Below are 57,671 nucleotides of genomic sequence, written 5' to 3'. Positions count from 1 at the left end.
CAAGGGGATGCAATGCGGCTTTTTTCGGACATATCCACGTACCGGTTGTTGAAAAGGAAGCAGGTGTGCTTCTGGTAAATCCCGGAAGTCTGGCTTATCCCAGACAACGGGGACGCCGTCCAAGCTATGCAGTAATGGAGACAGATGGAAAGGGCGAAATGCACGTAGAGATCCGTTACCTCTGATTCCGGCAGAAAAAACAAATAAACTGTCATAATTGATAAAATTTGTGCCAATATTCAGCATATATTAGTCAAAAACGATTGCGAAAGTCAGCTATGTGCTATATAATGAACAAGTAGTTGTTTTCCAGTAATATAGAGCATTCTTTAGGGTACTGACCATGAATGGGTCTCGTTCCTGAGAATGCAGCAGAGCGGAATGAGAAGGTCCGCTTTACATAAATGAAGGGGGAAAATACGCATGACTGCGGTTATTATAGGGAGTATCGGCTTTTTATGCTGCTTCCTGTATGATCATAACAGTATCCGATTGAAAAAAAGCTTTCTTCATCCGTTTTTTAGCATAGGATGTTTCCTGATCGCAGTGTCAACAGGTCTGGTGATCCGGAGCTACTGGCCGCGGCGGGGAAGTTCTTTTTTTATTTCTGCTGTTTTTCTGACAGCAGCGATCCTGTTTCTGGGACTGTTGATCTATACATTGTTTTTTGCGCTGCCCTTTGATGAGACATATGTCAAAGAAAATCATGAAAGGCTGGCCTATACAGAGGGTGTTTATGCACTCTGCCGACATCCTGGCGTTCTGTGGTTCGCCGGATTTTATTTTTGCCTGGCCGGATTTCTGGGATCCGGGAAGGCAATGGGGGCTTTTGGGGTCCTTATTGTGTGGAACATATTGTACATTTTTTACCAGGACAGGATCGTGTTTCCGGAAACATTCAGTAATTACGGAGCGTATCAGCAGACAACTCCCTTTCTGATCCCAGACCGAAACAGTACAGCTGCCTGCATAAAAACATGGCGAAAAGGGGGGAAAAGGCGGTGAGTCTTGGCGAAAAGCTTCGAAAACAGCAGTATGATGCTATCTGGAAAGAATATTGCGGATTTCTTGATCTGACAATGCAGGATTACATGAAGATCCAGAATCGTCTGATGGAAGAGCAGATCCAGCTCTGGTCAGACTGTGAACTGGGCAAAAGCATTCTGAAGGGCAGGAGGCCATCCGGGATCGACGAGTTCCGTCGGCTGGTACCTCTTACCACTTATGAGGATTATGCCGACATGCTTTTGAAGAAGAGAAGCGAAACACTTCCGGGTAATCCGATCATCTGGATACAGACGACCTGGGAAGGCGGGCGCCATCCGATAAAAGTAGCACCATACACGAGAAGTATGCTGGATACCTACAGGAACAATGTAGTTGCCTGCCTCATATTGGCTACAAGCCACGAAAAGGGCAAATTTGATGTGGAGGAAACGGACAAGATCCTTTACGGACTGGCACCGCTGCCTTTTGCTACCGGTCTTTTTCCGCTGGCGCTGAAAGAGGATATCGACATCCGTTTTCTTCCGGAAGTGGAAGATGCGGTAAATATGAGCTTTGGTGAGCGGAACAAAGAGGGATTCAAGATGGCCATGAAACAGGACGTGGAATTTTTCTTCGGACTTGGAAGTGTGGCCTATGCAGTAAGCCAGAGCCTCACTGGAAGCGTATCATCAGGAAAGAGCAAAACATCCTTTTCGGAACTTCTGCAGTATAAACCAAAGATGCTGAAAAGGATCCTGAATGCCAAAAAGATTTGTGAGAAGGAGAAACGGGGGCTTCTTCCGAAAGATCTCTTTCACCTGAAGGGATTTATGGTGGCAGGAACCGACAACCAGTGCTATAAGGATGATCTGGAGGAAATGTGGGGAGTTCGGCCCATGGAGCTTTTTGCAGGAACGGAACCTTCCATTATAGGAACCGAGACCTGGACCAGGAACGGAATGTACTTTTTCCCGGATACCTGCTTTTATGAATTTATCACCGAAAAGGATATGCTTCATAATTATGAGGATCCCACGTTCACTCCTCCGACCTATCTTATGGATGAGGTTGTTCCCGGGGAGAAATATGAGCTTGTGATCACTGTGTTGAAGGGCGGAGCCTTTGCCAGGTACCGTGTGGGAGATATGTATCGGTGCGTGGGTCTTACCAACCAGGAGGATCGGACACAGATCCCAAGATTTGAGTACATAGACCGTGTTCCGTGGATCATTGATATCGCAGGCTTTACCAGGATTTCGGAAAATGGTATCAAAAGTGTGATCCAGCTGTCCGGGCAGCCGGTTACGGATTGGATCGCAGTGAAAGAATATAATGAGAAAAAACGCCCATATCTGCATCTTTATATAGAAGTAAAAAAAGAAGCGCTGATGTATCAGGCTATGAGCACGGATATTCTGAAAGAACTTCTGACCACGTATTTCAAATATATCGATCAGGATTACCGGGATCTGAAGAAAATCCTGGGAATGGATCCCCTTGTGGTGACCATCCTGCGCTGTGGTACCTTTCATCTGTATGAGTCCAGAAAAGGACGGAAACCACGGCATATGAGCACTCCTTATTATGAGGTGGCGGAACTTTTGAGACTGCAGGATGAGATTGGATCCGGGAATATGAGGAAGTAACTATGGAAAGCTATGTATCATTTTCAATCATTTCAGTTTTTTTCTATACATTTATGATACTGACTCTTCTGGCTGGTAAGCGCAGCCGGATCATCAACAGTTTCATGTGTGTGCTGGGAGGAATGCTCTGCTGGACGCTGGGCTCTTTTCTGATGCGTATGGAGGCAGGACCCTCTTACATCCTGTGGTATTATGTGTCTCTGGCCGGAATCCTGTTTCTGCCATATTTTTACTATGTGTTCATCAGTGAATTCATGGGAGTGCGTATGGGCAGAAAAAGCAAGATCCCATTGTTTTTGATGATGCTGCTTTTTGCGATCAATATCCCGGGCGGGATCATCCTGCGCTGGCCGGATCTGATCCGTAAAAACGGTGGTGCGCATTTTGTTTATAAGATCACACCCTGGTTCCTTCTGTTCTTTGTGGTGGCAGGGATCACCATTATCCAGATCTTTATCACCATGTACCGCGGATGCCGGAGACATCCCGGATACCGCAAACAGATCGAACCGATCCTTGTGGGGATACTGATCATTTTTGTGGGAAACCTTGCGCTGGCAGTGCCGGCATTTTCCGGATTCCCCATCGATATTGTCAGCGGCCTGATCAATGCTGTCCTGATGCTTTATGCACTGACCAGAAGACGGCTGTTCCAGATGCGCCGTCTTGCGTCAGATGGGGTTTGCTTTGGTGTGGGCGTGGTCCTGACGGTAGTACTGTTTATCAATCTTTCACCGTACCTGATGAGCTATATCCGAATGCTGCTCCCTGCAGCCAGTGAGTATCATGTGCTGATCTTTTCTTTTGTTTTTCTCATATCTGCATGGCTGGTCACCGTGCTGTGGAAATGTCTGATGAACAATGTTTTTATCAAAAAAGAGATCCAGCAGTCTCAGGAGCTGAAAGATTTCAGCCAGTCGGTTTCCAGGACACTCCGGGTAGGAGAGATCCTGCGCAATACGGTAAATGTGCTGAAGGAAACTACCAATGCAGGACGGATCTATATTTGTCTGAAGGACAAAAAATCAGGGGAATATCAGGCAGTTTACAGTGACCGTCCATTAAATGATCTGGCCTTTTCACTGAAAGCAGATAATCCGGTGGTCACCTGGCTTACCAGAAATGAGGACTGTGTGGTGATCCGGGATTTTCGTTCCTCCACAGCCTACAAATCCATGTGGGAGTCGGAAAAACATATGTTTTCGGAGCTGGGTATTGAATACTGTGCTGGTCTTCGCCAGAATGATGATCTGGCCGGGATCATTGCGATTTCCGGTGACGGACACAGAAATCTGAACCATAATGATCTGGCCATGCTGTCTTCGGTCAGTTCGGTAGCTTCCATTGCCATCAAAAATGCCAGACTTTATGAGGCGGCATGGACAGAGGCAAGGACCGATGAACTGACAGGCCTTCTGAACCGGAAATATTTTTATGAGATCCTGGATGAGGAATACGAAAAAAATAAAGATGGTTCGCTTGCACTGATCCTGTTCAATATCGATGATTTCAAGTTGTACAATCAGCTGTACGGAAATCAGCAGGGAGATGTTGCACTCCGAAAGGTGGCAGATATCATCCAGGCAAGTGTGGGAGAACGGGGATATGTGGCACGGCATAGTGCCAAGGAATTTGCGGTCCTGATGCCAAATTACGATATTTTTTCCGCCAGAAATCTGGCAGAATCCATACAGAAGCAGATCCTGCATATGCGCAACGATTCTGCAGACTACAAGCTGAAGATCCTTACGGTAAGCGTGGGGATCAGTGCGGCGCCTTATGCGGCACGCTCAGCAAAGGAGCTCTTGGATAATGCGGACCTGGCAGTATATCATGTAAAGCGCAGCGGTAAAAACGGCATCGAGATTTTTGACACCATGCTGAAGGAAAGCCTGGATGAAGAAAATGCGGGTAAGAAATCCGATCATGAACATATTTATCAGTCCTATGAATCCACGATCTATGCGTTGACTGCAGCCATTGATACCAAAGATCATTATACCTTCGGACATTCCAACAATGTGGCTTATTACGCAACAAGTCTTGCGAAGGCGCTGAACTATACAACGGAAATGGTGGAGATCATCCGTCAGGCGGCGCTTCTTCATGATGTTGGAAAGATCGGGATCCCGGAGCATATCCTGAACAAGGAAGGCAAGCTTACGGATGAAGAGTATGAGATCATGAAAGGTCATGTGGAGGCGTCCATCGGGATCATCCGTCACCTTCCGTCGCTGGATTATGTTATCCCTGCGGTTATCGGTCATCACGAACGTTATGACGGAAACGGCTATCCAAGGAGGATCGCGGGAGAAGATATCCCGGCATCTGCAAGGATCCTCTGCATCGCAGATTCCTTTGATGCCATGACATCCAAACGTTGTTATAAGGAACTGATGCCAGTGGAAAAAGCTCTTCGGATCATAAGAGAAGAGGAAGGAAAACAGTTCGATCCGGATATGGCGGAGGTATTTATCCACATATTTCGGGAAGGAAAGATCCATCTGGCAGAACCGGCGGAGCTGAAACGGGAAGAAAAAGCATAAAGAATATGAAGATTACGGGTCTGACAAGCTATGTCAGCCCCGTTTTTGTGAAGAATATGAAGAAAGCTTTATTTATCATCTCCAGTAAGGCGAAGTACATCCCGGATCTCATCCACATTCATATCCAGGATCACGGCAAGCTCATCAATGGTGAATTTGGTGGCGTCATCATCGTCTGTGAGTTCTTTAACCGCAGCCTCCAGGTTTTCTACCTTGGATACCAGATAGTCGTCACGGAATTTCTGTTGTGTCTGTTCCTCAATGGCATGAAGGATCCCACTGCGGATACGACCACGCATCCAGGTGTCGTTTTTCTCCTGTGGGGCAGTTTCTTTGAGAGACGCCAGAAGGGCCAGATTTGCCTCCTGAATGAGATCGGCCAGGTGGATTTCCTCACAGTTCAGTTCAGCGGCCATCTGGGCTGCCTGAGCCATGTAGAACTGTGTCAGTGCACCTTCGGCAGCAGTGTCACCCTTTGCAAAGGCATGAAAGAGGGACGCAAGATCATCCGGATCAAGTCCTTCCGGGGAAAAGCTTTCCATATAGTCACTGAGATAAGCCTGTTCTTCGGCAGTAAGAGCAGCACGGGTACCCGGAAGCTCGTCCTTGTCGCTGGATTCGGATGAAACAGCATCTGCTCTGGCAGCGCCGGCAGCTTCATCGGCGCCTTCGATGGTGATCCCCTTTAATTTGAGATACTGCAGGATCTTTACAAGCTGTGAAGTGCTCAGATCCGATTCATCGAAATGATCACGGATCTGCTGCTGGGAGAGCTGCTTATTGTTTTCCTCAGCGATGGCACAGATGTCATTAAGCTTCTGCTGAAATAATTTTATATCCATGTAAAAACATCTCCTTATTATTTGCTTTTTTTCTTGACTTTAATTATGGTTTCATGATACCATAAGCCAGTCGCAAATGACAAGAAAACCTTTAAATAGGCGGAAAAAACGTGAAAAAAAGTTTTTTTAAAAAAATTCAAAAAAGGTGTTGACATTTGTAGATTGCTATAATATAATATCACTTGTCGTCAGGCAGGAAACGAAAACGAAACACAAACGAAGACGACAACAACTTAATAAAAACCATAAGTAAATGGTACATCGGGGTGTGGCTCAGCTTGGCTAGAGCGCCTGGTTTGGGACCAGGAGGCCGCAGGTTCGAATCCTGTCACCCCGACTGCTGTAAACTTATTACCGCAAGCATGCGGGTGTAGTTCAATGGTAGAACACCAGCCTTCCAAGCTGGATACGTGGGTTCGATTCCCATCACCCGCTTCTCTGAGAAGAGAGCATGTGTCTGTAGCTCAGCTGGATAGAGCAACGGCCTTCTAAGCCGTGGGTCGGGGGTTCGAATCCCTTCAGGCACGTTGTGGTGGGTATAGCGCAGTTGGTTAGCGCGCCAGATTGTGGCTCTGGAGGCCCAGGGTTCGAATCCCTGTATCCACCCTTCGCCCATTGGGCTATCGCCAAGCGGTAAGGCACAGCACTTTGACTGCTGCATTCGCTGGTTCGAATCCAGCTAGCCCAGTCCTTTTTATGGGGTATTAGCTCAGTCGGTAGAGCACTTGACTTTTAATCAAGTTGTCCGGGGTTCGAATCCCCGATGCCTCATTAGCGGAAAGCATTTGCTTTCCGTTATTTTTTTATCATCAGACAGGATGAAAATATAATTGAATATGCGGATATGGCGGAATTGGCAGACGCGCTGGTTTTAGGTACCAGTGGGCAACCGTGCAGGTTCAAGTCCTGTTATCCGCAGTGCTTAAGAGGCTTTCTATAAATCTGATTTATGGAAAGTCTTTTAATTTTTAGAATTATATTCACAGAAAAATGCCACATATGCATAATGATATGTGGCATTTTGACTCTATCGAATTTCTTAAATGACGTTACAGTTTCTCCCCTTCATTCACTTCCTCAATAAACACCTTCCCTTCCGCCTGCTGTTCCGCAAAATGAAATCGCAGTACAGCCTGAGGCCAGTTGAGTGTGATGATGGCTTTTTTGTCCCGTGTCTTTCCTGCGGCCTGGATCTGATCTACAAGGTCTGCGAGGACTTCGCGGGTGAGATATCCGCCTCGCCAGTGGAAGGTGAATTCGCGGCCTTTTTTTGCGGCCTGGAGGGCACGTTTGTATACGTCTTCCAATTTGGTGAAGGACAGCTTTTTCTCACGGTAATAAAAGTGGTTTCCATCCGGGCAGGGAGGTGCCGGAGCGATCAGTGGTTCATGGTCACGGAAGATGTTTTTGTCATCCAGATTAAAATAATCGTAACGGATACTGGTTAAGCCGCCTTCGTTTTTGCCCAGAGTATTATCGAAGGTGGCATCCAGATGATAGTACTGTCCGTTGATCCGGATGATGTTCCAGGTATGACGGTATTTGATCCCTTTTTCCGGATTGTTCCCGCAGATGGCGATAATACACCATACACCAAGGGCATCACAGAGGACCTTTACGGATTTGGCGATTCCCTCGCAGACACCGACACCATGGCCCAGAGGCCCGATGATCTCGTGGGAATATGGCTTTTTCAGTTTGTCGTAGCGGATATTTTCGCAGATGAAGTCATGGACATATTTTTCCTTATCCCACTCGGAAAACTTCATGGCGGTGCGCACAAGCTTGTCTACGCGGGCTCCCAGGGCTTTCTGATGCTCCCGGATTTTATTTTTGTCGAAGATATATTCAGGGATCAGTATCAGATTTGGCGAGTCCTTGTAATAACGGTATTTAAATCCCACAGCCCAGAAAATCTCCGGGTGATCCAGACGAAGCTGGAAAAATACATCATAGAGCCAGTTTCCATCGGTGGTTGGTACCTGCGGGATCAGGAACTCGTCGGAAAGCTCCATAAGCCCGTGAAGCATTGCACGGTACACGTTTTGTTTATCTTTCGGCATTCTGCCGTAGTAATATTCTTCAGTTTGTTTCATATATAAAAATACGGAGACTCCTTTCCGGAAAAATAGATTTCAATCAAAGATTATAGCATAAAAAAACATGCAGGACTATCAGAAAAGATACACCCTGCATGTTTTTGGTATTGAATATTTTAGATCGAAAATAACTGTGAGCCTGGATCAGCCGTTATACAGCTGATAATACCGGCCCTTCTGTGCAAGCAGCTCCTCGTGGGAACCACGCTCGATGATGTGTCCCTGCTCCAGGACCATGATGCAGTCACTGTTGCGTACTGTGGAAAGTCTGTGGGCAATCACAAAGGTCGTCCTGCCTTCCATCAGCTTATCCATACCATCCTGTACAAGCTTTTCGGTACGGGTATCAATGGAGCTGGTGGCCTCGTCCAGGATCAGGACGGGTGGGTCTGCAACGGCTGCACGGGCAATGGAGAGAAGCTGTCGCTGGCCCTGACTTAAGTTTGCGCCGTTTCCGCGGAGAAGGGTATTATAACCCTGCGGAAGCCTGCGGATGAAACCGTCGGCGTTGGCAAGCTTTGCTGCTGCGATAACCTCCTCATCTGTGGCATCCAGCTTTCCGTAGCGGATATTTTCCATAACGGTTGCTGTGAACAGGTTGGTATCCTGAAGAACGATGCCCATGGAGCGTCTGAGATCATCTTTTTTGATCTTGGTGATGTTGATGCCGTCATAACGGATCTTACCCTTCTGAATGTCGTAAAAACGGTTCAGAAGATTGGTGATGGTGGTTTTTCCGGCGCCGGTAGAGCCTACAAAAGCGATCTTCTGGCCTGGCTGTGCATACATGTTGATGTCATGGAGAACGATCTTGTTGGAATTATAACCAAAGTCTACATCCTCCAGGACCATATCACCCTTCAGCTCGATATAATCAGTGGTACCCTCAGCTTTGTGGAAATGCTTCCATGCCCAGCGGCCGGTACGTTTGTCGGATTCGGTAAGAACACCGTTTTCCTCTTTTGCATTGACGAGAGTAACGTAGCCTTCATCCACTTCCGGCTTTTCATCCAGAAGATCAAAGATACGTTTTGCACCTGCAAGAGCCATAACAATACTGTTGAACTGCTGGCTGACCTGGTTGATAGGCATGTTGAAGCTCTTATTGAAGGTCAGGAAGCTGGCAAGCCCGCCAAGTGTGAAGCTGCCGATGCCGTTGATAGCAAGGATACCGCCCACCATGGCGCAGATCACATAGCTGACATTTCCAAGCTGTGCGACCACAGGCATCAGGATGTTGGCAAAACGGTTTGCATTGTCTGCGCTGGTGAAAAGCTGGTCGTTCAGTTCGTCGAATTTCCGGATGCTTTCGTCCTCATGGCAGAAGACCTTGACAACCTTCTGACCCTCCATCATCTCTTCGATATAACCATTGACAATACCAAGGTTGGTCTGCTGCTCCAGGAAATATTTTCCGCTTAAGCCCGCAAGCTTCCGGCTGGCAGTCATCATAATGGCAACCATAAGCAGGGTAACTACAGTAAGCGGAACATTCAGGATCAGCATACTTACAAGAACACTGACGATGGTGATCACACTGGAAAGCAGCTGAGGAAAGCTCTGGCTGATCATCTGGCGCAGGGTATCAATGTCGTTGGTGTAGATGGACATGATATCGCCGTGTGCGTGAGTGTCAAAATATTTGATGGGAAGCGTTTCCATCGTTGCAAACATATCGTTTCGGAGGTTACGTAAGGTTCCCTGGGAAACATTGATCATGATACGGTTATAAGTATAGGTGGCAATAACACCAATGGCGTAAAAGCATGCCACACGTGCGATGGCTGCAGCCAGAGGCCCGAAATCCGGTGTATCTGCTGAGAGAAGCGGTGTGATATACTGGTCGATCAGGGTTTTCATGAACATGGTTCCCTGTACATTGGCAAGAACACTGACAAAAATGCAGATCACCACGATCACGATATGGATACGGTAGTTTTTTAAGATATAACGGGCAAGGCGTCCCAGAAGCTTTCCTGGCTGCTCCGGTGTTCCCATACCCCTTGGGCCAGTACCGCCCGGGCCTTTCATGTTCTGTTTTTTCAAGCCGGCTCACCTCCTTCGTCAAAATCACCGGCACAGCCGGTCTGTGAATGAAATACTTCCTGATAAATGGCGTTGGTCTTAAGAAGCTCCTCGTGGGTACCAAAACCGTTGATCTCACCGTTATCCATAACGATGATCCGGTCCGCGTTCTGGATGCTGGAAACACGCTGTGCGATGATCAGCTTGGTGGTATCCGGGATTTCCTCGGCAAAAGCACGGCGGATCCTTGCGTCTGTGGCAGTATCTACCGCACTGGTGGAGTCATCCAGGATCAGTATCTTCGGCTTCTTCAGAAGAGCGCGGGCAATACAGAGACGCTGCTTCTGGCCTCCGGAAACATTGGAGCCGCCCTGTTCAATGAAGGTATTGTATTTGTCCGGCATTTTTTCGATGAAATCATCGGCACAGGCAAGCTGGCATGCGCGGCGGCATTCCTCCTCAGTGGCATTTTTGTCACCCCATCGGAGGTTTTCCAGAATGGTTCCTGAGAAGAGTATATTCTTCTGAAGAACAACGGAAACCTGATTTCTGAGAGATTCCAGATGGTATTTACGGACATCGATGCCTCCTACGGAAACAGAACCATCCGTTACGTCATAAAGACGGCTGATCAGGTTGACAAGGCTGGATTTTGCACTTCCGGTACCGCCGATGATCCCTATGGTCTCGCCGGAGCGGATCGAGAGATTGATATCCTTCAGAACGGGTTCCTGACTGTCTTTCTTATAGCTGAAATTTACATGATCGAAGACGATACTTCCGTCCGGGACATCTGTTACCGGATTCTCCGGATCTGTGATGTCAGCAGTATCATTGATGACTTCCGTAACACGCTCTGCGCTGGCAATACTCATTGTCACCATAACAAAAACCATGGAAAGCATCATAAGGCTCATGAGAATGTTCATGCAGTAGGTGAGAAGGCTCATAAGCTCACCGGTAGTAAGGGAGCTGCCTACGATCATTTTGGCGCCGAGCCAGCTGATTCCCAGGATACAGGCATAAACGGTAAACTGCATCAGGGGCATGTTCATGACAACGATCTTCTCAGCACTTAAGAACATTTCGTATACTTTGTTGCAAGCTTTCTGGAATTTGCTGATCTCGTAGTCTTCGCGGACATAGGCCTTGACAACGCGTACAGCGCCGATGTTTTCCTGGACACTTGCGTTCAGGTCGTCATATTTACGGAATACGGCCTGAAAATATACCGTTGCTTTTCTCATGATAAAGATCAGACAGCATCCCAGGAAGATAACAGCGACAAGGTAGATGCTTGCAAGCTTTGCATTGATAAGAAATGCCATGACCATGGCACAGATCAGACTGGCCGGTGCACGGGTACACATACGAAGGATCATCTGATAGGCGTTCTGCAGGTTGGTCACATCTGTGGTAAGACGGGTGATCAGGCCGGCAGTGCTGTATTTGTCGATGTTGGAAAAAGAAAAGGTCTGGATGTTGGTGTACATGGCTTTTCGGAGGTTTCTGGCAAAGCCTGTGGAGGCCAGTGCTCCGTATTTTCCTCCCATGACGCCGGACCAGAGTCCGCACAGGGCAAGAGCTACCATAATTGCACCCATCCGATAGATATGGCCGATATTTCCGGCTTCCACACCCTTATCAATGATGGAAGCCATGGCCAGGGGGATCAGAGTCTCAAAGAGAACTTCCAGGATCATGAAAAAAGGCGTGAGAAACGATGCCTTTTTAAACTCCCTGACCTGGGCCAGAAGGGTTTTGAGCATAAAAAATCTCCTTTCTTTACTGTTCAAAAGACAGCACTACTGGAAAGGATTCCGGGCTGCTATAGAACAGATATATTGTTCAGCTACTATTATCGGGGAAATTATTTTTAATGTCAAGATAAACATGTGCGAAATGCTTGACACAACATCCTTTAAGCGGTATATTAAAAGTTAATATTCGCCTGTAGAACAGGGAAAGAATGGGCTTCAGGTCCCTTTAGAGGGTCTATATAGAGTTAAATTTTTGCAGGGAGGATTTTATATGGAGATCAGACAGTCAGCGGAGGATTATCTTGAATCAATTCTGGTTTTATCCAAAAAAGGAGGAGGAGTTCGTTCCATTGATATTGCGACCAGACTTGGTGTTTCCAAGCCAAGCGTCAGTCACGCAATGAAGCTTCTTCGTGAGGATGGTTATATTGCTATGGACCGTTACGGTACCGTGACACTTCTGGAGAAGGGGGCAGAGATCGCCAATCAGATTTATGAGCGTCACATTGTTCTTGCCAGGATGCTGGAGGGACTTGGGGTTCCGGCAGAGATCGCAATGGAGGATGCCTGCAAGATGGAGCACGACATCAGCCAGGAGAGCTTTGAGAAGATCAAGGCACATTATAATAACTTTATTAAGAAGGAAGAAACAGCAGACTAAGAAACATGCAGACAGGCAGCCGGAAGGTAAAATACCAAACCGGCTGCCTGTTTTTTATTTATTATCTTTTTCTTTTTCTGGCAGCTGTGCCAGGATGATGGCTGCAAACATGATGACACATCCAAGGAGCTCTTTTATGGAAAGCTTCTGATCCAGGAGCACCCAGCCTGCAAGCACGGAGATGCAGGATTCAAGAGAAAGAATCAGAGAAGCAACGGTGGGATTCACATTTTTCTGGCCTACGACCTGCAGGGTGTAGGCAATACCGCAGGACATCACACCAGCATACAGGATCGGCAGCCAGGCAGTGAGAATGGAAGAAATCTGCGGATGTTCCAGAATAAGTGCCGGGATCATGGACAGGATCCCGCAGACAAGAAACTGGATACAGGAAAGCTTTACACCGTCTGCCTTCGGGGAAAAATAGTCAATCACCAGAATGTGCAGGGAAAAGAGAAAAGCACATACCAGCACCAGAATATCTCCGAGGCCAATGGAAAATCCGTCTGTGATGCAGAGAAGATAAAGTCCGACCAGTGCCATGACAACGGCTGCCCATATAAAGGGACTGCATTTCTTTTTCAGGAAAATTCCAATGATCGGGACGATGACAATGTAGCAGGCGGTGATGAAGCCGGCTTTTCCTACAGTTGTGTACTGGATACCAAACTGCTGGAAGCTGCTGGCAGCAAAAAGAGCAAATCCGCAGACAATGCCGCCCAGCCACAGGTCACGGCTGTTATATGGCGTGGGGGATACCGCTTTTTCTGAAGGTGCTGATGAGGATTCCGGTATTGCGGAGTCTGTGGCAGCAGAGGATTTATTTCCGGAACGGTTCAGGATAAAGAGCACCGGAACCAGAACAGCGGCGCCGATCAGGGAACGGACGCCGTTGAAGGTGAAGGGGCCGACATATTCCATGCCCACACTCTGGGCAACAAAGGCGATTCCCCAGATCGTTGCGGCCAGAAGCAGGCAGAGAGAATTTTTCAGAGGCATTTTCTGTGAGTTCATGATAAAAAATCCTTTCGTTTATTAGGTATTATGTGATCAAAGCAGTATATAACAAAAGACCCCGGGGAACTTATATAGCTTCCCGGGGCATTCTTATAATCTGTCGGAACAATGTCCAACAAAATTAGTTCTGATTCTGGTTATTCTTAACTTCTGCAAGCTTCATGGCACGAACCTTCAGCGGCAGACCGAACAGAGTGATGAATCCGTCTGCATCATGATGATCATACATATCACCGGTTGTGAAGGAAGCAAGAGACTCATTGTAAAGGCTGTACGGAGAGGTTGTACCATTCTTGATGATGTTTCCTTTGTAAAGCTTGAATTTAACTTCACCGGTAACATATTTCTGAGTGGACTCAACAAATGCCTGGATAGCCTCACGGAGAGGTGTGTACCATTTTCCTTCGTAAACAACCTGTGCAAATTGGCTGCCAAGCTTTTTCTTGGCTTCCATTGTCTCACGGTCAAGGATCAGCTCCTCAAGCTGGTCATGTGCTGCCATCAGGATCGTTCCGCCAGGAGTTTCATAAACGCCACGGGATTTCATACCAACAACACGGTTCTCAACAATATCAACGATACCGATGCCGTTCTCACCGCCAAGCTTGTTCAGCTCTGTGATGATCTCGGAAACCTTCATTGCTTTTCCGTTGAGTGTTTTCGGAACACCCTGCTCGAATGTCATGGTGATCTCAGTTTCTTTATCCGGAGCCTTCTCAGGTGTTACACTTAATACAAGCATGTCATCATAGTTCGGAGCCTGGGATGGATCCTCAAGCTCAAGTCCCTCATGGCTGATGTGCCAGAGGTTTCTGTCACGGCTGTAGCTGTGACTTGCATCAAATGGAAGAGTGATGCCATGAGCCTTACAGAACTCGATCTCATCTTCACGGGACTGCATGGTCCACAGATCTGTCATACGCCATGGAGCAATGATCTTGATGTCCGGAGCGAGAGCCTTGATGCCAAGCTCGAAACGGATCTGGTCATTTCCTTTACCGGTAGCACCGTGGCAGATAGCAACGGCACCCTCTTTACGTGCGATCTCAACCAGCTTCTTGGCAATGACCGGACGAGCCATGGAAGTTCCGAGAAGATAGGAATGCTCGTATACAGCACCAGCCTCTACACACGGCATGATGAAATCATCGCAGAACTCATCGACGATATCCTCGATATATAATTTGGAAGCACCGGACATTTTTGCTCTCTCTTCAAGACCGTCCAGCTCGTTTCCCTGTCCGCAGTTTACACAGCAGCAGACAACGTCATAATCAAAGGTTTCTTTCAGCCACGGGATCAGGGCTGTGGTATCAAGACCACCGGAATACGCTAAAACAACTTTTTCTTTCATAATATATGTCCTCCTGGGATTTTTTTGATTTTGTATCGCTCCGGACATTTCCGGGACGGTGAATTTTTTTACGTTATCTGGAAAAAAATTATGCTGTTTTATAACTTTACCAGAGTGAATAAATATTCATGTACAACAAAACAAAATTTTCGGCTGTCCTGTCGACATGGCTTAATATACACCAGATTTTATAAATATGCAAGAGATAATTTGAAAAATATGAAAAAAAATTTGCATAAAAATACATCTAAAAGTAGGCGGTATTATAAGAAAATACAGGAAAAACAGAAAAGACCGTGAAAAATCAAAGAAAATGACTATTGCATAATATGCAGAGAAGATGTATAATCTATCCATTGATAAGATGGACATATGAGCTGGCAGTACAGACAGGTTTAAGATGTCCGTCTGACCTGGGCAGAAGGTTCAGATATCAGAAGACATAAAAAAGAGGCATAAATAAGAATAGCAAGCGCTTCTGCAGGGTGTATTAAGCCGTAGAAAAAACGGCAGAGGAGGAATGTGAAAGATGATTAAAGCAGGAATTATCGGTGCGACAGGATACGCAGGAAATGAGATCGTAAGACTTCTTCTTGGACACAAGGACGTTGAGATCAAATGGTTCGGCTCCCGAAGCTACATAGATCAGCAGTATGCAGATATTTATCAGAATTTTTTCAGGCTGGTGGATGCCAAATGTATGGATGACAACATGGCTGCACTTGCAGATGAGGTGGATGTGATCTTTACCGCAACACCACAGGGCCTTTGTGCATCCCTTATTAATGAAGAAATCCTTTCCAAATGTAAGGTGATCGACTTAAGCGCAGATTTCCGTATTAAAGATGTGAAAAAATATGAGAAGTGGTACGGGATCGAGCATAAGGCTCCGCAGTTTATCGAGGAAGCTGTTTATGGCCTCTGCGAGATCAACCGTGAGGATATTAAGAATGCAAGGCTGATCGCCAACCCGGGATGCTATCCGACATGCTCCACACTGTCTATTTATCCGCTGTTAAAGGAAGGCCTCATTGATCCGAATACCATTATCATTGATGCCAAGTCCGGAACCTCCGGAGCAGGAAGAGGAGCCAAGGTTCCGAATCTCTACTGTGAGGTAAACGAGAGCATCAAAGCTTACGGTGTTGCCACACACAGACATACACCGGAGATCGAGGATCAGCTTGGATATGCATGCGGACAGGAAGTGATGATCAACTTTACCCCGCATCTTGTTCCGATGAACCGTGGAATCCTGGTAACAGCATATGCCTCCCTGACCAAGGATGTTACCTATGAGGAAGTAAAAGCAGCCTATGACAAATATTATAAAGACGAGTTCTTTGTACGTGTCCTGAACAAGGATGTATGCCCGCAGACAAGAAATGTAGAAGGCAGCAATTTTGTGGACGTGAACTTCAAGATCGATCCGAGAACAAAGAGAGTCATCATGATGGGCGCTATTGACAACCTGGTAAAGGGTGCAGCAGGACAGGCTGTTCAGAACATGAACCTGATGTTTGGATTTGACGAGAACGAAGGACTGAAACAGATTCCGATGTGTCCGTAAAACAGGCAGATCACAAATAAAATATGGGGGATGCCGAAGGACTTTAAACGAATGAACTGCGATATTCGATCTGGCATCACCATTGAGAGGAGATATATAATATGAAGATCATCGACGGCGGCGTTACAGCCGCAAAAGGTTTTAAGGCAGCGTCAACTGCAGCAGAGATCAAATATAAAGGCCGTACCGATATGGCCATGGTATTCAGTGAGGTTCCCTGTGTGGCTGCAGGAACCTTCACGACCAATGTGGTAAAAGCAGCTCCTGTAAGATGGGATCAGGACATTGTATACAACCACCCGGGTGCAAGAGCTGTGATCTGCAACAGCGGAATCGCCAACGCATGTACCGGTGAGGAAGGATTCGGCTATTGCAGGGAAACAGCTAAGGCAGCATCCGAAAGCCTTGGGATTCCGGAAGACAGCGTACTGGTAGCATCCACAGGTGTCATCGGAATGCAGCTTCCGATCGACCGTATCGCAAACGGAGTAAAAGCTATGGCACCGAAGCTTGAGGGAAGCCGCGAGGCAGGGCTTGAGGCAGCAAAAGCCATCATGACAACAGATACCGAGAAGAAAGAGGCAGCGGTAGAGATCGAGATCGGTGGAAAAACCGTAACGGTAGGCGGTATGTGCAAGGGCTCCGGAATGATCCACCCCAACATGTGCACGATGCTTGGATTTATCACCAGTGATGTGGATATCTCCAAGGAGCTTCTTCAGGAAGCACTCAGCGAGGATATCAAGGACACCTACAACATGGTATCCGTTGACGGCGATACCTCCACAAACGATACTGTCCTCCTCCTTGCAAACGGACAGGCCGGCAATCCGAAGATCACAGAGAAAAACGCAGATTATGAAGAGTTCAAAAAGGCTCTTAACTACGTAAACACAACCCTTGCCAAAAAGATCGCAGGTGACGGAGAAGGCGCAACTGCACTCTTCGAGGTCAAGGTCATCGGCGCAGCCACCAAGGCAGAAGCCGTAACCTTAAGTAAATCCGTAGTAACCTCTTCCTTAACAAAGGCAGCCATTTACGGCCACGACGCAAACTGGGGAAGAATCCTCTGCGCCCTCGGCTACTCCGGCGTCCAGTTCGATCCGGAAAAGGTAGATCTCTACTTTGAGAGCAAAGCAGGAAAGATCAAGATCATTGAAAATGGAGTTTCTACAGGCTACAGCGAAGAGGAAGCAACTAAGATCCTCTCAGAAGAGGCAGTGACAGCCATCGCGGATATGAAGATGGGAGATGCATCCGCAACTGCGTGGGGATGCGACCTCACCTATGATTACATAAAGATCAATGCGGATTATCGTTCTTGATGTAAGAGCTTTGTAGAATGTTTTTTATGGTGGATTTTAGTTGTAGTTTTGTTTCAGTTTGTAAGCTGAGAAAACCCTTAGGGGGAGCGAGCTCAAAGTTGCGAAGCCCGCACGCTCCCCCTAAGAACCCCCTCCGTTGGGCACGCTTGGCTGTAGCATGTAGAACTTCAGTCGACGAAAACTGCCTGACGAACGTGAGAACCCGCAGGGCGGGAGCCCGGAAGTTGAGGCGTGTTGAACTTCAGTTGATGAAAACTGAGTGACGAACGTGAGAAACCTCAGAGCGGGAGCCCGGAAGTTATGTCGTGTTAAACGTCAGTCGCCGAAGGCAGACTGACGAGCTGTTCGCCTTCGGCGAAAGCGCGTCGGAAGCGGCTGTCTGCGACAGCCTGTCCGCAGTAGGCGCTTTGCCCGCAACGCGGGCAACAGCCCGTCCTCCCGTGGCCGGAGGGGAGGAGCGCGAGGAGGGGAAACGGCCTTCGGAACTCCGAGTGCCTCCCCTCCTCGCAAATCCCACAGCTGTCAGCTGAGACAAAATTATAATAAAAAAGAAATCCCTCCAACATACAACAACAAAACCTTTTTCAATCCATATCATTTTTCAAAAAAAGGAGACACCCACATGGTAAATCAGAAATATCTTGACAAAGCAGAGGTTCTCATAGAAGCCCTGCCATACATCCAGCGGTTCAACCGCAAGATCGTAGTCATCAAATACGGCGGAAGCGCCATGCTTGATGAAGAATTAAAGCGTAACGTCATCAAGGACGCAGTCCTTCTGAAATTAGTCGGTTTCAAACCGATCATTGTTCACGGCGGCGGCAAGGAAATCAGCCGCTGGGTCGGTAAAGTCGGCATGGAGCCGCATTTTGTAAACGGTCTCCGTGTAACGGACAAAGACACTATGGAGATCGCAGAGATGGTTCTTGCAAAAGTAAACAAGGAGCTTGTTACTCTGGTAGAATCTCTCGGCGTACAGGCTGTAGGTGTCAGCGGTAAGGACGGCGGTCTTCTCCAGTGCAAAAAGAAGCTTTCCAAAGGCGAAGACATCGGCTACGTAGGTGAGGTTACAAAGGTTAATCCGAAGATCCTTCATGACCTTCTGGAAAGAGATTTCCTTCCGATCGTATTCCCGATCGGCTTTGACGAAAATTTTGATTCCTACAATATCAATGCGGACGATGCAGCCTGCGCCATTGCAGAGGCAGTTGAGGCAGAGAAGCTTGCCTTCCTGTCCGATATTGAGGGCGTTTACAGGGATGCAGATGATCCCTCCACTCTGATCTCCGAGCTTCGTGTAGATGAGGCTGAGAATCTGATCTCAGATGGTACTGTGGGCGGCGGTATGATCCCGAAGCTGAAAAACTGTATCGACGCTATCGAGCATGGCGTAAACAGAGTCCATATCCTGGATGGAAGGATCCCGCACAGCTTACTGCTTGAGATCTTTACAAACAAAGGTATTGGTACTGCAATTTTAAAAGATGATGGGGAGAAATATTACAATGAGCATGAATGAACAGATGGAAGAATCTGAAGCCAGTATTCTTCATACATATAACCGTTTTCCGGTAGTTTTTGAAAAAGGCGATGGTTGTTACCTCTATGATTCCGAAGGAAAGGAATATCTGGATTTTGCGGCAGGTATCGCAGTAAATGCCCTGGGCTATCATTATCCGGGCTATGACGAAGCACTGAAATCCCAGATCGACAAGCTGATGCATATTTCCAACCTGTACTACAATGAGCCGATCATTGAGGCGGGTGCCAAACTTGTACAGGCAAGCCATATGGAAAAGGCCTTCTTCACAAACAGTGGTACAGAGGCCATTGAGGGTGCTCTGAAGGCTGCCAAGAAATATGCCTACGAAAGAGATGGCCATGCAGACCATGAGATCATTGCCATGAACCATTCCTTCCACGGCCGCAGCATCGGCGCTCTTTCCGTGACAGGCAATGCACATTACAGAGAACCCTTTGAGCCTCTGATGGGTGGGGTGAAATTTGCAGATTTCAATGATCTTGAGAGTGTAAAGGCTCAGATCACAGATAAGACCTGTGCCATCATCACCGAGACCGTACAGGGAGAAGGAGGTATTTATCCGGCTACAAAAGAGTTCCTGGAAGGCTTACGTAAGCTTTGTGATGAGAAGGATATCATCCTGATCCTGGACGAGATCCAGTGCGGTATGGGACGTACCGGACATTATTTTGCATGGCAGGCATATGGAGTACAGCCGGATATCATGACCTGTGCCAAAGCACTTGGCTGTGGAGTTCCGGTAGGTGCTTTTGTGCTGAACAAAAAAGCAGCTGCAGCCTCCCTGAAGCCAGGCGACCACGGAACCACTTACGGTGGAAATCCCTTCGTATGTGCAGCCGTCAGCAAGGTATTTGACATTTTTGAAAAAGATCAGATCCTTTCCCATGTGCAGGGACTTACTCCGTATTTTGAGGAGAAGCTGGACGAACTGGTTGCAAAGCATGACTGTGCAGAAACAAGAAGAGGCAAAGGCTTCATGCAGGGTATCGTGATCAAGGGGCGTCCGGTAGGAGACGTGGTGAAAAAAGCTCTTGCAAAGGGTCTTCTGGTGATCTCAGCAGGAAGTGATGTTCTCCGCCTTGTTCCTCCTCTTGTGATCACAAAAGAGGATATCGACAAGATGGCAGAGATTCTTGACGAGTGTATGGAATAATAAAAAAATAACAGATACAAAAGCAGCAGTATTTTCCGGAAAGGTTAGTGTGCCGATGGAGAATACGGCTGCTTTTTTGTCAGAGAGAAAATGTATATAAATTATATAACAGATATAGAAAACAGTATCCGAAAATCTGGTCGTGTGTTTGAAAACAAACAAAAAATGCCATGACACACCGACAAAATGCACAAAAAAGAGAGAGGGTTCGAGTATAAATTGCACATCTACACAGTTGATTTTAGAACGCCATATGTTATAATTTCACTGGTAAAAAAATTTATGTGAGGGGTGAGAATTTTGAAAAAATTATTAACCGTCATGTGTACTTTTCTGACAGTATTTCTGGCATGTCCTGTGGGTGTATGGGCAGCCGGAAACGGTGGGACAGGATCTGGTGTGCCGGTGTGGCTTTGTATTCCTTTTGCGGGCCTTCTTCTGTGTGTTGCAGTGATGCCGCTGGTAAAGGGTGAGTGGTGGGAGTCACATCAGCCCGTTGTGGTTGCATTCTGGATCGTTCTTATGATCATTCCGTTTGCAGTTGTTTACGGTGCCGGAAAAACTGCGGAAACAGTACTTGAGTGCGTGATCAATGACTATCTTACATTTATCATCTTGTTATTTGGACTGTTCTGTGTATCCGGTAACATTACAGTTGAGGGTGATTTTGCGGGTTCGCCAAGAGTAAATGTAGGACTTCTTGCACTGGGAACCCTGCTTTCCAGCTGCATCGGAACTACCGGAGCCAGCATGCTGATGGTCCGTCCGGTGATCAAAATGAATTCCTGGAGAAAGAGAAAGGGTCATATTATGATCTTTTTCATCTTTATGGTATCCAACATGGGTGGCTGCCTGACACCGATCGGTGATCCGCCGCTTCTGATGGGCTTCATGCGAGGAGTTCCGTTCTTCTGGAGCCTTCATCTTTTTCCGGTACTGATCTTTAATATGGTGATCCTTCTGTTTGTGTTCTATCATCTGGATATGCGCTCTTACAAGAAGGATATCGCAGAGGGACGTAAACCGGATATCAGCAAACCGGGTACCGAGTTTAAGATTGAGGGGCTTCATAATATCATCTTCCTTGTGATGATCGTTGTGGGTGTTATCTTAAGCGGAATGCTTCCCGGTATGCCTGCATTCCAGGATGCAGCCGGAAATGTAAAGGGGATTCATATTTTCGGTGAGGTTACTTTAAGTTTCCCGTCGATCATTGAGATCGTCCTGATCCTGGCAGCTGCATTTCTGTCCTTTAAGACAACGGATAAGAGGATCCGTGTGCGGAACCATTTTACCTGGGGTGCGATCAAGGAGGTTGCAGTACTTTTCATCGGTATTTTTATCACCATGCAGCCGGCCCTGATGCTTCTGAAAGCAGTAGGACCGAATCTTGGTATCACCGAGCCGTACCAGATGTTCTGGGCGACCGGAGCTTTGTCCAGCTTCCTGGATAATACGCCGACCTATCTGGTATTTCTGACAACAGCAGGAACTCTTGGATTTACAAACGGAATCGCAACAACGCTGGGAACGGTTCCTGTAAAGCTGCTTTCTGCGATTTCCTGCGGTGCTGTATTTATGGGCGCCAATACATATATCGGCAATGCTCCGAACTTTATGGTCAAGACACTTTCTGACGAAAATGGTATCAACATGCCGTCCTTCTTCGGATATATGGCATGGTCCATTTGTTTCCTGGTACCGGTGTTCATCATCGATATGCTGGTATTCTTTTTATAAGGGAGGAGGATCAATATGCAGGATAATAACATTCGAGAGAAATGCAGAGAACTTGCCACCAGGCTTTATGAACTGGATGGCGAGGTTTATGAAAGCGTAGGATCTTCCCTTGGACGTACCTTCACCGGTGACAGAGAAGGCACTATCCGGAACTTAAGTGCTCTGATGTATACCAAACCGGACGGACATCTTCTTCGAAGCGAGATGGCACTGATCAGCAACATGGCCAGGACCATCAAGGATAAAGAAGAAAAAAGCCGTCTCATGAAGAAATATGATGAGATCTTTCAGGAGATCCTGACGCTGCCGGAGACTTTTGTTGCTACGGATATCATGGATAAGGAACGTGTGGCGCTGAATCATATGATCAAGCACAGGGAAAAAATCTCTGAGAATGACCATCTGGTCATCTGCATCAGCCGTACACAGGGAAGTGCCGGTAATGATATCGGTTTCGGACTGGCAGACAAGCTTCGGATCAACTATTATGATGTGGAGATCTTTGATCAGGTATTAAGGCGTCTTGAGGCGGAAAAGGGCGCGGTCAACGATGCGGAATATTTTGCGGATTTCAATAAATATGAGAAGAAGCATAAATTTGATCCCAAGGGCTGGTTCCGGGAATTCAACCGTTACCATGGTCTTCCGAAACAGGATGCGGTATTCTTTAACATGAGTGACCTGATCTGCGATCTGGCCTCAAAAGAGGACTGCATCATTATGGGAAGGTGTGCGGATGCGATCCTCAAGAACAACCACATTCCGCATATCAGTCTGTTTATCACAGCTCCTTTTGCTATCCGTGTGCAGCATGTTATGGATGTACGGAAGATGAATATGAAGCAGGCAGTCCGTTTCCTGAAGAAGATGGACAGCCAGCACAGACGGTATTACAATTTTTACGGCGGAGCTCAGTGGGGCAAGCCGGATAACTACGATCTTTGTATCAACAGTGCAAGCTACGGAATCAATGAAACGGAGAATCTGATCCTGAAGCTTTTGAATGATCAGATCCACTAAGAGATAAAAATATGAGCAGCACGGAAGAAAGAAAAAGTTCCGGAAGGGGTTTTTAGCTTAACAGGCTGCAAACAGAAAAAGAATCAGAACAGAGTTCCTGCATTCTGAGGTAACCTTCTGCCAGACAGAAATACCTCAGAATGCAGGAACTTTTTTTATATGTTGTTTATAAAAACTTAATCTTGATTAACTTTTTTCATTTAGGGGATTGACATTCGAAAAAACTTAGTATAAACTAACCTATGAGTTAGGGCTGACTAATTAGACTGAGTTAATTAATAGAAAGAAACGGAGGGATTCCATGCAGCCGATTTTATTTTTACAGTCAGGTGATACTGGCACGATCAAGCGTATTTCCGGAGCGGAGGATACAAGAAGATTTCTTGCAGGCCTTGGTTTTGTTGAGAATGCGGAAGTGACAGTTATTTCTCAGTTTGACGGCAATCTGATCGTAAATGTCAAGGATTCCAGAGTAGCAGTCAATAAGGAAATGGCCAGACACATTATGGTGTGACCGGACTGTGCGGCAGTGACCGGTAGTGGATTTGCCCCAAACTGCGGAAGGCGCAGTTGAGGATAGATTAGGAATTGGAATATGAACAGGGAGGAAAAGAGAAATGACTTTACGTGATGCAGCAGTAGGTTCTACAGTAGTTGTTTCCAAGATCACCGGCGACCCGGCTTACAAGCGCCGTATCATGGATATGGGAATCACAAAAGGCAGCGAGGTTTATATCCGAAAGGTAGCTCCTCTTGGAGATCCGGTTGAGATCACCATCAGAGGTTATGAGCTTTCCCTGCGTAAGCATGACGCAGCATGTGTGGAAGTAAAGTAAATACGCTTCGAAAAATGACAGAGCGTCAGGCTCTGACCTGAAAAAAGGAGGATACAAAATGTCTGTAACAATAGCTCTTGCCGGAAACCCGAACTGTGGTAAGACTACAATGTTCAATGCTCTTACAGGCGCAAACCAGTACGTTGGTAACTGGCCAGGTGTTACTGTAGAGAAAAAAGAGGGTAAGCTGAAAAACCAGAAGGATGTAACGGTAACAGACCTTCCGGGTATCTATTCACTTTCCCCGTATACACTTGAGGAGGTTGTCAGCCGTGATTACCTTCTGAAAGAGAAACCGGATGTGATCATCGATCTTGTGGATGCAACAAACATCGAGAGAAACCTGTATCTTGCAACCCAGCTTCTTGAAATCGGTATCCCGGTTGTTATCGCTCTTAATATGGTGGATCTTCTGAAAAAGAACAACATCCATATCAATGTAAAAGGCTTAAGCTCCGCGCTTGGATGCCCGATCGTTGAGACCTCTGCTCTTAAAGGAACAGGCCTTAAAGAGGTTGTTGATGAGGCAATCAAATGTGCGAACCAGCACAGAGTACCATCGAAGCAGATGGAATTTCCGAAAGCAGTAGAAAAAGCTGTAAATGAGATCGAGGGATTTGTTCCTGCAAACATCGCTGAGGAGAACAAGAGATGGTATGCAGTAAAGCTTCTTGAGAGAGACAGCAAGGTAAAAGAAGGTCTGAACCTTCCGGCTTCTGCACAGTCTAGGATCGAGGAGATTGCTTCTGGCCTTGAGAAGGCAGAGGATGATGATACAGAGAGTATCGTAACGGATGGAAGATATCAGTACATCCAGAAGGTTGTTTCTGCAAACGTTAAGAGAAGCGGAAATAAGATGACAGTTTCCGATAAGATCGACCGTATCGTAACAAACCGTGTTCTCGGTCTTCCGATCTTTATCCTTACCATGTTCATCGTTTATTATGTATCGGTAACAACAGTTGGTACCATGGTAACAGACTGGACAAACGACAGCTTTGTGGGAACCATCCAGAGTGTTGTGTCGGATGGACTCGGCAATGCCGGTGTTGCTGACTGGCTGGTGAGCCTTGTATCAGATGGTATCATCGGTGGTCTTGGTGCAGTGCTTGGATTCGTTCCGCAGATGGCGATCCTGTTCCTGTTCCTTTCCATCCTTGAGGATTGCGGTTACATGGTTCGTATCGCGTTCGTCATGGACCGTGTATTCCGTCATTTCGGACTTTCCGGAAAGAGCTTTATCCCGCTTCTTATCTCCTCCGGCTGTGGAATCCCTGGAATCATGGCTTCCAAAACGATCGAGGCAGATAATGACCGTCGTCTGACGATCATGACAGCAACATTTATCCCATGTGGTGCCAAGCTTCCGGTTATCGCTCTTATGGGCGGTATCATGACTGCTTATGCAACCGGTGACTATGTAGCTGCTGGTTTCATCACACCACTGATGTACTTCATCGGTGTTGTAGCAGTTCTTGTATCTGCGATCATCCTGAAGAAAACAAAACCGTTCTCCGGTAAACCTGCTCCGTTCGTAATGGAGCTTCCGCAGTACCATATTCCGTCTGCAAAGACAGTTCTGCTTCACGTTTGGGAGAGACTGAAAGGCTTCATCATCAAAGCCGGTACCATTCTTTTCCTTGCAACTGTTATCATGTGGATCCTTTCCAGCATCGGAAATACAGGAAGCGGAATCGGATTTGTTGAGGACAGCAACGACAGTATCATGGCTATCCTTGGTGGTATCCTTGCTCCGATCTTTGCTCCTCTTGGATTTGGCAAATGGCAGCCGGTTGCAGCCTCCATCTCCGGATTCTCCGCAAAAGAGTCCATCGTAAGTACAATGGGTGTTCTTGCAAACGTAGCTGGTGATGATGCAGAGGATACCATGATCGTTGGTGCAGCGATCAAAGCATGGTTCCCGACAGCAGTAGCAGCATTTTCTTTCCTGCTGTTCAACCTGCTTGACTCTCCGTGCCTTGCAGCTATTTCTACAATGGCACATGAGATGCAGTCCAGAAAATGGTTCTGGTTTGCAATTCTCTTCCAGAACATTTTTGCTTATGTTGTAACACTTTGTGTATACCAGATCGGTCTTGTTGTCACAGGTGCCGGTTCCTTCGGAATTGGAACGATCGTAGCGCTGATCCTTGCAGCGATCCTGCTCTTCCTTCTGTTCAGACCAGATCCGTACAAGAACCAGAACGATGTTACAAAGAGATCTGTACAGGCAGCAGAGTAATTGAAAACCGGTCATACAGTAACGATCCGGTACATATGATAGCTTTGAAATGATGCTGTAAGAACAGTTGAAATGATAAGAAATGCAGGAGACCGGGGATGTAAATACCTGGTCTTCTGTGCTATAATAAGCCTGAAGAAATATGGAAGTTTTTTTACAAAAGTATTCATCAGAGGCTGGCAGCAGTTCACAGGCTGTACAGCGAAAGAAAGGGTGACAGATATGAGTATGATAGCGGATATTATTGTACTGGCACTGGTGATCGCATATGGCGTATTTGTGATCAGTTATCTCTATTCAAGAAAGAAACAGGGGCTCAGCTGTGTCGGCTGTGCCGGTAACACACATACAGGTGGCTGTGGCGGCAGCTGCTCCGGTCATTGTTCCGGCTGCTCCGGCTGTAGTGGAATGCATAAGTAACCAGGAGGGAAAGAAATCATGGCAAATGCAATTGTTGTCATCGTTGTTATCATCATTATGCTGTTTGCCGGAAAAGGCGCATATAAACATCTGAAGGGCGAAGGCGCCTGCTGCGGAGGCGGCAGCAAGCCGGAGATCCCGAAGAAGAAGCTGGATGGAACCAAGCTGGGTGAGAAAACCATGAAGATCACAGGCATGCACTGTGAGAACTGTGTGGCCAGCGTCACAAGAGCGATCAACCGCATTGACGGTGCGGCAGCAAAAGTAAGCCTGAAAAAAGGTGAGGCAGTGGTTTCCTACGACAGAGAGATCTCCAACGAAGAGCTTAAGAAGGTAGTGGAAGACAGAGGATATCACGTAGTTTCTATCCAGTAAAGCTTTATCATAAGAATAACTTTGCCGCGGCTTCTGAGCCGGCAGATTAGAGAAGAGACTTCTCGGCGAAATGCTTAAAAATATTTCGCCTTGGGGTCTTTTTTTGTATAAAAAGTCAGAGTTGCAATTGACTCACTAATGTACACCATTGTATAATAAAAATAGAAAAATTCAGACGGAACGAAATATTTTCTTTCTATCCGGATGAGACATTAAAACAAAATACAGCAGGAAACAGACTTTGACGGCAAGGAATATCCGAGCAGGAATCGTTGTTCATCCGGCACAGCTTAACCGAATCAGCTGCGAAGCCGTTATTCGGTTATGAACAAGCGGCAAATGCGGATCGCGAATATCCGCTTGACTTTGTTTTGTGAGCGGAATACGGGACTCTTTCACCTTGTGCGTGAAAGAGCTTTTTTTATGAAAAATACCTGCGGGAGCGGACAGAATGAATTAGGGAGGATTTTATGCTGAAGGTAGCAGTATACGGAAAGGGCGGTATCGGAAAGTCTACAGTGACGTCCAACTTGGCGGCGGCTTTTGCAGCCATGGGGAAAAGAGTGATCCAGATCGGTTGTGATCCCAAGGCGGATTCCACCATCAATCTTCTTGGGGGAGAACCTCTGCGGCCGGTAATGAATTATATGCGGGAAGAGGATGAGGAGCCGGAAAAGCTGGAGGATATTTCAAAGGAGGGGTTTGGTGGAGTCCTCTGCATTGAGACCGGCGGCCCCACGCCGGGACTTGGCTGTGCAGGCAGAGGTATCATCGCAACCTTTCAGCTTCTGGAGGATCTGAAGCTTTTTGAGACCTGGAAGCCGGATGTAGTGCTTTACGATGTTCTTGGAGATGTAGTATGCGGCGGTTTTGCGGCACCGATCCGGGAGGGCTATGCGGAAAAAGTACTCATTGTCACATCCGGAGAGAAAATGGCACTCTATGCAGCCAATAATATTTCCAGTGCTGTGCGGAATTTTGAGGATCGAAGCTATGCGAGAATCTTCGGAATCGTGCTGAATCACAGGAATGTGGAGAATGAAACGGAAAAAGTAAATGCTTTTGCAGAAAAAAATAATATCCCGATCGTGGGTGAGATCCCGAGAAGTGACGAGATCATCCGATGGGAGGATCAGGGCAAAACGGTGATCGAGGGAGATGAAAATTCTGAGATCAGTGAGAAATTTTTTGCACTGGCCAGGAAGCTATTGGAAAGTGAAGAAACGGAGAAGGAGGATATATGAAAAAGGAAGCATATTTTGCAACTGCAGAAGAATTGGCCCGGGGCGGGCTGGAAGCGATCCCTCCGCAGATGCTCTCCGGGAAGCATCTGATCTACAGCTCTCCGGCAACTCTGGCATTTAACTCTCCGGGAGCGGAGGGCTTTGGCGTAAAGCGGGCCGGGCTTGCAGTGCCGGATTCCATTATGCTGATCGTGGCACCGGGATGCTGCGGAAGAAATACTTCTCTTATCAGCTCCATGCCGGAGTACAATGATCGATTTTTTTATCTGATGATGGACGAGACGGATATTGTTACAGGCCGTCACCTGAAAAAGATCCCGAAAGCGGTAAAAGAGATCTGCGACTGCTGTGAGAAGAAGCCGTCTGTGGTGATGATCTGTATCACCTGTGTGGATGCACTTCTGGGAACGGATATGGAACGTGTCTGCCGAAAGGCAGAGGAAAAGGTGGATATTCCGGTGCGCCCCTGTTACATGTACGCACTGACACGTGAGGGCAGAAAGCCGCCTATGGTCCATGTGCGCCAGTCCTTATACTCACTCCTTGAGCCACAGAAGAAAAAGGGAAATGTGGTCAATCTTCTGGGATTTTTTTCGCCGCTGGTTGATGACTGCGAGATGTATGAGCTGCTGCAGCAGGCAGGCGTAAAGACCATCCATGAGATCTCACGATGTAAGGATTATGAAGAATATCAGACCATGTCACAGGCCAATTTTAATCTGGTGCTTCATCCGGAAGCAAGGTTTGCAGCGGAGGATTTTCATGACCGGCTGAAGATTCCTTTTATTGAGCTTCGGAGGCTCTACCAGACAGATAAGATCGAAAATCAGTATCGTGCCTTGGGACAGGTTCTTGGAGTCTCTTTTGACCAGGAAGTGTATAAAAAAGCAGCAGAAGAGGCAGTGGAGCGATTCCGGGAGGTCTGTCCGGATGCGTCCTTTGCAGTGGGGGAGTGCATGAACGGAGATCCCTTTGAGCTGGCCCTTGCCCTGGTGCGGTATGGTTTCCGGGTGCCGGAGATCTACGGAACCATCACAGCCGAGAATTTTGTATACATACGGCATCTTGCGGAATTGAGTCCGGATACAAAGGTTTTTTCCAATATGGAACCCACCATGCTGTATTACGATCCGTCCGGGAGCGGAGTGAACCTTACTATAGGAAAGGATGCAGGATATTATCACCGGGATCAGCCAAATGCCGTGTGGAATCAGGACCGGCAGCCCTATGGCTATGCGGGGGTACGCAGGCTGTTTGAAACACTGACAGAGAAAGTTTTGCAGAAGGGAGAAAAGGTATGAGAGGACTTCGGAAATATCTGACACCCTTTGCACCGGATCAGTCCGGAGCCGTGTCAGTGCTGTATGAGCTTGGCGGGATCATCGTGATCTGTGATGCAGGAGGATGTGCGGGAAATGTCTGCGGCTTTGATGAACCAAGATGGTTTGAACAGAAAAGTGCGGTATTCAGCGCAGGACTTCGGGATATGGATGCCATCCTGGGACGGGATGACCGCCTGGTTGCCAAGCTTGTGGATGCAGCAGAAAAGGTGGAGGCAGGCTTTGCAGCCATTATCGGAACACCGGTACCTGCTGTGATCGGAACGGATCATCAGGCACTGCGGCGGATGTGCGAGAAGAAAACAGGTCTTCCGGTGCTTGCAGTAAATACCAACGGAATGGAGCTTTATGATGCGGGAGAGCGGAAGGCTTATCTGGAGCTTTTTAAAGCCTTTGCCCGGGAAAAGCAGCCTGTGGAGGCTGGTAAGACAGGAGTTCTCGGAATGACACCTCAGGATGTCAGTGACCTGAAAGCAGCAGACAAGATCCGTGAAAAATTCCGTACCAGAGGACAGAGAGCAGTCTGTTATGGAATGGGAGACGGGCTTGATGAGGTAAAAAAAGCCTCCTCTGCGGAAAAAAATATCGTGGTTTCTCCTGCGGCACTGGAATGTGCCAGATATCTGGAGAAAACCTTCGGAACACCTTATGAGGTGGGATATCCTCTGGCGGAAGAGCTGGTTCCTGATATGGATTATACAGGAAAAAAGATTCTCATCGTGCAGCAGCAGGTGATGGCCGGTTCCATAAGAGAGGAGCTACGGAAACGTGGTGCGGACGGAGAGCTCACCGTGGCAAGCTGGTTTTCCATGGAAAAAGATCTCCTGGAGGAGGGCGATGTGTCATTAAGGGATGAGGAAGATTACATGGAACTGGCAGAGAAGGGCGGATATGACGTGATCTTTGCAGATCCATGTATGAAGCGGATGACAAAGGCTTTTTCAGGAGTGTTTGTGGATACAGTGCATTTTGCAGTATCCGGAAAATGCAGGTAGACCATAAGGGCAGGACATAAAGTTACATGCATGCTGCAGCCGGATCAGTGGAAACAGTTGCAGGGAATGGAGAAACATATGGAGCGGGAAATTACGAAAATGATCCGTGTTTACGGGATCGTACAGGGAGTGGGATTTCGCCCTACGGTGAGTCGTCATGCTATGGCAAGAGGAATCCGTGGCAGTGTGTCCAATAAAGGACCCTATGTGGAGATTTTTGCTCAGGGTAAGCAGCAGGATGTGGATGCCTTTATCGCAGATATCGGGAATAAGCCACCGAAGCGTGCAGCTATCCTGAAGCTTCTTGAAGAACCGGTGGAGGAGCCGGAGAAATTTACACAGTTTGATATCATCGAAAGTGAGAAGACAAAGGGGGAAATCTTTGTCTCCCCGGATATCGCGATCTGCGATGAATGTAAGGCGGAGATGTTTGACCCGGAAAACAGGCGGTATCTTCATCCCTTTATCAACTGTACCTGCTGCGGTCCGAGACTGACGATCCTGGATTCGCTTCCTTATGACCGTAAACGGACCAGTATGAAGGAATTTCCCATGTGTCCCTCCTGTGCGGATGAGTACCATAACCCGGATACCAGACGCTATGATGCCCAGCCGGTGTGCTGTAATGACTGCGGCCCTGAGGTATACTTAGCGGGAAGAGAGGAACGGGGACGGGAGGCTATCACTTATACAAGGAAGATCATTGCTTCCGGCGGGATCGTGGCCATCAAAGGGATCGGTGGTTTTCACCTTTGCTGTGATGCTACCAGTGAGGAGGCTGTACAGCGGCTGCGGCAGCGGAAACGGCGTCCGGTGAAGCCTTTTGCAGTGATGGCACAGGATATGGAAACTGTGAAGAAGATCTGTAAGGTCAGCGAGGAACAGGAGAAGATCCTTACCGGTCATCAGAAGCCGATCCTGCTGTTGGATAAGCTGCCGGGAGAAACGGGGCTTTGTGAGAGCATTGCACCCGGGAATCCCAAGGTGGGTGTCATGCTTCCCTATGCACCGGTTCAGCTGCTTCTTTTTCATTACGATGATGGGATCCGGATGCCCGGGCTTCTGGTAATGACCAGCGGAAATACTTCCGGGGCGCCGATCTGCAGAGATGATGAGGAGGCGGCAGAGGAGCTTTCCCATCTCTGTGACTGCATTCTTTCCCACAACAGGAAGATACGTATCCGGGCCGACGATTCGGTGATGGATTTCTATAAGGGTGAACCCTATATGATCCGCCGTTCCCGCGGGTATGCGCCTCTTCCGTTTATGGTCTCCACACCCTGGAAGGGCCAGGTGATCGCAGCAGGTGGAGAACTTAAGAACACCTTCTGCATTGGTGTGGATAACCGTTTTTATCCTTCCCCTTATGTGGGAGATCTGGAGGATCTTCGAACGGTAAAAGCACTGAAGGAAACGATCGGGCGGCTGGAAACACTTCTGGAGGTGCAGCCGGAGGTAGTGGTCTGTGATCTTCACCCTAAATATAATTCCACAGTGGTGGCAGAGGAGCTAGGGCTTCCGGTTCTGAGGGTGCAGCATCATTATGCACACATTTTATCCTGCATGGCAGAAAATGACTGCGAAGAAAAGGTGATAGGGGTTTCCTTTGACGGAACAGGCTATGGAACCGATGGGACCATCTGGGGCGGAGAGCTCCTGGTTGCAGACTGTCAGGGATTTACAAGGCTTGGAAGTATAGAACCCTTTGTCCAGGTTGGCGGAGATATTTCCGCAAAAGAAGGCTGGCGGATCGCCGTTTCCCTGATCTGGAAGAATATGGGAAATCTGGAAAAAACCCTGGACACTGTCCGTAAACTGGGACTTTGCACAGATCAGGAAGCAAAGGTACTGGTGACTATGGCACAGCGGAAGATCAATGCCGTGACTTCCACCAGTGCAGGAAGACTTTTTGACGGAGTCAGTGCGATCCTGGGGATCCGGAGAGCGTCCACCTTTGAGGGAGAAGCGTCCACAGCACTGGAATTTGCGGCGGAGGCCTGGAGAAAGCAGCGGGAGATGCAGAAGAAAAATCCGGAAGAAAATCTGAAGATACGGATGTCGGAAAAGGAAGACATTCCGGAAAGCACAGGCATCTCAGAAGCGTCTGAAGATGAACGAAAATTTATTTTAAATACAGGTGAGATCGTTGCATATCTGGTCCGGGCAAGGCTTGCAGGAGAGGATCCCGGGAAGCTGGCTTATGGATTTCACCGGGCACTGGCAGATGAGATCCTTGCAGCCTGTGAGGAAGCAGAGCGGCAGACCGGAATCCGGAAAGTGGCATTAAGTGGCGGTGTCTTTCAGAACCGGCTGCTTCTGGAGCTGGTAGATGACGGCCTTACGGAAATGGGGTTTAAAGTTCTGAAGCATAGCCTGATCCCGCCGAATGACGGAGGGATCGCACTGGGACAGGCGGTGTATGGGATGGCTTATGTGCAGCGGCACAGATAAATATAGACGAGATCATGCAGATACGGATCATAAATGTTTTATGATAACGCATGGAGCATACAGCAGAAATGCAGGATGGGAGGCACAGATATGTGTGTAGGATTATCAGCAAAAGTAGTAAAGATCAGTGACGGAACAGCAGTGGTGGATGCAGGCGGCGCAAAGAGAGAGGTTTCCGCCCAGCTCCTGGGAGACCTGGAGCCGGGGGATTATGTGATGGTGCATGCAGGTGTTGCCATTGCAAAGATCACCGATGATGACGAGGAAGAGACAGACCAGCTGATGGAGGAACTGCTGTGATGGAAGAGAGGAAAAAAACAGCAAGAGAGATTATAGAAGGATATCAGGGACCGCCGGTGCGGATCATGGAGGTCTGCGGAACACATACCCACGAGATCTTCCGTCTGGGAATCCGCAAGCTTCTGCCGCCGCAGGTGGAGCTGATCTCAGGACCGGGATGTCCGGTCTGTGTAACACCGGTAGGGTTTATTGACGAGGCCGTTTATCTTGCTCTGGAAAAACAGGTGACGATCTGCACATTCGGTGATCTTGTCCGCGTACCGGGAACAAAGAAAAGCCTTGCAGATGCCAGGGCAGAAGGGGCCAGGATACGGATCGTCTATTCACCGGCAGATGCAGAAAAATATGCGAAAGAGCATCCAAAAGAGCAGGTGGTATTTCTTTCCGTTGGCTTTGAGACCACCACGCCTGCCGGCTGTCTTTCCGTGAAAAAGGCCGGAGAGGACGGACTTTCCAATTATTCGCTCCTTGTGGCAAACAAGACCATGCCCCAGGCTTATCAGGCATTAAAGGGCAGTGCGGATGTGTTCCTTTATCCTGGACATGTCAATGCGATCACAGGAACTGCGCTCTGCGAGCATCTGGCAGAGGAAGGCATCAGTGGTGTGGTGGCAGGCTTTACAGCGAAGGAGCTGCTTACGGCACTGGCTGTTGCACTGGTACGTTTTCAGGAAGGAAAACCGTTCTTTGTGAATTGCTATCCCCGTGTGGTAAAAAGTGAGGGAAGCCCGGAGGCACAGAAGCTGATCGATGAACTGATGGAGCCCTGCGATTCTGAATGGCGCGGTCTGGGTGTAATCCCGGGGTCCGGGCTGGTGCTCCGGAGGGAGTGGGAAGCCTTTGATGCCAGAAAAAAATATGCAGTGCCGCCGATCCAGGGCAGGCCAAATCCGGCCTGTCGCTGTGGGGATGTGCTTCAGGGAAAATGCAGGCCATCAGATTGTAAGGTATTCGGAAAGGTCTGTACCCCGCAGCATCCGGTAGGTGCCTGTATGGTATCCAATGAAGGAGCATGTTCCGCATATTTTATGTATGGAAACTGATGTCCGCTTTAATGGACTGCGAAACATGATACATTACATATAGTACAAACGAAGGATCGTATCCGGAAGATCTGACAGGATGAAACCGATATGAAATTCCTTTGACCCAGCATAGAAAGAAGATAATATTATGGAAAATAAAACAGTGACCATGGCACACGGTGCCGGAGGCCGTCAGACCTCAGAACTGATCGATGAAGTATTCAAAGCGCATTTTGCAAACCCGGATCTCACAGCCGATGATGCGGCCGTGCTGGTTCCGCCTGCAGGAAAAATGGCAGTATCCACCGATGGATTTATTGTTTCTCCAGCATTTTTTCCGGGGGGAAATATCGGTAAGCTTTCCATCTGCGGAACCGTTAATGACCTTGCCTGTATGGGAGCAAAACCGATGTATCTTACCTGCGCTTTTGTCATTGAGGAGGGTTTTCCCATGGAGAAGCTGGAGGAGATCGCCGCAGCCATGGAAAAAACAGCAAAAGAAGCCGGAGTGCGTATTGTTTCCGGAGATACTAAGGTGGCAGGAAAAGGTCAGGTTGACGGTGTGTTTATCACAACAACCGGAATGGGTGAAATCCAGGAGGGCGTTCAGGTAGGCGGTGAGCTGGCAAAACCGGGAGATGCCATTATTGTAACCGGTGATGTGGGAAGACATGGATGCACCATCCTTCTGGCAAGAGAGGATTTCGGCATTGACGCAGATGTGACAAGTGACTGCGCACCGCTGTGGGGAGCTGTAAAAGATGTACTGGATGCCACCCATAACATTCATGTGATCCGTGATGCCACAAGAGGTGGTGTCGGAACGGTTCTTTACGAGATCGCAGGACAGAGTAACGTAGGGATCCGCCTGGATGCAGCAGCTGTTCCGGTAGCTCCGGAGGTAAAGGGTGTCTGCGGCATGCTTGGCCTGGAGCCGCTTTATCTGGCCTGTGAGGGACGAATGGTGATCATGGCGCCAAAGGAAGAGGCAGGAAGGATCGTGGAAGCACTGCGTAAATGTCCTTATTCCAGGGACGCAGCCATTATCGGTGAAGTTACGGAAGACCAGCCAGGAAAGGTTGTCATGACTACGGAGATCGGAACGCAGGCACTTCTTCCGCAGCCGGGAGGAGAGCTTCTGCCGAGGATCTGCTGATAATATCGGAAAGGAGAGTCAGATCTTATGGAGACAAGAGTGGCATTGATCTCGATCATTGTGGAAAACAATGACGTGATCGATGATATCAACCGTTTTCTTCATGAAGCGGGAAAATATATTATCGGGAGAATGGGGATCCCTTACCGGGAAAAAGGCATCAATATCATCAGTATTGCCATTGACGCACCACAGGATGTGATCAGCTCCTTATCCGGAAAGATCGGCCACCTCAGTGGAGTTTCCGCCAAAACGGCATATTCCAATGTGATCACAAAAGCGGAGGACAGAAAATGATAAAAGTTGCGGTATACGGAAAGGGCGGCATCGGAAAATCTACTACGGTTTCCAATGTGGCAGCAGCCCTTGCGGAAAAAGGAATGAAAGTGATGCAGATCGGCTGCGATCCCAAGGCAGATTCCACGATCCTTCTCAGGCATGGAAAAAAGGTTCCCACAGTGCTGGAGCTGTATAACGAAAAACGCCAGGAGCTGAAGCTTACGGATATGGTGCAGATCGGATATGGGGGTGTAGTCTGTGTGGAAGCCGGCGGTCCTGCACCGGGGCTTGGATGTGCGGGAAGAGGTATCATTACTGCTCTCGAGAAGCTTAAGGAAAACGGAGCCTATGAGACCTATAAACCGGACATTGTTTTTTATGACGTACTGGGAGATGTTGTCTGCGGTGGATTTTCCATGCCCATGCGAAAGGGGTATGCAGATAAGGTATTTATCATCACCTCAGGAGAAAACATGGCCATCCATGCAGGGGCAAATATTGCCATGGCAGTGGATAATTTCAAAAACAGAGGATATGCATCTCTTGGCGGCGTGATCCTGAACCGGCGGAACGTGCCGGGAGAGGAAGAAAAAGTCCGGGAGCTGGCAGAGGATTTTCATACGCGGGTAGTGGGAACGCTTTCCAGAAGTGAACTGGTCCTGGAAGCAGAGAATCGAGGAAAAACTCTTCTGGAAGCCTATCCGGATTGTGAGATGGCAGAGGAGTACCGGACACTGGCCGAGCAGATCCTGAGTGCATGCAGGGAGGAAGGCTCATGTTAAAAAGAGTTGGTAACAGAGAGCTTTCGGGAAAAACAGAAATATTTATAAAGGAAGCCTCTTTTCCGGTTCCCTTTCAACTGGGGCTGGAATTTAATTCACCAGTCCATGGAAACTGGAATATCGTACATACGGGAATGCTGGTACCAGAAGCAAGGCAGATCTACGTCTGTGCGGATAACTGCATGCGTGGCGTTGTGCTGACTGCCGCAGAGATGAATGCGGCAGACCGTTTTTCCTTTGTGATCGTGGAGGAAAAGGACCTTCTGGGCGGAAATCTGGAGGATGTGACCATTGAAGGAGTGACGGACATTCTGAACCGGCTGGATGAGAAGCCAAAGGCAGTATTGCTTTTTACCGTGTGTCTTCATCATTTTCTGGGAAGTGATCTGGACCGCATCTACGGAGAACTGGAAGAAAGATTTCCGGAGATCTTTTTTATGCGATGCTTTATGGATCCTGTCATGCAGAAAACAGGTCCGACTCCGGATCAGAAGCTGCGCCGTGCCATGTATGATGCAGTACCGGAGAGGAAAGCTGATCCGGAATGTGTCACAGTCCTAGGCAGTGATTTTGTTCTGGATGAGAGTGCAGATATCTGCCGGATCCTGAAAAAGAACGGAATCCGTCTCCGGGAAGCACCGGCCTGTAAGACCTGGGAGGATTATCAGAGCCTGGGAGAGGGAAGCCTGATCCTTAACTGTTATCCGGCAGGAAAATTCGGAGTACAGCAGCAGGCGGAGAGACTTGGAAGGCCGTTTTTATACCTGCCCGGAAGCTTTGACTATGAGGAGATAGAGACGCAGGAAAAGTATTTGCTGGAGCTGCTTGATCAGCAAAGTGGCGGTAAAAATGGCCTGGATATCGAAACGGAGATCCGAAAATGCGAGGAAGCTCTTTTCCATGCACACCAGATCATCGGTGACACTCCCGTAGCTGTGGATTATCTTTTTCATCCAAGACCTCTGGGACTTGCAAAGCTTCTCCTTACGCATGGATTTCAGGTACAGTCCGTTTTTCTGGACAGTATCAGCCCGGAAGAAAAAGAAGTATTTTTCTGGCTGAAGGAGAATTACCCGGAACTCATGTTGATTTCGACTGTCCGCCCGGAGATGAGAGTGCGGCCACGGCAGCATTCCGGAAAAATCCTTGCCGTCGGACAAAAAGCAGCCTGGTTTACCGGAAGCCGGAATTTTGTCAATATGGTACAGGGTGGCGGGCTCTGGGGCTTTGACGGGATCAGACGTACTGCACAGCTGATGCTGGAGGCATTTAATGAGGAAAAAGCTCCGGAGGATTTGATCGTTCGAAAGGGATGGGGGTGCGAAAGCTGCATATGAGACAGGCATATCGGATCATACCGATCTACACGGCAGACGTGTCTGGTGTCTGCTCCGCGTTGTATGAGCTTGGAGGAATGACAGTGATGCATGATCCCTCCGGCTGTAATTCTACCTATAATACCCATGATGAGATCCGGTGGTACGACCAGGACAGTCTGATCTTTATCTCAGGTCTTACGGATATCGATGCCATTATGGGAAATGATGAGAAATTTCTTCAAGATATCGAAGAGGCGGCAAAGGAGCTGAAACCGAAATTTATTGCACTTGCAAGTTCACCGATCCCCTTTATGAACGGAACAGATTTTCAGGGACTGGCCCGTGCACTTACAGCAAGGACCGAAATTCCGGTATTTTCGGTTCCGACCAGCGGCATGCACGACTATGTATACGGAGCAGGGCTGGCACTGGCGGAAATCGCAGGACATTTCACAGGAGCAGCAGAGAAAACAGGAAGGTGTTCAGAAGTACCGACGGGATCTGCGGAAAGATCTACAGAGAAGAGAAGCAGGAAATTAAATCTTCTTGGAGCAACACCCCTTGATCTTGGCCCGCAGTCTGCAGTAGATGCCATGAAAAAACGTCTGAAAAACTATGGCTGGGAGATACTTTCCACCTGGGCTATGGGGGATACGCTGGAAGCTTTGTCCCGTGCCGGTGAAGCAGCGGTAAACCTTGTGGTATCCTCTGTGGGAATCCCGGCGGCCAATGTGCTGAAAGAAAAATTCGGTACGCCATTTCTCGTGGGGACTCCTGTGGAAGGCTATGAGGGACAGATTTCAGATGCACTTGAGCGGATCGCGGATAGATCCTGTGGAGAGTGGGTAAATAAAAAGGATGACTCCGCAGAGGAAAGCGGAGGGCAGATCTTAGGGAAACAGGAGGAACTGTGGAAAGTAACTCCGGAGCAGGTAATCTATTTTCAGGGAAGGAACAGTTTGTCAGCAGTATCTGACCCTTCAGGAGAAAGCAGGGAAATGCCCGACAAAGATGAGGTATTTTTTTCCGTACCGGACATTACCATCATCGGAGAACCGGTTACCATGGGCTCCCTGGCAGCAGTCATAGAGCAGAAATACGGAAAAAAGGTTCAGCTGCTCTGTCCGCTGGAGATCACAGAGGGACTTTTGCGCAAGGGAGATGAAGCCATCTGTGGCGAGGAAGCCATGGAAGAAAAGCTGAAAACAGCCAGGATCATTGTGGCAGACCCACTCTATCGTCCGATCTGTCCGAAAACAGCCATTTTTTATGAGATGCCGCATATTGCGTTTTCCGGAAGGATATATCTCAGAAAATATTTTCCGGAATAAAGAGCGTTTCGTGATCATGTATATAAATATTATGCGGATGAGAAAACAGGGCAGCAGTGTGTATAATTGCAGGAAAATCACATAAACTAAATTATAAGAAACCGTAAAGGCGTTGCAGAAATATGCAGCGCCTTTTTCCGGCAGTAATATCGGAAATGGAGTATATATGGAGGGATTTTTATGTGGGGATTTTTGTCAGCACTGATCTCAGGTGCACTGATGAGTATTCAAGGGGTATTTAACACAAATGTAACAAAACAGACCAGTCTGTGGGTTTCAACCGGCTGGGTACAGTTTTCTGCATTTCTGGTCTGTGTGGCAGCATGGTTTTTCACAGGCAGAGAAAGTATCGGCATGCTGTGGCAGGTAGAGGCTAAATATAATTTACTCGGAGGAGTGATCGGTGCATTTATCACTATCACAGTGATCCGGAGTATGGGAAGTCTGGGGCCTGCGCGGGCGGTTATGCTTATTGTCATTTCTCAGCTTGCGGTGGCCTATCTTATAGAATTGTTGGGGATTTTCGGTGTGGAAAGAGCAGATTTTCAGTGGAGAAAGCTGTTGGGAATGCTGATCTGTATTGCAGGTGTGGTTATTTTCAAATGGAAATAGAAATAAAAGTATTGTAATATTTGTAATACTTCGTTAAAATAAGGTATGGTTTTGCATGAGTAACGGGGCACCTGCCGCCACATCGGCGGAAAGGAGTGAACCGCCTACCTATGAAAATAAGATCACATATCAGAAGTGTTCGGCTTGTTTTTTCCATATTTTTGTTACAGATCCTGGCAGGGCTGACAGGCTGTAAGGATGACAGAACAGAATTTCTGGAGAAAGAACTGGTGCAGGAAGAAAGTACGGAAGCATCCGGAATGGATGCAGAGCAGGAAGAACCGAAGGATACGGAAAGTGAAGTATCAGGGAAGGAATCCGCAGGGGCTGCGGCAGATATATCACAGAAGAAACAGAATGAGTCTGCGGAGGAACCGGCTCCGGAGGTTGAAAAACAGCTGCCGGAGATCTCAGACACCCCTCAGACCATTTATGTAGATATATGTGGAGCAGTGACCAGCCCGGGAGTCTATGAGCTTCCATATGGCAGCCGTGTTTTTCAGGCTATCGAGCAGGCCGGAGGATATCTTCCGGAAGCTGCGGCAAGCTATCTCAACCGTGCTAAGGGACTTTCCGATGGACAGCAGGTTTATGTGCCTACCCAGGCGGAGGTGGACAGCCAGCGGATCGCAGCTACCCAGGATGGATCGGAAGTCACAGCAGAAAACAGTACCGAAACGGCGAGCGGACAGAAATCCGCCGGAGAGGATTCCGGTGAAGCCGAGACTGCATCTTCCACAGAGCAGAAGATCGATCTGAACACCGCTGATGTATCCCAGCTTACTACTCTCACAGGTGTAGGGGAGTCCAAGGCCCTGGCGATCATCGCTTACAGGGAAGAGAACGGTCCCTTTACTTCAGCAGAGGATATCATGAATGTACCAGGTATCAAAGAAGGAACCTATGAGAAGATAAAGGATAAAATAGCAATAAAGTAAGGAGCGCTAAATGAGCAGGAAAGTATTGGTAGTAGATGATGAGAAACTGATTGTCAAGGGACTTCGCTTCAGTCTGGAGCAGGACGGAATGGAAGTGGACTGTGCCTATGACGGAGAGGAAGCACTGGAAAAAGCAAAAGCAGGAGAGTACGATATCATCCTTCTTGACCTGATGCTTCCAAAAATGGACGGTCTTGAGGTATGCCAGCAGATCCGTGAATTTTCCAATGTTCCGATCATCATGCTTACAGCAAAAGGAGAAGATATGGATAAGATCCTGGGTCTGGAATACGGAGCTGATGATTATGTCACCAAGCCTTTCAATATCCTGGAAGTCAAAGCCCGCATCAAGGCGATCATCCGCCGTGCAGGCAGCAAACAGGACAAGCAGGAGAAGGCCAAGACTGTGGAAGTCGGAGAACTGAAGCTGGACTGCGAAGGACGCCGCGTATTTATCTCCGGAAAAGAGATCAACCTCACAGCCAAGGAATTTGATGTGCTGGAGCTGCTGGTATTCAATCCGAACAAGGTATACAGCAGAGAAAATCTTCTGAATATCGTATGGGGCTATGAATATCCGGGAGATGTCCGTACCGTAGATGTACATATCCGCCGCCTGAGAGAAAAGATCGAGGCCAATCCCAGTGAGCCGAAATATGTACACACCAAATGGGGTGTGGGCTACTATTTCCAGGCATAACCTGTGAAGTTCAAAAAGAACGGCAAATTTTTCAAAAGTCTCCGCTTTCGTATTCTGATCATCCTGATCATACTGGGAATCGTACCGAGTGTCATCGTAACGGAAATGGTCATTGCCAACTATGAAGATCGTGCCATTGCCAACCGTGTGCAGAGCATGGAGAACATCTGTGACATCATGTGCGACCTGCTGATCAAGGAGAATTATCTGAATGACACCAGCTCTCAGACGGTGAACAGCAAGCTGGAATTACTGTCCAACAGCTATGGTGGCAGGATTCTCATTGTAGACAGGGATTTCAGGATCATCAAGGATACCTATGGCGTGGATGAGGGCAGGACTCTGGTTTCCCAGAAAGTATTGAACTGTTTTAAAGGAGAAGATGCCTACCAATATGACTCTGACAGCCAGAAGCTGATCCTGGCAGTTCCGGTAAAAAGTCCGGATGTAAAACAGGTGCAGGGTGCCATGATGATCATGGCATCTTCCAGTGAGGTGACAGCAACCATCCATGAACTGGAGCAGAAAGGGATTCTGATCATCGGTATCATTGTAGTGCTGGCCATTTTTCTGGGATATATTCTTTCCACGATCCTGGTGAAGCCATTTGCCAGGGTAACGAAAGCAATCGAGGACCTTACAGACGGATATCAGAATGAGGAGATCTCGGTACCGGATTATACAGAGACAGCTTTGATCACAGATGCATTTAACAAGATGCTTTCCAGAATGAAGACGTTGGATGAATCCAGACAGGAGTTTGTATCCAATGTGTCTCATGAGCTGAAGACACCTATGACTTCAATGAAGGTTCTGGCGGATTCGCTGGTAGGACAGCAGGGGGTTCCGGAGGAACTGTATCAGGAATTTCTTTCTGATATCACAGAAGAGATTGACAGAGAGAACAAGATCATCACCGATCTGCTCTCCCTGGTAAAAATGGACAAAAAAGCAGCAGATATGAATATCCGTAATATGAATATCAATGAGCTGCTGGAGAATATTCTGAAGCGTCTCCGTCCTATTGCAGATCAGAGAAGGATTGACCTGATCCTGGATTCGTTCCGACCGGTAACGGCAGATGTGGATGAGGTGAAATTTACCCTTGCCATCAGTAACCTGGTCGAAAATGGTATCAAATACAATGTAGATGAGGGATGGGTCCGCGTAACACTGGATGCGGATCATAAGGATTTCTATGTGACGGTTGCAGATTCCGGCCTGGGAATACCGGAAGATTCCATTGAACGGATCTTTGAGCGTTTTTATCGTGTGGATAAATCCCATTCCAGAGAGATCGGCGGAACCGGTCTTGGACTTGCTATTACAAGAAGTTCTATAGCCATGCATCATGGGATCATCAAGGTATCCAGCAAAGAGGGCGAGGGAACCACATTTACCGTGAAGATCCCGCTGTCCTATATCCCGTCCTAGGAGGTACAGCATGAAAAAAACGATTTTGATCATCTGTGTGGCCGCTGCCTGCATCCTTTTTGGTCTGGTTGCTTTCATAGGTTTGTCGGGAAGAAATAAAAACGAAGAACAGCAGTATAGATTTTATTATATCAACAGCGATGAAACGAGACTGAAAGAAGAAAAATATACTCCGGAGAAGGAAACAACAGAAGTGATGCTGCGCAATTTTTCCGAGAGTCTGAATAACCGTGAGACCCGGGAAGACGGAATTTCACTTTTTCCGGATGGGGTAAAGATTTCTTCTTATTCCATACAGGATGGAGTCCTGAACGTAGAATTCAATGAGGCCTATGATAAAATGTCACGTACCAGAGAACTTCTGGTGCGGGCAGGTATAGTGAAGATCTTTTTACAGGTTCCAGGAGTGGATTCTGTGGAGATCTATGTGGGTAAAAAGCCGCTGACAGATACCAGGGGTGAAGAAGTGGGAGCCATGAACAACGACACCTTTGTGGAGTTTTCCGGGTCCGATGGGGATGTGTACAGCTATGACACCTTTACTCTGTATTTCACAAATAAAAACGGAGATAAACTGGTAGCGGAACAGAGAAGTGTCCGCTACAGACGAAATCTTCCGAAGGCTACGGTGGTTTTGGAGCAGCTTGCAAGAGGTCCGCTGGAAAAAGGACATTATCCTACAATACCGGAGAATTCAGAGGTACTTTCCCTGACGAGAGCAAACGGAATCTGCTATGTGGATTATAATTCCGTATTTCAGGATTATGCGCTGGATGTTTCGGAACAGATTGCCGTGTATTCGGTGGTAAATACGCTGATCGCGGCAACGGATGTGGACAAAGTTGAGATTTCCATCGAAGGAAACAAGGAAGTGACCTTTGGCCAGAATATGCAGCTTTATAAGTTCTATGAATGGAACGACAGCCTGCTGGCACACACAAAGGCTAAAAAAGAATAGAAAAAATAAAACATTTCAAAATATCAGAAAACGGGAGAACATTTATGGCGAAAAGGCCGATGTGTCTTTTGTGTTTTCTTATGGTGCTGAGTCTTGGCGCACTGGAGCTTATGGGGATTCCTCTGATCAGGGGGAATCCCCTTCCGTTAAATGTGCAGGAGCAGATCGAAGCGCACCCTGGTTCCATAATCTGCGGGGAGGTGGAACAGTATGAAAACACAGAATTTTCCCAGTCTGTTTATCTGAAAAAAACATATCTTATCCATCAGTCAAAAAAGTTTCCAATTGAAAATGTAAGAATATTTCTCAAAAAAGAAGAAAATCTGAAACCGGGAATGCGGATCCTGGTCAAGGGAACGTTGAAAAGAGTGGAAGGTCCTGCGAATCCGGGGGGCTTTGACAGCCAACACTTTTATGCCTGTCGTCATATTTATTATTTTATGAAGAACGCTGTGCTCCAAAAGAAAACAGCAGTGTATTCCGGCTACAGGCAGCTCCTTTTGGAGATAAAAGAAAGCTGCAGACAGATCCTGAAGGAAGCTGCAGGAAAAGATGCGCCTGTTTTTTGTGCCATGACGCTTGGAGACAAACAGGAACTGGATCCGGAAACACAGATGCGCTATCAGCTGGCCGGAATCATACATATCCTTGCCATCAGCGGACTTCATATCAGTATTCTGGGAATGGGGCTTTACAACCTTCTAAAGAAGATGGGACTGGGAATCTGGCCTGCCGGGATTTTTTCTCTGGGAGTGATGCTGCAGTATGGGATCATGACCGGAGGGAGTGTTTCCACCATGCGTGCAGTAACTATGTTTCTGATCGCCATGGGAGCCAGGATCACCGGACGGATCTATGATATGATGAGTGCTCTTTCCGTAACTGCCATGATGATCCTTGTGGAATCTCCGGCCTATCTCCTGGACAGTGGATTTCTTCTGTCCTTTGGCTGTGTTCTGGGAATGGGGCTCGCTGCGAAAAAGATCTGTGCCCTTGCAGGAGCGGAGAAAAAATGGACAAAGGCACTGGTAAGTCCTATAGCTCTTCAGCTTGTGACTCTGCCGGTGATGCTGAAGTTTTTCGGAGAAGTCTCTATTGCCGGATTTATCCTGAATCTGTTGGTGCTTCCAAGTGTGGGGGTAGTGCTGACTGGAGGAATGGTGGCGCTGTTGCTGGGAATTCTCAGTATTCCTGCGGCAAAACTGGTAATCCTGCCGGCAAGGGTACTGCTGCTTTTTTATGAATATCTCTGCAGTCTGGCAGGAAGATCAGGATGGAGTACTTGGATCGGAGGGGAGCCGGAAATATGGCAGATTGTGGTATATTATGGCTTTTTGATAATAGTCCTGTTTATGGGACAGTATATAAAAGAACAGCTCCGGAAGAAAAAAGCAGTCAGTGAGGAAACGGAGTTATCAGAGGAGCGGGCGGAAGCAGGTTGTTGGAAGCTATATGCTATCCGGATAACAGCCGGTATTTTTCTGGCAGTCGGAATCCTGATACTGGGATATCATCCAGCAGGAAGTCTGAAGGTGATCTGCCTGGATGTAGGACAAGGTGACGGTATTCTTGTGGAGACCCCGGAGGATCACCATTTTCTGATTGACGGAGGAAGCAGCAGCCAGTCGGATCTTGGAAGATACTGCCTTTTGCCGGCATTGAAAAGTCAGGGGATTTCCTGGCTGGATGGGATTTTTATTTCCCATACAGATCAGGATCATATCAACGGTGTGAAGGAGCTTCTGGAATATATGGGAAAAGGTCTTACAACCATCCGGGCCGGATATCTGATCCTGCCTGCCTGGGCGGAAAGACCAGATGCGTGGAGGGAGCTTGCAGAGGCAGCAAAAACAGCCGGAGTTAAGGTCGTGACAGCAGTAAAAGGGGATGAATTGCCTTGCGGCAAAGTATCTTTTTCTGTTCTGTGGCCGGAGAAAAATGCCACAGGAAAAGATGTGAATGAGGAAGCTATGGTGATGGAGTTGTCTTTTGGAGATTTTCAGATGCTTTTTACCGGAGATATCGGTGCAGATACGGAGAAAAAGCTTCTGGCAGCCGGGGGGCTTGAGGATGTTGACTGTCTGAAGGTGGGACATCACGGTTCCCGTTATTCTACCACAGAAGCATTTCTTGAGAAAATAAAGCCGGAAGTGGCGATCATTTCCTGTTCGCTCACCAACACCTACGGACATCCGTCACCGGAAACCGTAGAGCGGCTTAAAGAGGCCGGAAGTCAGGTGGAATACACCATGAAAAACGGTGCTATTACCGTGGAAACAGATGGAAGAAAGCTTAAGATCGGAAGGTTCCGGAAGGATTGAGGATTTTTTTCCAAAACCGAAAAAAAACGGTGACTTTTGAACACGTTTATTGTAGAATAGACAGGGTTTGTGCAAAAACAAAGCACTGAAAATGTGCAATACAAGATAAGGAGTTTTTATTTATGAAATATGATGTACTGATCGTAGGAGCAGGTCCCGGTGGAATCTTTGCGGCCTATGAACTGATGAATAATGATCCGGAGAAAAAGATCGCGGTTTTTGAAGCTGGTCATCCTCTGGAAAAAAGAAAATGTCCCATCGACGGAAAGAAAGTAAAATCCTGTATCCACTGCAAAACCTGTGCGATCATGAAGGGATTTGGCGGTGCAGGCGCTTTCTCCGACGGAAAATACAATATCACCAATCAGTTTGGCGGAACTCTGTACCAGCATATCGGCAAGGATACAGCTACAGAGCTGATGGAATATGTAGATAAACTGAACCTGATGCATGGCGGTGAGGGAACCAAACTTTATTCTACCACAAACAGCGAGATCCGTAAGCTCTGCCTTCAGAACGGCCTGCATCTTCTGGATGCATCAGTCCGCCATCTGGGAACAGATATCAACTATGTGGTACTTCAGAACCTCTATGAAAAAATGAAAGACCATGTGGACTTCTATTTTGACGCATCTGTTGACAAAGTAGAAAAAACTGAAGACGGTTATGCAGTTTTTGTAGGAGATGAGCGTTACGAGGGAACTTACTGTATCATCTCCGCAGGACGAAGCGGAAGTAAATGGATGGAGACGGTATGTACAGAGCTTAAGATCCCGACTCTTTCCAACCGTGTGGACATCGGAGTCCGTGTGGAGCTTCCGGCAGAGGTTTTCAGCCGTCTGACAGATGAGCTTTATGAGAGCAAGATCGTTTACAGAACTGAGAAGTTTGAGGATATGGTCCGTACCTTCTGCATGAACCCGCGAGGTGTTGTCGTGAATGAAAATACCAACGGTATCATCACAGTAAACGGTCACAGCTACGAAGATCCGGCAAAGCATACCAACAATACAAACTTTGCCCTTCTGGTATCCAAGCATTTCTCAGAGCCGTTCCATGACAGCAACGGATACGGTGAGAGCATTGCAAGACTTTCCAATATGCTTGGCGGTGGTGTTATGGTACAGCGGTTTGGAGATCTGATCCGCGGAAGACGAAGCACAAAAGCCCGTATTGAGGAAAGTTTCGTAACACCTACACTTTCTGCGACACCGGGAGATTTAAGTCTTGTTATGCCGAAACGTATCCTGGATGGCATCATCGAGATGATCTATGCTCTGGATAAGATCGCACCGGGAACCGCGGATGACGATACTTTGCTTTATGGCGTGGAGGTTAAATTCTACAACATGGAGGTTGAGATCGACGAAAATCTGGAAACCTGCCACAAGGGTCTCTTTGTTATCGGAGACTGCAGCGGCGTGACCCATTCTCTGTCCCATGCATCTGCCAGCGGAGTCTACGTAGCCAGATACCTGGAGCAGGAGTATTTTAACAGATAAACTGCAAAGCAGTTTATCTGTTATGAGCAAGTAGCGAAGCGGATTGCGAATATCCAGTGTAAGACAGTCCTTTTCTGATATCAGGGTGATGACAGAAAGGGGCTGTTTTTTATGCAGGATGTGCATGAATATTGGAGAAAGTATTCTGATAATAACTGACAGATACAGGGAGAAAACCGGTTACTGTTCACTGGTAATATTTCGCGAGGTGTTTTTGGTGAGCGAAGATCACAGAAAACCGTGAATCGTCTGACATCAATCTTGACAAATTTATGAGTTTGTGGTAAAAGTTAGATAACCAGGTAAAAGAAAATATGTGCAAATGTTATAATGATAAGGTTGCATCCAGTCGGATGTGCAAAAGAGAATCCGGTGAGAATCCGGAACGATACCGTCACTGTGAAAGGGGAGCTGCTTTTATAACCACTGGGAGACCGGGAAGGGAAAGCAGCGTGGAACCAAGTCAGGAGAACTGCCTTATTGTGAGATTCAGGGATTCGCGGTTTACGAATCGGTATTCTCCATAACAATACAGAACTTCTTTTTATGTATTTGTATTGCGCAGAGAATCATGTGTGAGCAGGCGGCCGCAGAGAGCTGCTGCTTTTTTGTACATATCAGTATTCTGGAAATACATGAAAAGAGGACAATGAGAAATGAAAAGAAAAACAATGTTAGCTCTGATGCTCGCAGTTTCCATGACATGCTCTATGGGTGCGGCTACAACAGCAATGGCAGCAGAGGATTCTGCTACAGAAGAGAACGCTGAGGCAGCTGATACCACAGAGGCTTCTGATGCAGATCAGGAAGCAGCAGATAATGTAGCAGCTCTGATCGACAAGATCTATGTACAGGAAAGAAACGACACAACAGATGAGGACTGCAAGGCAGCCAAAGAAGCATGGGATGCTCTGACAGATGCTCAGAAAGAACTGGTAGAGGGTGAGAATGCAGATCCGGATTATTTCGGACGTGACACAGGAGATGCTTCCAAGGACGATCCGCGTAACCAGGATGAGATCGGTGAGAATGAACTTCTTGTTGTAAGCTTTGGTACTTCCTTCAATGACAGCCGTGCAGAGGATGTCAAGGGAATCGAGGATGCTCTTGCAGAAGCTTATCCGGACTGGTCTGTAAGAAGAGCATTTACAGCACAGATCATCATCAACCATGTAGAGGCAAGAGATGATGAAGTGATCGATAACATGCAGCAGGCTCTTGACCGTGCAGTAGAGAATGGTGTTAAGAATCTGGTTGTACAGCCTACCCATCTGATGCATGGTGCTGAGTACGATGAGATGACAGAAGCGATCAATGGCTATAAAGATAAATTCGAGTCTGTAGCTATCGCAGAGCCAATGCTCGGTGAGGTTGGAGACGATGCAACTGTGATCAATGATGACAAGAAAGCCGTTGCTCAGGCGATCACAGATACGGCTTGCAAAGAGGCCGGATTTGACAGCATGGATGCAGCAGCTGAGGCTGGCACAGCATTCGTATTCATGGGACATGGAACATCTCATACAGCTAACGTTACATACGATCAGATGCAGACACAGATGGAAAACCTTGGATTGAAGAACGCATTCATCGGTACTGTAGAGGGTAAGCCGGAAGATACAGCCTGCGACAAGGTTATCGAGAAGGTAAAAGAAGCAGGATACAAGAACGTTGTTCTTCGTCCGCTGATGGTTGTTGCCGGAGACCATGCAAATAACGATATGGCCGGTGATGAGGAGGATTCCTGGAAGAGCCAGTTTGTAGCATCCGGAAACTTCGATAAGGTTGACTGCCAGATCGAGGGTCTTGGAAGAATCGAAGCAGTTGAGAAGCTTTATGTAGAGCATACAAAGGCAGCCATCGATTCTCTGGGAAGCACTGAGGAGTCCGCAGATTCTGATGCAGCAGCAGATACAGAGGCTGATTCTGCTGAGGAGTCCGCAGAATAATAAATATAAAAATATCTGAGTGAGTTCAGATACCTATAAGAAATCAATGTAACTGCCCGGAAAGATCAGGAAGACTGTTTTCCGGGCAGATTGCTGTATCTATGGAAGGGAGAAGATTATCATGAAAAAACGCTATGTAAACTTAATTCTTGCAATGGCAAGTGCATCAGTCCTGGTGCTGGGCTCTGTGCCTGCGATGGCAAAAACAGATGAAACAAAAACAGAGTCCGGTGAGGAAGCAGAAGCTTCCGAAGAAAAGGATACAGATGCAGCCAAAGCAGATACCCTGGAAGATGGCGTTTATACAGCAGAGTTTGGTACAGACAGCAGCATGTTTCATGTAAATGAGGCCAATGACAAAAAAGGAGAGCTCACGGTCAAAGATGGTAAAATGACCATCCACGTAAGTCTGGTTTCCAAGAAGATCGTTAACCTGTTTGCGGGAACTGCCGAGGATGCCCAGAAGGACGGAGCAGAGATCATTGAGCCGACCACAGATACAGTGAAGTACAGCGATGGTTATACAGAGGAGGTTTACGGATTTGATATCCCGGTACCGGCCATTGGTGAGGAATTTAACGTGGCGATCCTGGGAGAAAAAGGCAAATGGTACGACCATAAAGTCAGCGTAAAGAATCCTGTAAAAACCTCTGACGACAAAAAATCCGAAGGGAAAAAACCGGAAGAGCTGAAGCTGGAGGACGGAACCTATGAGACGGATGTAACCCTTACAGGCGGAACAGGAAGAGCATCTGTAGAATCTCCAGCTAAAGTAGAGATCAAGGGCAAAGAAGCTACGGCAACCATCATCTGGAGCAGTCCGAATTATGATTACATGATCGTGGACGGCGAAAAATATGAGCCGGTGAACAAAGACGGAAACTCCACATTTGAGATCCCGGTCACAGTCTTTGACGCAGAAATGGAAGTGACTGCAGATACTGTAGCCATGAGTACTCCTCACGAGATTGAGTATACCCTGAATTTTGATTCTTCAAGCATGAAAAAGGAAGAAAAATGAAAAAAATAATTTCATACATATTTCTGACGCTGACCCTGATCCTGGGGTGTGCTTTTGCAGTGCAGGCAGCAGAGACAGAACATAAGCCTGCGGATATTCCAGGCCTTACCTTTGACCACAGTATGGATCTTTTCTACGCAAAGGAATTTAATGTGGATTACTACAACGATGGCTATGCGCTGCTCACCATTGATCAGGAAGGACAGTTTCTTGTAGTTCCCGAAGGCAAGAAAGCACCGGAGGGGCTGGATCCTGACATTGCGGTTCTGCAGCAGCCCATAAACAATATCTATCTGGTAGCAACCTCGGCCATGGATCTTTTCCGCGCTATCGACGGGATTGACAGCATCAAGCTTTCCGGAACCAAGGAAGACGGATGGTATATCCAGGAAGCAAAGGACGCCATGGAACAGAAAAAGATGATCTATGCCGGCAAGTACAATGCTCCGGATTACGAGCTGATCCTGAACGAGGGCTGTGACCTTGCCATTGAATCCACCATGATCCATCACAATCCGGAGGTACAGGAGAAACTGGAGCAGTTCGGGATCCCTGTAATGGTAGAGCGTTCCAGCTATGAGAGTCATCCTCTTGGAAGGACCGAGTGGATGAAGCTTTACGCAGTTCTTCTGGGAAAAGAAGATGTAGCAGAAAAGGTTTTCAAAGAGCAGACGGACAAGCTGGATAAGGTTCTCACAGCAGATAAAACAGACAAGACCGTAGCGTTCTTTTATATCAACTCCGTAGGTGCGGTAAATATAAGAAAAAGCGGCGACTATGTTTCAGAAATGATCTCTCTTGCAGGGGGAAATTATGTTCCGGAGGATACGGGAGTAAATGACAATGCTCTTTCCACCATGAATATGCAGATGGAAGAGTTTTATGCCAAGGCGAAGGATGCAGACTATATCATCTACAACAGTACGATCGACGGGGAACTTAAGACCATTGATGAGCTTCTTTCCAAAAGTAAGCTTCTTGCAGATTTCAAGGCAGTGAAGAACGGAAATGTCTGGTGCACAGGTAAAAATCTCTTCCAGGAAACTACCGGACTTGGAACCATGATCGAGGATATCCACACCATGCTGACTACAGATGATGATTCTCTGGATGAGCTGACCTATATGCATAAACTGAAATAAATTCCAGTGTTCGCTTTAACTCCTTTGCCAGTTTCCACCTGTGAGCAGGAAACGAAAGGACAGGATAACAAAACAGAAGAGGAGTGTACCAGAAAAAATGAATGACAGAAAACGCGCAGTCCGATACGGGATCTCTTTTGTGATCCTTGCGGTACTTTTAATCTTTTTATTTATATGGAATGTAAATTCCGGAAGTATCCACCTCTCTGTGAAGGAGATCCTGAATATCATATTCCGGCATCAGGGAGATGAAACTTCTTATAATATCGTCTGGGAGATCCGTCTTCCCAGGATACTGGCAGTGATCATCCTTGGCGGAGCACTTTCTGTTTCCGGATTTTTGCTGCAGACCTTTTTTAACAACCCTATCGCGGGACCCTTTGTATTGGGAATCTCTTCCGGTGCCAAGCTGATCGTGGCGCTTCTGATGATCTTTTTTTTAAGCAGATCGGTGTCCATCGGTTCCGGTGCCATGATCCTGGCTGCTTTTGCAGGCTCAATGATCTCCATGGGCTTTGTGCTCCTTGTGGCAAAAAAAGTCCACAACATGTCCATGCTGGTCATCAGTGGTGTTATGATCGGCTATATCTGTTCGGCCATCACAGACTTTGTGGTGACCTTTGCAGATGATTCCAACATAGTCAATCTTCACAATTGGTCACTGGGTAGCTTTTCCGGTATGACCTGGGGGAATGTGCAGACTATGGCTGCTGTGGTACTTCTTACCATGGTGATCGTATTTTTTATGTCAAAACCGATCAGCGCCTATCAGCTGGGGGAGACTTACGCGCAGAATATGGGAGTTAATATCAAGGCTTTCCGGATACTTCTGATCCTGCTTTCCAGTATTCTTTCTGCCTGTGTGACTGCTTTTGCAGGGCCGATCTCCTTCGTGGGGATCGCTGTGCCTCATATTGCAAAAAGTCTCCTGAAGACTGCCAAACCGCTGCTTGTGATCCCGGCCTGTTTTCTGGGCGGTGCAGTGTTCTGCCTGTTCTGTGACCTGATCGCAAGAACTGTATTTGCACCGACGGAGCTGAGCATCAGTTCTGTGACAGCAGTTTTCGGAGCACCGGTAGTTATCTATATCATGATTCGCAGACAGCAGAGGATATAAACGATGAAATCATATTTTTTTTATACAGATCAGCTGACCGTAGGCTATGATGGAAAACCGCTGATCAAAGAAATCAATATTCAGCTGAATAAAGGAGAAATCCTGACACTGATCGGTCCCAACGGTGCCGGAAAATCTACTATTTTGAAGAGTATCACAAGACAGCTTTCCCTGATCAGCGGAACGGTATATCTGGAACAGGAACAGATGAGCCGGATGACCAACAGGGAAGTGTCAAAAAAACTGGCTGTAGTACTTACCGAGCGCATGCGACCGGAGCTTATGACCTGTGAGGATGTGGTATCCACCGGACGATATCCCTATACCGGAACTCTCGGGATCCTTTCCGCAGAGGACAAGGAAAAAGTTAAAAGTGCCATGGAGATGGTTCACGCCTGGGATCTGAAGGATCGGGATTTTACAGCCATCAGTGACGGACAGAGACAGCGTATCCTTCTGGCACGCGCCATCTGCCAGGAACCGGAGATCATTATCCTGGATGAACCGACCTCCTTCCTGGATATCCGGCATAAGCTGGAGCTTCTTGCCATTTTGAAGAAGATGGTATTGGAAAAACAGATGACGGTGATCATGTCCCTTCATGAGCTGGATCTTGCCCAGAAGATTTCTGACCAGGTGATCTGTGTTCATGGAGATCACATTGAGAAATATGGTGCACCGGAGGAAATCTTTACTTCCGATTATATTCGGAAGCTTTATGGCATCACCCGTGGAAGCTATAATGCAGAATTCGGCTGCGTGGAAATGGAACCTCCGGCCGGAAAACCGGAGGTGTTTGTGATCGGAGGAAATGGAAGCGGGATTCCGGTATATCGGAAGCTGCAGCGACAGGGGATTCCTTTTGTGACCGGAGTTCTCCATACCAATGATGCGGATTATCAGGTGGCAAAAGAACTGGCTGCAAAAGTGATCACGGAGAAGCCTTTTGAATGCATTTCGGAGTCTGCCTTTGAAGAAGCACTGGAGTTCCTGGGAAAATGTGAAAAAGTGTACTGTCCGCTGAAGGATTTTGGTATCATGAATGAAAAAAACCGGGAATTGTTGAAAAAAGCAAAAGAAACCGGAAAATTAAACCAGATCAGATAAGTTCTCTGGGAAAATGAGAAAAGCAATAAAACGCTGTCAGAAATGAGTAATATAATTTCCGGCAGCGTTTTTTATATAATATAAATTACAAATATTTCAGCAGCTGTGTTATAATATGACAAGAACGACAGATCGTGAAGCGCTCGCATTCGTGGAGATGTAAGTAACGAAGAGGAATGTCCGCTTTACACCGCAAAAGTTAAGTAGATACAATCGATCCGAAAAAATATATGGAGGGAAGATCAATGAAAAAAAGAAACATGATCGCAGCTCTGCTCTGCAGTGCATGCCTTGTGGCAGGAAGTGTAAATCCCGTATTTGCAGATGCCTCGAAGGTAGTAACACTTGGAGCAGATCTTACGGATGCCCAGAAGCAGACAATGATGAAATATTTTAATGTAAGTTCCGATCAGGTGCAGGTGATGACCATTACAAATGAGGATGAGCATAAACACCTGGATAATATCGCACCACAGTCACAGATCGGTTCCAGAACTTTGAGCTGTGCCTATGTGAAGCCTACACAGTCCGGCGGGATCAAGGTCCGCACAGCAAATCTGAACTGGGTGACAGGTAATATGATCGCAACGACACTTTCTACATCCGGTGTGAAGAACTGTGAAGTAGTTGCTGCCTGCCCGATGGAAGTATCCGGAACAGGCGCACTTACCGGCATCCAGATGGCATATGAGAAGGCCAGTGGAGAGAAGCTGGATGAGACCAAGACGAAGCTTGCCAACCAGGAGATCGTAACCACCGGTGAGCTTGCAGATAAGGTTGGTAAAAATGAGGCGACAACAGTTGTAAACCAGTCCAAGATGGATGTGATCCAGAACGGAGTACAGAATGCAGATGAGATTCAGAATATTGTCATCAATGTGGCTGAGCAGAACAATATTTCCGTAAGCCAGGACGATATTGACAGGATCGTGTCTCTTCTGAAGCAGATCTCACAGCAGGATTACAATTATGATGATGTGAAGGAAACACTGGAGCAGGTAGATGCCAATACCACAGGCCAGACTTCTTCCTCTGATGATACGCTGGATGGCGAGAGCAGTGATGAAACCGTAGATGTGGATGCAGATTCTTCTGATGATATCGTCAACAATGTAAATGACAGCATTCTTGGTGACGATGTGATCCAGAGCTCCACAGAGGATCCGGGTCTTGAGGAAGAAACAGGAGCAGATTCTCAGGATACAAGCAATGAGACCGGAATCCCGGATGCTACCGACGACGGAACCTATAGCAATGAGGAAAACTCGGACGAAAGCAGCACAGACGAAAGTACCTCTGATGAGAGCAGTACAGAGGATAGTGCATCCGACGAGAGCAGTACAGACGAAAGTGCTTCTGACGAGAACAGCACAGATGAAAGCGCTTCTGATGAGGCTGCATCCGATGAGACCGGAATCCCGGAGGCAACAGAAGATACAGAATCTTCAGAAAGTACAGAGGGCTCAGACCAGGCAGACAGTGCAGAAAACGATACTTCTGTGCTCAGTGAAGAAGCAAAGAACAATTATGACAAATTTGTCCTCTTTGTAAAAGGCGAGTATGAGGGAGATGCAGATTCCCTTCTCGCTGCAACGGAGGATACAGAGGCAGTGGCAACGGTAACACTGGATGAGCAGACAGCGAAGAGTGTGGCAGAAACTGTTGAGAAGGATTATTATGATATCCTGAAGGATGGTACAGAATCCTATGAGGCAGATGGTACAGAAAAATATCAGAGTACAGAGCTGAATATGATGGATCAGAAGCTGAAGAAGCTGTTCGGTATTGACAGTTCCCAGGAGGACACAGAGGCCACAGACGTGACAGCAGCTATTCTTGCAGATGTTCCCCAGGAAGATAAGCAGACACTTTATAAAGAAACCATGAAATATCTGGCAGGTCTTTACGGCGAGAACACGGACTCTTCTGAGGAATCCGCAGCAGAATAAAAGATTTACAGAAAAAGAGATAAAAAATACCGCAGCAGAGAAAACAACCTCTGCTGCGGTATTTTTTGTCGTGCCGGAAAGATATCATGAAAATTTTGTGATTTACGACAAGGATTTGTGTAAGCACTGGAAAAATGGATTTTTCTGTGATAAAATTGACCGTAAATCGGTTTTGTGGACTCATACATCGCAAACCGTGATAGGGAAACGAGAAAGGGAAAAGGTAGAATTTATGAGCCTGGCAGTAGTAACATTAAAAAAAGGCGAAGGCAGATTCCTGAAATCAGGAGGCCTCTGGGTATATGACAATGAGATCGCAAGCATCATGGGAAGTTTTGTGAACGGAGATATCGTTCTTGTCCGGGACTTTGACGGATATCCGATGGGAAGAGGATTTATCAACACCAATTCCAAGATCACAGTCCGTATGCTTACCAGAGATGAGCGTACAGAGATCAGTCCGGAATTTTTGAAACAACGTGTCCGCGACGCATGGGAGTATCGTAAGAAGGTAGTAGATACCGGAAGCTGCCGTGTGATCTTCGGAGAAGCAGACTTTCTTCCGGGTCTTGTTGTGGATAAGTTTTCAGATGTGCTTGTTGTACAGTCTCTTGCACTGGGAATCGACCGTCTTAAAGAAACGATCATAGATGCACTGAAGGAAGTCCTTGCTGAGGATGGGATCCGGATCCGTGGAGTCTATGAGCGGAGTGATGCAAAGGTACGCCGCCAGGAAGGAATGGAACTTACCAAGGGATTTATCGGAGAAGAATTTCCGACACTTGTTCAGATTGAAGAGAACGGTGTGAAATATGAAGTAGATATCAGGGACGGGCAGAAGACCGGATTTTTCCTGGATCAGAAATATAACCGTCTTGCTATCCAGAAGCTCTGCAAGGGGGCGAAGGTTCTGGACTGCTTTACACATACCGGCTCTTTTGCCCTGAATGCGGGAATTGCAGGGGCACAGAGTGTTCTCGGTGTGGATGCGTCGGAAACTGCAGTCCTGCAGGCAAGAAGAAACGCCAGTCTGAACGGCCTGGACGGAACAGTGAAATTCCTCTGTGAGGATGTTTTTGAACTTCTTCCCGAGCTTGAGGAGAAGGGAGAGAAATTTGATGTTGTGGTACTGGATCCTCCGGCATTTACGAAATCCAGAAGCTCTGTAAAAAATGCTATCAAGGGATACCGTGAGATCAATCTCCGTGCAATGCGTCTTGTAAAGGACGGCGGATTTCTCGCAACTTGTTCCTGCTCTCATTTTATGACGTATGAGCTGTTTACACAGACCATCGGTCAGGCAGCGAAGAATGTCCATAAGAGACTGCGCCAGGTAGAGTACCGTACACAGGCACCGGATCATCCGATCCTATGGTCAGCAGATGAGTCCTATTATCTGAAATTCTACATTTTCCAGGTATGCAATGACCGTTAGGAACTGCCATCCGGATTTTTTTACGGAAATTTTTGGGCAGTGCCGTCTGGCAGTGAAAAGGAGATGCAGATCATATGAGAGACAAATTCAATAAATTTATGCA

General features: G+C 47.4%; 48 protein-coding genes, 7 tRNA genes and 1 riboswitch (2 of these 56 cut by a window edge). Of the genes, 49 read left to right on the top strand and 6 right to left on the bottom strand.

Annotated features, from left to right (window positions below):
* From NQ489_RS14770 to NQ489_RS14755, 4 genes are all read left to right on the top strand, one after another.
* Nucleotides 1-185: the final stretch of a metallophosphoesterase family protein gene (locus NQ489_RS14770; protein WP_021650292.1), read on the top strand. 295 nt of this gene lie to the left of the window's left edge; 185 of the gene's 480 nt are visible here — the last part of the coding sequence; the start codon falls outside the window, past its left edge; it ends in the stop codon at nt 183-185.
* A 238-nt stretch (nt 186-423) separates the two neighbouring features.
* On the top strand, nt 424-1,005 hold the full coding sequence (locus tag NQ489_RS14765) for a hypothetical protein (protein ID WP_021650293.1): 582 nt from the start codon (nt 424-426) through the stop codon (nt 1,003-1,005).
* Nucleotides 1,002-2,633: a GH3 family domain-containing protein gene (locus NQ489_RS14760; protein ID WP_044960575.1), complete on the top strand. Its 1,632-nt coding sequence runs from the start codon at nt 1,002-1,004 to the stop codon at nt 2,631-2,633. Before NQ489_RS14765 ends, NQ489_RS14760 begins: the two co-directional genes overlap by 4 nt.
* 2 nt (nt 2,634-2,635) lie before the next feature.
* Nucleotides 2,636-5,179 carry an HD domain-containing phosphohydrolase gene (locus tag NQ489_RS14755; protein WP_044960578.1) on the top strand — a complete coding sequence of 848 codons (2,544 nt, stop codon included), beginning with the start codon at nt 2,636-2,638 and terminating at the stop codon, nt 5,177-5,179.
* Nucleotides 5,180-5,247: 68 nt separating this feature from the next.
* On the opposite strand, the gene NQ489_RS14750 is transcribed toward NQ489_RS14755, so the two are convergent.
* The gene (locus NQ489_RS14750) at nt 5,248-6,021 is read right to left on the bottom strand and encodes a hypothetical protein (protein WP_015526012.1); all 774 of its coding nucleotides are present in this window, start codon (nt 6,019-6,021) and stop codon (nt 5,248-5,250) included.
* A 262-nt stretch (nt 6,022-6,283) separates the two neighbouring features.
* Between NQ489_RS14750 and NQ489_RS14745 the strand changes: the two genes are divergently transcribed.
* The 7 genes from NQ489_RS14745 to NQ489_RS14715 all read left to right on the top strand — a co-directional run bounded on the left by NQ489_RS14745 (nt 6,284) and on the right by NQ489_RS14715 (nt 6,939).
* Nucleotides 6,284-6,358 (top strand) — tRNA-Pro (locus NQ489_RS14745).
* 27 nt (nt 6,359-6,385) lie between these two features.
* A tRNA-Gly gene (locus tag NQ489_RS14740) sits at nt 6,386-6,456 on the top strand.
* 18 nt (nt 6,457-6,474) lie between these two features.
* Nucleotides 6,475-6,548, top strand: a tRNA-Arg gene (locus NQ489_RS14735).
* Between the two features lie 5 nt (nt 6,549-6,553).
* Nucleotides 6,554-6,627, top strand: a tRNA-His gene (locus NQ489_RS14730).
* A gap of 10 nt (nt 6,628-6,637) precedes the next feature.
* Nucleotides 6,638-6,709, top strand: a tRNA-Gln gene (locus tag NQ489_RS14725).
* Between the two features lie 10 nt (nt 6,710-6,719).
* Nucleotides 6,720-6,792: transfer RNA gene (locus NQ489_RS14720), tRNA-Lys, on the top strand.
* Nucleotides 6,793-6,859: 67 nt separating this feature from the next.
* A tRNA-Leu gene (locus NQ489_RS14715) sits at nt 6,860-6,939 on the top strand.
* A 131-nt stretch (nt 6,940-7,070) separates the two neighbouring features.
* Here the strand turns inward: NQ489_RS14715 and NQ489_RS14710 are convergent.
* The 3 genes from NQ489_RS14710 to NQ489_RS14700 form a co-directional block, all read right to left on the bottom strand.
* Nucleotides 7,071-8,117, bottom strand: coding sequence for a transglutaminase domain-containing protein (locus NQ489_RS14710; RefSeq protein WP_021650296.1), 1,047 nt, complete (start codon nt 8,115-8,117; stop codon nt 7,071-7,073).
* 147 nt (nt 8,118-8,264) lie between these two features.
* On the bottom strand, nt 8,265-10,151 hold the full coding sequence (locus tag NQ489_RS14705) for an ABC transporter ATP-binding protein (RefSeq protein ID WP_084449116.1): 1,887 nt from the start codon (nt 10,149-10,151) through the stop codon (nt 8,265-8,267).
* 11 nt (nt 10,152-10,162) lie between these two features.
* On the bottom strand, nt 10,163-11,914 hold the full coding sequence (locus NQ489_RS14700) for an ABC transporter ATP-binding protein (RefSeq protein WP_021650298.1): 1,752 nt from the start codon (nt 11,912-11,914) through the stop codon (nt 10,163-10,165).
* A gap of 262 nt (nt 11,915-12,176) precedes the next feature.
* Between NQ489_RS14700 and NQ489_RS14695 the strand changes: the two genes are divergently transcribed.
* Nucleotides 12,177-12,566, top strand: a complete 390-nt coding sequence (locus NQ489_RS14695) for a metal-dependent transcriptional regulator (RefSeq protein ID WP_021650299.1) — start codon at nt 12,177-12,179, stop codon at nt 12,564-12,566.
* A 54-nt stretch (nt 12,567-12,620) separates the two neighbouring features.
* On the opposite strand, the gene NQ489_RS14690 is transcribed toward NQ489_RS14695, so the two are convergent.
* Nucleotides 12,621-13,565: a DMT family transporter gene (locus NQ489_RS14690; protein ID WP_044960582.1), complete on the bottom strand. Its 945-nt coding sequence runs from the start codon at nt 13,563-13,565 to the stop codon at nt 12,621-12,623.
* Nucleotides 13,566-13,704: 139 nt separating this feature from the next.
* Nucleotides 13,705-14,937, bottom strand: coding sequence for an argininosuccinate synthase (locus tag NQ489_RS14685; RefSeq protein WP_015526007.1), 1,233 nt, complete (start codon nt 14,935-14,937; stop codon nt 13,705-13,707).
* Between the two features lie 529 nt (nt 14,938-15,466).
* Here NQ489_RS14685 and argC point away from each other — a divergent pair.
* The 37 genes from argC to NQ489_RS14500 form a co-directional block, all read left to right on the top strand.
* Nucleotides 15,467-16,507 (top strand): N-acetyl-gamma-glutamyl-phosphate reductase, encoded by a 1,041-nt coding sequence (gene argC, locus NQ489_RS14680; RefSeq protein WP_015526006.1) that lies wholly within the window; start codon nt 15,467-15,469, stop codon nt 16,505-16,507.
* A gap of 101 nt (nt 16,508-16,608) precedes the next feature.
* Nucleotides 16,609-17,832 (top strand): bifunctional glutamate N-acetyltransferase/amino-acid acetyltransferase ArgJ, encoded by a 1,224-nt coding sequence (argJ, locus tag NQ489_RS14675; protein WP_021650304.1) that lies wholly within the window; start codon nt 16,609-16,611, stop codon nt 17,830-17,832.
* A 622-nt stretch (nt 17,833-18,454) separates the two neighbouring features.
* A complete protein-coding gene (gene argB / locus NQ489_RS14670; RefSeq protein WP_022426393.1) occupies nt 18,455-19,351 on the top strand; it encodes an acetylglutamate kinase in 897 nt (298 codons plus the stop codon).
* Entirely contained in the window at nt 19,338-20,528 is a 1,191-nt protein-coding gene (locus NQ489_RS14665; RefSeq protein ID WP_114002194.1) for an aspartate aminotransferase family protein, read from the top strand. The genes argB and NQ489_RS14665 overlap by 14 nt, the downstream gene beginning before the upstream one ends.
* A 300-nt stretch (nt 20,529-20,828) precedes the next feature.
* On the top strand, nt 20,829-22,268 hold the full coding sequence (locus NQ489_RS14660) for a sodium:proton antiporter (RefSeq protein ID WP_044961545.1): 1,440 nt from the start codon (nt 20,829-20,831) through the stop codon (nt 22,266-22,268).
* A gap of 15 nt (nt 22,269-22,283) precedes the next feature.
* Nucleotides 22,284-23,288, top strand: coding sequence for a cytidylate kinase-like family protein (locus NQ489_RS14655; RefSeq protein WP_021651586.1), 1,005 nt, complete (start codon nt 22,284-22,286; stop codon nt 23,286-23,288).
* A gap of 301 nt (nt 23,289-23,589) precedes the next feature.
* Entirely contained in the window at nt 23,590-23,802 is a 213-nt protein-coding gene (locus tag NQ489_RS14650; RefSeq protein ID WP_015525999.1) for a FeoA family protein, read from the top strand.
* Between the two features lie 103 nt (nt 23,803-23,905).
* Nucleotides 23,906-24,124: a FeoA family protein gene (locus NQ489_RS14645; protein ID WP_015525998.1), complete on the top strand. Its 219-nt coding sequence runs from the start codon at nt 23,906-23,908 to the stop codon at nt 24,122-24,124.
* 58 nt (nt 24,125-24,182) lie between these two features.
* Nucleotides 24,183-26,366: a ferrous iron transport protein B gene (feoB, locus tag NQ489_RS14640; protein ID WP_021651585.1), complete on the top strand. Its 2,184-nt coding sequence runs from the start codon at nt 24,183-24,185 to the stop codon at nt 26,364-26,366.
* 72 nt (nt 26,367-26,438) lie between these two features.
* Entirely contained in the window at nt 26,439-26,786 is a 348-nt protein-coding gene (locus NQ489_RS14635) for a FeoB-associated Cys-rich membrane protein (RefSeq protein WP_021651584.1), read from the top strand.
* An 18-nt stretch (nt 26,787-26,804) separates the two neighbouring features.
* The gene (locus NQ489_RS14630; RefSeq protein ID WP_021651583.1) at nt 26,805-27,161 is read left to right on the top strand and encodes a heavy-metal-associated domain-containing protein; all 357 of its coding nucleotides are present in this window, start codon (nt 26,805-26,807) and stop codon (nt 27,159-27,161) included.
* Between the two features lie 470 nt (nt 27,162-27,631).
* Nucleotides 27,632-28,405, top strand: a complete 774-nt coding sequence (locus NQ489_RS14625; RefSeq protein WP_021651581.1) for a nucleotide-binding protein — start codon at nt 27,632-27,634, stop codon at nt 28,403-28,405.
* Entirely contained in the window at nt 28,402-29,706 is a 1,305-nt protein-coding gene (locus NQ489_RS14620; protein ID WP_021651580.1) for a nitrogenase component 1, read from the top strand. Before NQ489_RS14625 ends, NQ489_RS14620 begins: the two co-directional genes overlap by 4 nt.
* Nucleotides 29,703-30,740 carry a nitrogenase component 1 gene (locus NQ489_RS14615; RefSeq protein WP_021651579.1) on the top strand — a complete coding sequence of 346 codons (1,038 nt, stop codon included), beginning with the start codon at nt 29,703-29,705 and terminating at the stop codon, nt 30,738-30,740. Before NQ489_RS14620 ends, NQ489_RS14615 begins: the two co-directional genes overlap by 4 nt.
* 78 nt (nt 30,741-30,818) lie before the next feature.
* Nucleotides 30,819-33,191, top strand: a complete 2,373-nt coding sequence (hypF, locus tag NQ489_RS14610) for a carbamoyltransferase HypF (RefSeq protein ID WP_044961555.1) — start codon at nt 30,819-30,821, stop codon at nt 33,189-33,191.
* Nucleotides 33,192-33,281: 90 nt separating this feature from the next.
* Nucleotides 33,282-33,491, top strand: coding sequence for a HypC/HybG/HupF family hydrogenase formation chaperone (locus NQ489_RS14605; protein ID WP_022426401.1), 210 nt, complete (start codon nt 33,282-33,284; stop codon nt 33,489-33,491).
* Nucleotides 33,491-34,534 (top strand): hydrogenase formation protein HypD, encoded by a 1,044-nt coding sequence (gene hypD / locus NQ489_RS14600; RefSeq protein WP_021651577.1) that lies wholly within the window; start codon nt 33,491-33,493, stop codon nt 34,532-34,534. Before NQ489_RS14605 ends, hypD begins: the two co-directional genes overlap by 1 nt.
* 130 nt (nt 34,535-34,664) lie before the next feature.
* A complete protein-coding gene (hypE, locus tag NQ489_RS14595) occupies nt 34,665-35,672 on the top strand; it encodes a hydrogenase expression/formation protein HypE (protein WP_021651575.1) in 1,008 nt (335 codons plus the stop codon).
* A gap of 27 nt (nt 35,673-35,699) precedes the next feature.
* On the top strand, nt 35,700-35,969 hold the full coding sequence (locus NQ489_RS14590; protein ID WP_021651574.1) for a TM1266 family iron-only hydrogenase system putative regulator: 270 nt from the start codon (nt 35,700-35,702) through the stop codon (nt 35,967-35,969).
* Nucleotides 35,966-36,733 (top strand): nucleotide-binding protein, encoded by a 768-nt coding sequence (locus tag NQ489_RS14585; protein ID WP_021651573.1) that lies wholly within the window; start codon nt 35,966-35,968, stop codon nt 36,731-36,733. Before NQ489_RS14590 ends, NQ489_RS14585 begins: the two co-directional genes overlap by 4 nt.
* On the top strand, nt 36,727-38,070 hold the full coding sequence (locus tag NQ489_RS14580) for a nitrogenase component 1 (RefSeq protein ID WP_021651572.1): 1,344 nt from the start codon (nt 36,727-36,729) through the stop codon (nt 38,068-38,070). The genes NQ489_RS14585 and NQ489_RS14580 overlap by 7 nt, the downstream gene beginning before the upstream one ends.
* Nucleotides 38,067-39,383 (top strand): nitrogenase component 1, encoded by a 1,317-nt coding sequence (locus tag NQ489_RS14575; protein ID WP_021651571.1) that lies wholly within the window; start codon nt 38,067-38,069, stop codon nt 39,381-39,383. The genes NQ489_RS14580 and NQ489_RS14575 overlap by 4 nt, the downstream gene beginning before the upstream one ends.
* 180 nt (nt 39,384-39,563) lie before the next feature.
* A complete protein-coding gene (locus tag NQ489_RS14570) occupies nt 39,564-39,995 on the top strand; it encodes a DMT family transporter (protein ID WP_021651570.1) in 432 nt (143 codons plus the stop codon).
* A 110-nt stretch (nt 39,996-40,105) separates the two neighbouring features.
* Nucleotides 40,106-40,933 carry a helix-hairpin-helix domain-containing protein gene (locus tag NQ489_RS14565; protein ID WP_227945545.1) on the top strand — a complete coding sequence of 276 codons (828 nt, stop codon included), beginning with the start codon at nt 40,106-40,108 and terminating at the stop codon, nt 40,931-40,933.
* A 10-nt stretch (nt 40,934-40,943) separates the two neighbouring features.
* The gene (locus NQ489_RS14560; protein WP_015525979.1) at nt 40,944-41,633 is read left to right on the top strand and encodes a response regulator transcription factor; all 690 of its coding nucleotides are present in this window, start codon (nt 40,944-40,946) and stop codon (nt 41,631-41,633) included.
* Nucleotides 41,634-41,636: 3 nt separating this feature from the next.
* On the top strand, nt 41,637-43,067 hold the full coding sequence (locus NQ489_RS14555; protein WP_021651567.1) for a sensor histidine kinase: 1,431 nt from the start codon (nt 41,637-41,639) through the stop codon (nt 43,065-43,067).
* 10 nt (nt 43,068-43,077) lie between these two features.
* Nucleotides 43,078-44,025 carry a GerMN domain-containing protein gene (locus NQ489_RS14550; RefSeq protein WP_021651566.1) on the top strand — a complete coding sequence of 316 codons (948 nt, stop codon included), beginning with the start codon at nt 43,078-43,080 and terminating at the stop codon, nt 44,023-44,025.
* Between the two features lie 44 nt (nt 44,026-44,069).
* The gene (locus tag NQ489_RS14545; RefSeq protein WP_021651565.1) at nt 44,070-46,346 is read left to right on the top strand and encodes a DNA internalization-related competence protein ComEC/Rec2; all 2,277 of its coding nucleotides are present in this window, start codon (nt 44,070-44,072) and stop codon (nt 46,344-46,346) included.
* A 122-nt stretch (nt 46,347-46,468) separates the two neighbouring features.
* Nucleotides 46,469-47,848 carry an NAD(P)/FAD-dependent oxidoreductase gene (locus NQ489_RS14540; RefSeq protein ID WP_015525975.1) on the top strand — a complete coding sequence of 460 codons (1,380 nt, stop codon included), beginning with the start codon at nt 46,469-46,471 and terminating at the stop codon, nt 47,846-47,848.
* A 319-nt stretch (nt 47,849-48,167) separates the two neighbouring features.
* A riboswitch (cobalamin riboswitch) is annotated at nt 48,168-48,342 on the top strand.
* Nucleotides 48,343-48,504: 162 nt separating this feature from the next.
* On the top strand, nt 48,505-49,797 hold the full coding sequence (locus NQ489_RS14535; RefSeq protein WP_015525974.1) for a sirohydrochlorin cobaltochelatase: 1,293 nt from the start codon (nt 48,505-48,507) through the stop codon (nt 49,795-49,797).
* A 121-nt stretch (nt 49,798-49,918) separates the two neighbouring features.
* Nucleotides 49,919-50,818, top strand: coding sequence for a hypothetical protein (locus tag NQ489_RS14530; protein ID WP_021651562.1), 900 nt, complete (start codon nt 49,919-49,921; stop codon nt 50,816-50,818).
* Nucleotides 50,815-51,960 carry an ABC transporter substrate-binding protein gene (locus tag NQ489_RS14525; RefSeq protein WP_021651561.1) on the top strand — a complete coding sequence of 382 codons (1,146 nt, stop codon included), beginning with the start codon at nt 50,815-50,817 and terminating at the stop codon, nt 51,958-51,960. Before NQ489_RS14530 ends, NQ489_RS14525 begins: the two co-directional genes overlap by 4 nt.
* 97 nt (nt 51,961-52,057) lie before the next feature.
* Nucleotides 52,058-53,077 carry a FecCD family ABC transporter permease gene (locus tag NQ489_RS14520; protein WP_044961544.1) on the top strand — a complete coding sequence of 340 codons (1,020 nt, stop codon included), beginning with the start codon at nt 52,058-52,060 and terminating at the stop codon, nt 53,075-53,077.
* 3 nt (nt 53,078-53,080) lie between these two features.
* Nucleotides 53,081-54,184, top strand: a complete 1,104-nt coding sequence (locus NQ489_RS14515) for an ABC transporter ATP-binding protein (RefSeq protein ID WP_021651559.1) — start codon at nt 53,081-53,083, stop codon at nt 54,182-54,184.
* 245 nt (nt 54,185-54,429) lie between these two features.
* The gene (locus NQ489_RS14510) at nt 54,430-56,133 is read left to right on the top strand and encodes a DUF1002 domain-containing protein (protein ID WP_044961543.1); all 1,704 of its coding nucleotides are present in this window, start codon (nt 54,430-54,432) and stop codon (nt 56,131-56,133) included.
* Between the two features lie 232 nt (nt 56,134-56,365).
* Nucleotides 56,366-57,568, top strand: coding sequence for a class I SAM-dependent rRNA methyltransferase (locus NQ489_RS14505; RefSeq protein WP_015525970.1), 1,203 nt, complete (start codon nt 56,366-56,368; stop codon nt 57,566-57,568).
* 74 nt (nt 57,569-57,642) lie between these two features.
* Nucleotides 57,643-57,671: the start of a hypothetical protein gene (locus NQ489_RS14500; RefSeq protein ID WP_015525969.1), read on the top strand. The gene runs 385 nt beyond the window's last position; 29 of the gene's 414 nt are visible here — the first part of the coding sequence; its start codon is at nt 57,643-57,645; its stop codon lies beyond the right edge, outside the window.

It is taken from the genome of Blautia sp. KLE_1732_HM_1032, from assembly GCF_025147905.1.
Lineage (GTDB): Bacteria > Bacillota > Clostridia > Lachnospirales > Lachnospiraceae > Blautia_A > Blautia_A fusiformis.
This window is presented reverse-complemented; position numbering and strand designations above follow the sequence as displayed.

Excerpts from the sequence above, each read along its gene's own strand:
- NQ489_RS14765 (WP_021650293.1), top strand. The coding sequence starts at position 424 with ATGACTGCGGTTATTATAGGGAGTATCGGCTTTTTATGCTGCTTCCTG.
- NQ489_RS14755 (WP_044960578.1), top strand. The coding sequence starts at position 2,636 with ATGGAAAGCTATGTATCATTTTCAATCATTTCAGTTTTTTTCTATACA.
- NQ489_RS14750 (WP_015526012.1), bottom strand. The coding sequence starts at position 6,021 with ATGGATATAAAATTATTTCAGCAGAAGCTTAATGACATCTGTGCCATC.
- NQ489_RS14710 (WP_021650296.1), bottom strand. The coding sequence starts at position 8,117 with ATGAAACAAACTGAAGAATATTACTACGGCAGAATGCCGAAAGATAAA.
- NQ489_RS14705 (WP_084449116.1), bottom strand. The coding sequence starts at position 10,151 with ATGAAAGGCCCGGGCGGTACTGGCCCAAGGGGTATGGGAACACCGGAG.
- NQ489_RS14700 (WP_021650298.1), bottom strand. The coding sequence starts at position 11,914 with ATGCTCAAAACCCTTCTGGCCCAGGTCAGGGAGTTTAAAAAGGCATCG.
- NQ489_RS14695 (WP_021650299.1), top strand. The coding sequence starts at position 12,177 with ATGGAGATCAGACAGTCAGCGGAGGATTATCTTGAATCAATTCTGGTT.
- NQ489_RS14690 (WP_044960582.1), bottom strand. The coding sequence starts at position 13,565 with ATGCCTCTGAAAAATTCTCTCTGCCTGCTTCTGGCCGCAACGATCTGG.
- NQ489_RS14685 (WP_015526007.1), bottom strand. The coding sequence starts at position 14,937 with ATGAAAGAAAAAGTTGTTTTAGCGTATTCCGGTGGTCTTGATACCACA.
- argC (WP_015526006.1), top strand. The coding sequence starts at position 15,467 with ATGATTAAAGCAGGAATTATCGGTGCGACAGGATACGCAGGAAATGAG.
- argJ (WP_021650304.1), top strand. The coding sequence starts at position 16,609 with ATGAAGATCATCGACGGCGGCGTTACAGCCGCAAAAGGTTTTAAGGCA.
- argB (WP_022426393.1), top strand. The coding sequence starts at position 18,455 with ATGGTAAATCAGAAATATCTTGACAAAGCAGAGGTTCTCATAGAAGCC.
- NQ489_RS14665 (WP_114002194.1), top strand. The coding sequence starts at position 19,338 with ATGAGCATGAATGAACAGATGGAAGAATCTGAAGCCAGTATTCTTCAT.
- NQ489_RS14655 (WP_021651586.1), top strand. The coding sequence starts at position 22,284 with ATGCAGGATAATAACATTCGAGAGAAATGCAGAGAACTTGCCACCAGG.
- NQ489_RS14650 (WP_015525999.1), top strand. The coding sequence starts at position 23,590 with ATGCAGCCGATTTTATTTTTACAGTCAGGTGATACTGGCACGATCAAG.
- NQ489_RS14645 (WP_015525998.1), top strand. The coding sequence starts at position 23,906 with ATGACTTTACGTGATGCAGCAGTAGGTTCTACAGTAGTTGTTTCCAAG.
- feoB (WP_021651585.1), top strand. The coding sequence starts at position 24,183 with ATGTCTGTAACAATAGCTCTTGCCGGAAACCCGAACTGTGGTAAGACT.
- NQ489_RS14635 (WP_021651584.1), top strand. The coding sequence starts at position 26,439 with ATGATAAGAAATGCAGGAGACCGGGGATGTAAATACCTGGTCTTCTGT.
- NQ489_RS14630 (WP_021651583.1), top strand. The coding sequence starts at position 26,805 with ATGGCAAATGCAATTGTTGTCATCGTTGTTATCATCATTATGCTGTTT.
- NQ489_RS14625 (WP_021651581.1), top strand. The coding sequence starts at position 27,632 with ATGCTGAAGGTAGCAGTATACGGAAAGGGCGGTATCGGAAAGTCTACA.
- NQ489_RS14620 (WP_021651580.1), top strand. The coding sequence starts at position 28,402 with ATGAAAAAGGAAGCATATTTTGCAACTGCAGAAGAATTGGCCCGGGGC.
- NQ489_RS14615 (WP_021651579.1), top strand. The coding sequence starts at position 29,703 with ATGAGAGGACTTCGGAAATATCTGACACCCTTTGCACCGGATCAGTCC.
- hypF (WP_044961555.1), top strand. The coding sequence starts at position 30,819 with ATGGAGCGGGAAATTACGAAAATGATCCGTGTTTACGGGATCGTACAG.
- NQ489_RS14605 (WP_022426401.1), top strand. The coding sequence starts at position 33,282 with ATGTGTGTAGGATTATCAGCAAAAGTAGTAAAGATCAGTGACGGAACA.
- hypD (WP_021651577.1), top strand. The coding sequence starts at position 33,491 with ATGGAAGAGAGGAAAAAAACAGCAAGAGAGATTATAGAAGGATATCAG.
- hypE (WP_021651575.1), top strand. The coding sequence starts at position 34,665 with ATGGAAAATAAAACAGTGACCATGGCACACGGTGCCGGAGGCCGTCAG.
- NQ489_RS14590 (WP_021651574.1), top strand. The coding sequence starts at position 35,700 with ATGGAGACAAGAGTGGCATTGATCTCGATCATTGTGGAAAACAATGAC.
- NQ489_RS14585 (WP_021651573.1), top strand. The coding sequence starts at position 35,966 with ATGATAAAAGTTGCGGTATACGGAAAGGGCGGCATCGGAAAATCTACT.
- NQ489_RS14580 (WP_021651572.1), top strand. The coding sequence starts at position 36,727 with ATGTTAAAAAGAGTTGGTAACAGAGAGCTTTCGGGAAAAACAGAAATA.
- NQ489_RS14575 (WP_021651571.1), top strand. The coding sequence starts at position 38,067 with ATGAGACAGGCATATCGGATCATACCGATCTACACGGCAGACGTGTCT.
- NQ489_RS14570 (WP_021651570.1), top strand. The coding sequence starts at position 39,564 with ATGTGGGGATTTTTGTCAGCACTGATCTCAGGTGCACTGATGAGTATT.
- NQ489_RS14565 (WP_227945545.1), top strand. The coding sequence starts at position 40,106 with ATGAAAATAAGATCACATATCAGAAGTGTTCGGCTTGTTTTTTCCATA.
- NQ489_RS14560 (WP_015525979.1), top strand. The coding sequence starts at position 40,944 with ATGAGCAGGAAAGTATTGGTAGTAGATGATGAGAAACTGATTGTCAAG.
- NQ489_RS14550 (WP_021651566.1), top strand. The coding sequence starts at position 43,078 with ATGAAAAAAACGATTTTGATCATCTGTGTGGCCGCTGCCTGCATCCTT.
- NQ489_RS14545 (WP_021651565.1), top strand. The coding sequence starts at position 44,070 with ATGGCGAAAAGGCCGATGTGTCTTTTGTGTTTTCTTATGGTGCTGAGT.
- NQ489_RS14540 (WP_015525975.1), top strand. The coding sequence starts at position 46,469 with ATGAAATATGATGTACTGATCGTAGGAGCAGGTCCCGGTGGAATCTTT.
- NQ489_RS14535 (WP_015525974.1), top strand. The coding sequence starts at position 48,505 with ATGAAAAGAAAAACAATGTTAGCTCTGATGCTCGCAGTTTCCATGACA.
- NQ489_RS14530 (WP_021651562.1), top strand. The coding sequence starts at position 49,919 with ATGAAAAAACGCTATGTAAACTTAATTCTTGCAATGGCAAGTGCATCA.
- NQ489_RS14525 (WP_021651561.1), top strand. The coding sequence starts at position 50,815 with ATGAAAAAAATAATTTCATACATATTTCTGACGCTGACCCTGATCCTG.
- NQ489_RS14520 (WP_044961544.1), top strand. The coding sequence starts at position 52,058 with ATGAATGACAGAAAACGCGCAGTCCGATACGGGATCTCTTTTGTGATC.
- NQ489_RS14515 (WP_021651559.1), top strand. The coding sequence starts at position 53,081 with ATGAAATCATATTTTTTTTATACAGATCAGCTGACCGTAGGCTATGAT.
- NQ489_RS14510 (WP_044961543.1), top strand. The coding sequence starts at position 54,430 with ATGAAAAAAAGAAACATGATCGCAGCTCTGCTCTGCAGTGCATGCCTT.
- NQ489_RS14505 (WP_015525970.1), top strand. The coding sequence starts at position 56,366 with ATGAGCCTGGCAGTAGTAACATTAAAAAAAGGCGAAGGCAGATTCCTG.